The organism is Pseudomonas sp. Q1-7, assembly GCF_028010285.1.
Taxonomy (GTDB): Bacteria; Pseudomonadota; Gammaproteobacteria; order Pseudomonadales; family Pseudomonadaceae; genus Metapseudomonas.
Window position 1 is genome coordinate 3,538,719 of the sequence record NZ_CP116304.1, and the last position, 55,150, is coordinate 3,593,868.

A 55,150-nucleotide genomic window follows, 5' to 3' on the forward strand; every position below is an offset into this window, starting at 1 on the left:
TCGTCCTCCAGGCCCAGCCGGCAGAACCAGCGGTAGGCCAGGTTCAGATGCACCTCTTCGCATAGCCGCCGCTCGGAACGGATGCCGTAGCAGTAGCCGACCACCAGCATGCGCACCATCAACTCCGGATCAATCGACGGTCGCCCAATGGGGCTGTAGAAGTCAGCCAAGTGGACGCGCAGATCGCTGAGGTCCAGGCACCGGTCGATGCTGCGCAGGAGGTGTTGGGGCGGGACGTGCTCTTCCAGATTGAACGAGTAGAACAGGCGCTGCTGCCCACCCGGTAACTGCCCCATCATGCTGCCTGCCCTCATGTCCAGCGACTCGCCGATTCTGCCTGCGGATTGAGAGGGAAGCCAAATCCATGGCCGCCGGGCTATTGCCCCTGTCGTGTGCCTGACGTCCTCTCGACGAGAGTCTTATGCGATCCTTTCGGTACCGAATAACAAGGAGGTCAGGGATGCAACCAACATTCGACACAGCCAGAGTCAAGCAGCTTCGTCAGCAGCGTTTTTGGTCGCAGGATGAATTGGCCGCCATTTCAGGCCTCAGTGTTCGCACCATTCAACGTATAGAGCGCAGTGGAGTCTGCTCCACCGAATCGAAAATGGCCCTGGCCTCTGCGTTCGATCTGACTCCAAGTGACCTGATCGCAGCGAGTGCACCAGCAACTCAAGGATATTGGGTAGGCCTATGCATCTTCGTCCCCAATTCAGTAGCAGCCCTAGACTTCTACGTTAATGGATTCGGTGCGGAGGTTCTTCAGCGTTGGACTTCTATCGAGCCGTCTCGTCCTCCGTCGGTCGATATTCGAATAGGCAACGGCGTTTTCCGCGTCATCTCGGTCAATCCCCGAGTCGAAACAACTCCTCGGCACGGCTGGGCAAACAGCCCCGGGCGACTGGGCGGTGTTAGCACTCTGATCCCGATTCTGGTCGACGATGTCCGTGGCGTCATGAACCGGGCGATTCAGCTCGGGGCATCTCAAAGGTTAGGTGACCAACTCACGCATCAATCCGAAGACGGAATGGAACTTGGCGTCCTGGTTGATCCATTCGGATACATCTGGGCCCTTCATGGCTCCATCGAATGACCTGATTCGGCTCGTCTGTTTGCGCAGATCAATCCGAGTCAGCGGATCAGGCCAGCATCAAAGCAAGCGCAGAGCAACGCTGCTCGGGTTCGAGTTTTTCAACAGAATCGGCCAGGAGCGGACCTTTCACGCGCTGAAGTTCTTTGGCAGCAGGCCAACGCGGTGCGGCTCGTCAGACCATGTTCTCTAGCGGCTCTGCGGGCCGTAGCACCGTCGCTGCTGGCGTGGCGGACATTTCTCGGACCCATAGGAGCAAAAGACACAGCAATCGCCGGGCTTGGGCCGTAGAAGTGCCCCGCACTGGTTGCATTCATAGAAGTATACGCACGCGTCGGTGGGCATCGTCACCCGCACGCTGAAGCCGCAGACCGGGCACTTGAGGACTGATTCGAGCCTGATGTCAGGCATTACGACCTCTCTCGCTGCGAGCGCGAAGAAGCTCCATAATTAGCGAAGCAGCAGCGCCAACCAAGGCGCTGCCAGCGAGCCGAGCACAAGGGTTGCCGTCCACCAGAACCAGCGCCGTTGCCGTGCCAGTGCGCGGCGTTGGACCGCTGCCCCGTTCACCACGTAGGGCGGCACCAAATAGAGGCGAGTGAGCGCGAAGCCGAGGGAGAGCAAGGTCAAACCGACCAGCAAGGGACGATAAGGCGAAACCTGGGCCAAGCTCAGCGCCCAGGCACTGCTGCCCACTCCCAACGCCATAAATACGACTGGCGCATAGCAGCACACCGAGGCTCCCATCCCGGCCAGCAGGCTGGCAAGCAACGCGCGGGTAACCGTGATGACAACCATGGCAATTGTCTGGCGATTACGGACCTATCTACTCTAAATCCTGTATCCAGGTACGGATTCAAGAGGCTGTTATGACTGAGCGGCTGAACGAGCCCCTTGAAACACAGGACACCGTTTCCCCCTTACCATAAGGGATAGGCAAACGACTGTGTTTATGACTACCAGCAAAGACAAGACCATCGAAGTGCTCGGCCAGGAGCGGCGGCGCCGCTGGAGCGTCGAGGAGAAACTGGCTATGGTGCGCGAGAGCCTGGAGCCCGGACAAAGTGTCTCGGTGGTGGCCCGGCGCAACGGCATCAATCCCAACCAGCTGTTCCATTGGCGCAAGCTCTACCAGGACGGCAGCCTGTCGGCGGTCAGTGCCGGTGAAGCGGTGGTGCCTGCTTCCGAGCTGGCCGATGCCCTTAAGCAGATCCGCGAACTGCAACGGATGCTGGGCAAGAAAACCATGGAAGCCGAGATACTCAAGGAAGCGGTGGAGATCGCCCGCTCGCGAAAATGGATTGCGCACTCACCCTTGTTGCCGGGGGACGACCAGTGAAAGCGGTCAGTGAGAGTCTCGGTGTGGCGCGCTCGCAATTGACGGCTCGACTCAAACAGCCTGTTCCGGGGCTGCAGCCGCGTCGTCGCCGGACGCTCAACGATGCGGCCCTGGTCGAGCAGATCAAGCAGGCCGTCGGCACGTTGCCCAGCTACGGCTATCGCCGGGTCTGGGGTCTGTTGCGTCGGCAGCATGAGCAGCAGGCCCAGCCACCGGTCAATGTGAAGCGGGTTTACCGCGTCATGCGTGACCACGATCTGTTGCTAGAGCGGCGGCGTAAACAGCCGGGTGTAGCGCGGCGTCACGAAGGTCGTGTTGCCGTGGACACGAGCAACACCCGCTGGTGTTCGGATGGATTCGAGTTCCGCTGCGAGGACGGCGAAAAACTGCGCGTGACCTTCGCCTTGGACTGCTGCGACCGCGAGGCCATCAGTTGGGTAGCCAGCCCAAACGGCTACAGTGGCGACGATGTCCGCGACGTGATGCTGGAAGCCATCGAGCAACGCTTCGGTAGCGAGCTGCCGGCGTCGCCGGTGCAATGGCTGAGCGATAACGGCTCGGCCTATACCGCCGAACAGACCCGGGCCTTTGCCCGACAGATCGGTTTGCTGCCCCTGACAACCCCGGTGTGCAGCCCGCAGAGCAACGGCATGGCGGAGAGCTTCGTGAAGACAATGAAGCGCGACTACATCCGCCACATGCCCAAGCCCGATCGGGCGACGGCCCTGCGCAACCTGGCCATCGCCTTCGAGCATTACAACGAGGAACATCCGCACAGCGCACTGAACTACCGCTCGCCTCGCGAGTTCAGGCGCTTGGCTGAGGCATCAACTTAACGGGGTGCCGGTGTCCGGTTTGATAGGGGCAAGTCCAGCGGCTGAGTATTGGCCAGTTGGCGGCGATGGCAGATGTTGGGGTTGAAACAGTCCGCTACTACCAGCGTCAGGGCCTCTTGGAACAACCAATCAAAGCGCTGGGTGGTCAGCGGCGCTATGCGCCAGACCATGTCAAACGGCTGCTCTTCATCAAGCGAGCCCAGGCACTGGGGTTCACCCTGGCAGAAATCAGGGGGCTCCTCCAGTTGGCCGACGGTAGCTGTTGTCCGGAGGTTCGGTCCCTGGCTGTTCGCAAGGTACAGTTCATCGAAGCGAAACTGGCCGTCCTGACAGCGATGCATCAAGCCCTGAATGAGCTGATTCACGAGTGTGATGCAAATACCAGTGATACGCGCTGCCCGATCATCGATCTGCTGGACCAGGATTGATTGCAAGTATTAGGCAAGGTGGCCGGAAGCCCCCCGGAACCCCGGAAAGCTTCAGAGGTTCCCGGGGTGACGGGCGCCGCTCAGGCACCGCCGCGATCATCTCCGGGCTCGCCCGTCGCCCGCCCGCCGTGATCATCGCCGACATCATGGTCGGCCCCATCATCGGCTCCATGACCCACGCCGTGGGCTTCGCCTACGTCATGCCCTGGGCCATCGTCGGCACTATGCCCCACACCATGTGGTCCACCTGCCTCATGACTAGCACCGTGATCGTCGCCACGCCCGCTGTGCGCGCCGCCGTGACCACTGTCGCTACCGCGCCCCGCGCCATCCCCGCCATGGCTCGAACCGTCGTGGCCACCACCATCACCGCTATGGCCACCGCCGCTGCCATTTCCTCCATGGCCACCACCTCCACCGTGGCCACCCCCACCCCCACCCCCACCCCCACTACCACCGTCCTTGGCATACACACTGGAGAAGCTCGAAATGGAGTCGGGCACTAGCACGGTTGCTGCGGATAAGGCGCCACCGATTGCCAGCGCCAACAAGCATTGTTTTACAAGCATGGTTAATCTCCGTTTCGGTTCGTCTCGATACGCCCCCAGGCTTGGGGCGAGCTATGCGACAACCAGCACGAGATTCGTGTCCATATGAGGAGAAGTGTCTCTATCTCAGATCGATATCTCGACCAGGGCCTCTCCACCGGGTGGGACTGACAGGACGTAACCAGGACGGCCGTGACAAATCATCCAGCTGGCTGCGGTATGCATTGATGTCACCGACCGCACCGCCGGCGGGACGGACACCTGAAAAGGCACTGATTTGCAATCCAAGCAGGCCTTCCAGGCGACCGAAGCTCCGCCGGCCAGGTACCGGGAACTAAGCAACTGCCATACCACCGGCGCTACCCCAGGACAGAATGGCTTTGGGAGGAGGTACCGAGGCGTTCACCTGCGCAGTCCGAAAGTGAAGCCCCCGTTTCTGTGGGGGATATTCCCCAGCATTGGGTGATTCTCGAAGCGTTCCAGTTCAAGGAGGGCGGTACCAGGTAGCACTGGGCCCGGCATCGTTGTGCGCAGCATTGGGCGGACTGAACCGCCCCATTGCTGCCTCTCGCGACCAGTCGCTCTGAATGAAGAAAGGGTACAGTTCTATTTTCTCTGCTCTGAACGGCCGCTTGTGGCCGATTCTGTTGAAAAAGGCGGTTCTGCGGCAGCCAGCCGGCCAGGTGTGTCAGCTTTCGAAGTGGCTGCAAACCACTCCAAGTTGTCTTTCGGTCTTTCACTGAGCATCCGGGCTCAGGTTTGCGGGTTATTTCGAGGGTTTCTGCTCGCCGCAGGCGCACCTATCCCGTGATCGGTGGCCCGTGAGGCATGAGCTTGGCCATGCGTCGCAGGTTTTGCACCGTCGCGGCCAAGGTGAATTCGTCAGCAGCACCTGTCAGGCCACGCAGTCGTAAACGGTCGAGTTTCATGATGCGTTTGAGGTGGGCGAAAAGCATCCCCACCTTCTTCCGTACGCAACGAGAGACGAGGTATTCCGGTGTCTTGGCGATGCGTCGCGCTACGTCGCGGGCAGCTTCATGGATGCTGCGAACGATCTTGCGGTTCGGCGTGCTGGGACAGCACTTCGCTTTCAGTGGGCAGGTGGCGCAGTCGGCTTGGCTGGAGCGGTAGATGATGGTGTTGGCCTTGGTCACCCGTGTTCTCTGTTGGGTGAAGGCGCGCCATTCACTGCGTAGTGGTTTGCCGGTTGGGCAACGGTATTCATTGGCCTCCTGATTCCAGTGAAAGTCGTTGCTGGAGAGGCTGTCGTCCTTGCACTCGGTCTTGTCCCACACCGGCACATGCGGCTCGATGTCCTTCTCCTCGACCATCCAGGCCAGCATCGGGGCCGTGCCATAGGCGGTATCGCCGATCAGGCGTTCCGGTGTGAGGTCGAACTGCGCTTCGACGCGCTCCACCATCGTCCTGGTCGACTCGACTTCGACGGTCCGATGCGCCGGGGTGGCTTCCACATTCAGGATCACGCCGTGCTGGGTGTCGATCAGGTAGTTGGTAGCGTAGGCAAAGTAAGCCGGGCCACCTGGCGCGGCGGTCCACCTCGCCTGCGGATCGGTGAGCGAAATTTTCTTGGGCAGAGCTTCGGCCAGCACTTCCTCATCGAGGGCTTCGAGGTACTCGCGCACGGCGCGGGTACTGAGCGCCGGATCACGCCAGTCCACCTCATCTCCCGCCACCCCACGTTGCCGGCTGGCATCCGCCTTGATGATGCTGGCGTCGACGGCGAAGCCTTCACCCTTGACCAGGCCGGCCGCCATGCAGCGCCGCAGCACTTCATTGAACAACCAGCGGAACAGGCCGCTGTCACGGAAGCGGCCGTGGCGATTCTTCGAGAAGGTCGAGTGATTGGGTACTTCGTCCTCCAGACCCAGCCGGCAGAACCAGCGGTAGGCCAGGTTCAGATGCACCTCTTCGCACAACCGTCGCTCGGAACGGATGCCGTAGCAGTAGCCAACGACCAGCATGCGCACCATCAACTCCGGATCAATCGAGGGGCGTCCGATGGGGCTGTAGAAGTCGGCCAAGTGAGCACGTAGGTCGCTGAGATCCAGGCACTGATCGATGCTGCGCAGGAGGTGTTGGGGCGGGACGTGCTCTTCCAGATTGAACGAGTAGAACAGGCGTGCCTGTCCTCCCGGTAACCGTCCCATCATACTGCCTGCCCCCACGCTCACTGAGCGAGTGATTTTGCCGGCGGCATGGGGCGGCAGCTACTTTTTCAACAGAATCGGCCAGAATCAGACGGTCGATTTATGTCCAATCTGTGGCACGAGCAGGCAATTCTGCCGCCCAGTTCGCCCAACTCACGCCACTATTATTTCTTCGGGCTTCTCGGTCCATGCTCGCTCGTTGAACCGTAGCCACCTTCTCTGGCTGCTTCATTCTCTTCCGCCTGCAAATTGCTTCCTTTAAGCGACCGCCGCTAACGCAGAGTTCGCCCGAAGCTGGCACTGGGAAGTGGTCTGTCCCCAGAGTTGGGGTGGGCACTCGCGCACTCTCGGGCCTCAACTCCCGCTTTCCTCCAAACATTCAACCTGCGTCGGCGAGGCGAAGTGAAAGCCGCGCCCGTTATCGACGGTCCGCATTTCGCTATTACCTGGACTAACCATGGCGCCGAACGCCGAATTGACTAACCGTCATGGACGCTCTCCTTTGAGCTTTCCGCATTCCTCATTGATCCGGCGCACCGCTTGCATAGATCACGACAGCATTGTCTTGGCTCGTACGAGTCGGTTTGCAGGGAATAGACGTAGGTGGTCCGACGTCGACAAAAGACACTCACCTTCAAGGACACATCCATGGATAAAGAAACCTTGATCCTGCTGGATGAAATGGTGGAACGCGCCGCCACCAGTCTCGATGCCGGCCGCATTGCGAAAGAGAGCATCAGGCTTAAAAAACCTACCCGTGAGCGGATTCAACTTGCGGGGGAGACGCTGGTGGAGCGGGCAGCGGATCTATACCCGGAACTGGATGCCTATGTCTCATCCAGCACAGAAGGCACCATCACCCTCGTGCTGAGGGCTCGAACCAAGCACTGACTCGCGACAGCACTCCCGTATCGATCCCTTGTTCCGGGTTCGGGAAAGTGGCGGATCAGACTTAAGTCGTAATTTGACGTTTGACGTCGCGAAGCCGCCCGAAACGGACTAGTGCATTAACTATGGGTAGCGCAAGTCAGGCGCACCAGGAGCGTACAGTGGACAACTCCCTCGCATTGGCGGAACTGCGCCGCTTGTCCTTGCATGTCGCAGCGGCACATATCGCTATGGTCGCATTCCTGGAAGAGGCAATCGTGCCGTGGTCAGACGATCAGGTAATGGAGTTCGAATGCCTCTGTGCGACGGAGTCTGCCGCACTCGCCGAGTACCATAGTTTTCTTGGAGATAGCGGCAATAACCGTTTGGCCCTACTGCCAAGCCCTGCCGCCCGACTGGCCTAACAACTCGGCCTGGCATAAATCGGCCGCGAGTTTCGACCTAGGACGTCTCCTGTCGCCAATTTGTCCCGCATTTCTCGTCTCGCGGAGCTGCCTGCCAGTTCAGCTTATCGAGGTGCCCTTTGCAGTTGACGTACTGCTGCCCCACTACCTCATCTATCCAGCCAAACTGCTCGATGATCCGAGCATTCACCCACCCGTTGTACGCAAGAGACAAAACCTGAGCCCGCCATCCATCCTGGTAGCCGTCGACACGATCGAATCGACGCCAGCCCTTCAGGGCATCATCGGAGCCCAGCCAGTACCACTCGCCGTAGTAAGCCTGATCAAACACAGCGAACCTATTCTTCTTCGCCCAGAAGCTCGTCTTGACCTCGGTTCTACATTCCTCGAAGTTGAACAAGCCGCCGTTCTGCTGTGCATCCAGAGCACGATCAATGTGCCGCTGAGCCAACTTTCGAGCCATGCGGCGAACAATCCCATCGAACATCGAATCTGACATGGGCAGGCCCTTTACTCGGGTGGAAGTACAGGGAGGATATCAGGCGGCCAGAGTCTTGCTCGTTGCCGGGTGTACCAGTCAGCCCACCCATCACCTACACATTCGCATGTATATCTGTCAGCTAATCTAAAAGCTGTCCTAGAGAGAGGACAATTGGTCGCGACGGACACACCTCTATCTTTGGCACTCTGGCAACGTGTCCGTTGCGGCCAGTTCAGTATCGCTAAGGCCGTCACGGAAACTTCACCCCTCCCTGAAGTGAATGCTCGCAGCCGTGACGGCCTCTTTTTGTCACCGAAAAACGGTCCAACGCCGTGGTTAAAGCCTCACGGCAAACGCGGTGTCAGTCGACTCTCCTGCGGCACCGGGAACGGGAAACCAAGCACCGGGAACCGGCCGCGTACACGGTTCTGAGCCTGACACTTGTGGGTGCAGTTGGTCGCTGGAGGGGCCACCTCCACCGAATCTTCGCCCAGGACACCGCCCATTCGCCCGCCACTGGCTACCCGCCAAACCGAGACTCCGCCGAACTGACTGACGCGGGTGGCAACCTGGGGACTGTCCCGCCCAACAAACTTGGCCGATACATCATTGGCAAAGTTGCCCCGTGGCGTCACCGGCACCGGGAAGCACTGCGGGGTAAAGTTGGGCGGCGTGCAGAGCGGTAGAGCAGGCGGATTCCTGAAGTTGGGGTTGTCGAAGTAGAACACCCCATCAGCCAGCACATGGGTGAAGTCCGTAGTCAGGCCATCGGCGCGTTCAGGCTCCATCTGGAAGATGCCGCCTTGAGCGCAATCCTTCGCCTGGATTTTCATGCCCACGCCCGGACCATTTCTAGACAGCAGTACGTCGGTACCTTCGATCTCCAGAGTCAGATTCCCGTTCAGCGTCACGCCCTGGAGATCCGGGGTCTTGCTGGCGAAAATCGTGGTCGGGACGCCGCCCGTCATATCCTGCGGATTGGGCGCTCCAGTCAGGGTGTAGTTGCGAACGCCCAGCGTGGCCGAATCCACTTCAAAAACTACAAACTTTCCTCGAACCGTGAAACTGGTGCCCAAACCGCTCGCGGGAACTGTCGTTTCGGTGAGTCCGCTAACAGGCCCGCCCGGAAGCTCGACGGTAAATCCGCCCCCCTCGCAACCCGCATCTTTAGCGGCATAAGCCTGCTGGCCCATCAAGCCCGATGACAATGCTGCAAACGCCAGCAATCCAGCCCTCATCAGGTCAGGCTTCTTTGCGGGGAAAGCTGTCTCTGAGGCAGGTAACTCCAATCGGCTGTTCATGATGTGATCCTCATCCACACAGGGGAACGCCAACCAGTCCATACCTAGTCGCCCGTTGGGAGCGGCCAGCCAACCAGCACGGCCATTACTTGCAGCCTGATGTAGCAACTGCGGTTCCGCACCATCCTTCAAAACCAGTCAGCAGTTTATGTGGGAAAAAATCCCACGCAGTGAGGCTAGTCCCGTCTCAGCGAGATTCAACGACCGAACATCGGCGCTTGCAGCCGCACCTCGTGGAATAGCACCCAAAAAGGAGCACCAGTTGGCCGTACCAGAGCTCTTTGGATGAGTTTCATTTCGGTCGGCGCCAGACGTCGCAAAACGGTCACGGCTCAGGCTTAGCCCGATCCTGCCGGCATGTCAGTGCTTAAAGGTGGCTTATACTTCGATGAATCGGCCAACCCATGCGGTTGGCTGAGCCAAGGGGGCGTGGCCCCCCTTTTTGCAAGCTGCGGATCAGTTGATCACTTCGGGAATGGCTTCTTCGCGTGCGGCCAGGCTCACGCTCCAGTGCCCACCGCTTTCCTGAACAAGCTGCAGCAGGTCGTAGGTCTTGATCATGTCGAGCAGGCCCGAGTGACCGTATGCGCTGGGAGAAAATGCAGGATCAGTTCGCTTGAGGTATTGCCCTAGGGCGCTGAGGGTGACCTTGCCCTCGCTGGTCCTAGCGGCGAGCAAGGACACTGCATCTACAACGAACCGCGGTCTGCGTTTGACCGCAGGCTTTGCGGGATCAGGCTTGGCAGGTTCGGTCTTCGGACCGGCGTCCGGCTTGGCGGTAGGTTTCTCGGACTGCTCTGCGGGCTCTTCGGCGTGCTCATCACGACTCCGCTCGAAGAACTGATCGCTTGCATTCCGAAGTGCGGCAGGTGTCTTGGACTCACCGACAATGCAGACCGTGGCGCCCCGCTCACGAAGCTTACGGCAGAGGTAGGTAAAGTCCGAGTCGCTGGTGACCAAGCAGAAGGTGTCCACCCGATGATCGAAAAGTGCTTCCAGGGCATCGAGCGCCAGCGCGATATCCGAAGTGTTCTTGCCCGCTGCGTACTGGTACTGGAGACATGGCGTGAAGGCCAAGCGCACCAGAGCTTCCTGCTATTTGTTGGCCAGCGTTCCGTGGTTTCCATATCCCCTGCGGATTACCACACGCCCAAACTGGGCAACGACACGCAGCGCGCGTTCCAGAATCATGGGAGTTACGTTGTCGCAATCGACCAGGACCGCGACACGTGTTTCTCCGGCGGGAGTGAATACGCCCAAGTTGCCGCTGGTGATTGGAGTAGTCCGCCAGGAAGCGCAGCACCTCCACGGGCAGACAATCCCGACCATGCGACACTTAGCCTTTTTCCGACCGACCGCTGATCGAGAAGTTAGCGCCCCGCAAATGCCTGCAGGAAATCAGCGCGTTACGGACCCGCGACACCACCGCATATAACCGTGGCCGCCTAGAAGGCGGCTGACTGATACCTACATTTTTATAAAAATCTATTTCGTAAGCCTGGAAAGAACCTTGCCTCCGACTTGGCGGTTTACCGGCCCCCCGCATAGGTGTCTCATGTAAACAGGTAGTGCTCACCTGGGAGGCCACCATGCCGAAGAACGTCACCCAGAAGCTGATCGCATCGCATCTGCTCGAGGGCACGATGCGCGAGGGCGAGTTGATCGCATTGAAGATCGATCAGGCTCTCACCCAGGACGCCACCGGCACCATGGTGATGCTCGAACTTGAGGCAATGGGCCTTGAGCGCACCAAGACAGAAGTTTCGGTGCAGTACGTCGACCACAACCTACTGCAGACCGACTTCAAGAATGCCGACGACCATCTGTTCCTGCAGAGCGCCTGCCGACGCTTCGGCATTTGGTTCAGCCGGCCGGGCAACGGCGTGAGCCACCCAGTGCATATGGAGCACTTCGGCCGTCCGGGACGCACCCTGCTCGGATCGGACAGCCACACCTGCGCGGCCGGCTCGATGGGCATGTTGGCCATTGGCGCCGGCGGGTTGGAAGTGGCGATGGCCATCGCCGGCGAACCCTTCTATGTAAAGATGCCGCGTATCGTCGGTGTCCACCTGAGTGGGCGCCTGCCTGACTGGGTCAGTGCCAAGGACATCATTCTGGAAATGCTGCGTCGCTACGACGTCAGCGGCGGTGTGGGCAAGATCTTCGAATACCACGGCGACGGTTTGGAGTGTCTGGGCGCCATGGACCGTCATGTCATCGCCAACATGGGGGCGGAGCTCGGAGCGACAACCAGCGTGTTTCCTTCCGACAGTGCGGTGAAGGCGTTTCTCACCTCCCGTGGCCGCGAAGCGGACTGGAGCGAGCTGCTCGCCGACCCAGACGCCGCCTATGATGAGGAAGTGGAGATCGATCTCACCAGCCTGGAGCCACTGATCGCCTGCCCCTCCAGTCCTGGTAACGTGGTACCGGTCAGCGAGGTAGCCGGCAAGCCGGTGCATCAATGCGTGGTCGGTTCTTCGGCCAACCCAGGCCTGCGCGACTTCGCCATGGTAGCGATGATGCTCGAACAGCATGGTGTGCACGAGGACGTCTCACTCGACGTCAACCCGACCTCGCGGCAAATCCTCGAGAACCTATCCGCGCTGGGCTATCTGGGTACCCTTATCCATCGCGGCGCACGCATCCACCAGGCCGGCTGCGGTGGCTGTATCGGCATGGGCGAGGCTCCAGCCACTGAGAGCATCAGCTTGCGCACCATGCCGCGCAATTTTCCCGGACGCTCGGGCACGCGAGAAGACAAGGTCTACCTGTGCAGCCCCGAAACCGCTGCCGCCTCGGCCATCACCGGGGTGATCAGCGACCCACGCACCCTCAGCTTCCCCTACCCACGTTTCAAGGAGCCCGAGCACTACATCCTCAATACCGAATCACTCACACCGCCTGCCGAAGATGGCAGGCTGGTCGCCCTGATCAAGGGCCCTAACATCGCCTCCTTGCCCGAATTCGACCCGCTGCCGGACAGCCTATCCGGTCCGGTGCTGATCAAGACCGGCGACAACGTCTCCACCGACGAAATCATGCCGGCGGGCGCCAAGGTACTGCCGCTGCGCAGCAATATTCCGGAGATTTCCCGGTTCACCTTCTACCAGCTCGACTCGAACTACTACGACCGGGCTATAAATCTGAAAGGCAGCGCGTCCTTCATCGTCGGTGGCGACAACTATGGCCAAGGCTCGAGTCGCGAACACGCCGCCCTCGCACCTCGCTATCTCGGCGTGCGCGCCGTGCTGGCCAAGGGCTTCGCGCGTATCCACTGGCAGAACCTGTGCAACTTCGGCATCGTGCCACTGACCTTCGAAAAGGATGCCGACTATGAGCTTATCCAGTCCGGCGATCAGCTCAGCTTTCCGAGCATCCGGGAGGAGATTCAGCAAGGGGAGCTCGTCTCGGTGGTTAACACTACCCGCGGGAGCACCCTCACCTTGCGCCATGCCATGACAGCGAGGCAGGTACACATGATTCTGTTAGGGAGCATCATCAATATGCACAGCAATTCGGATAATGCATGACACCTGCAGTGCAACTGCGGGTGGTTGCTGATCCTGTTCATGCAGCACGCCTCACCCGACAGTGAGAGCTAGGCAAGTGGCTGTCGGTGTCCCGAGCTACCGCCGCAGAGCGGCAAGGGGACACAGCGGTAGCAGTCAGGGCGGCCTCTCGATTACGGCAGCTATGGGCCGCTTTCTGCCTGATGCAACGGGAACTAAAAATCGACATCTGCCGGTCATGTACACCGTGCTCCTATGACCCTCTCCACCAGATGCCGCAGTCAGAACTGTTGCCACACCGCTCTTAATCGCCCTCGAAACGGTCTTTGACCCCTTCCCCACCAATGCCGACCCTCTCGCCCGCGGCACATCGGCGTGCCGAGTGCTTTGTCGGAGAGGTTGGGTTCAGGGATGCAGGCGACGACGGTGCTGTACGGCCAGGTGCTGGTGGTGTTGGCCATTACCCTTTCCGGGATATGGGGTGCCACGCAGTGGACGGCAGCCGCGCTAGGCTATCAGGCACGCTTGGGGGGCGCCCTGGCTCGAGTTGCTGGGCACGCCGATCTATTACCCCTGGCGCCTGTTCGAATGGCGGTTCTTCTTCGATGCCTACGCGCCGGAGGTTTTCAACCTTGGCGGCAGCATCGCTGCGTGCAGCAGCCTGCTGGCATTGATGGTGGCCATCGGCATGGCCATCTGGCGCGCACGCCAGGCTCGGCAGGTCACGACCTACGGGTCGGCGCGCTAGGCCGATACGGATGAGGTACGCCAGGCCGGGCTAACGCGGCCGGCTGGCGTATTCCTTGGCCTGTTCGAGGAGCAGTACCTGCGCCATGAAGGTCCGGAGCACGTGTTGGCGTTTGCGCCGACGCGCTCGGGCAAGGGCGTCGGCCTGGTGGTGCCCACCGCGACGCTAAGACCGGCGAGCAGAAGCAGATCAGCGAAGGCGACCAGGTCTGACCGATGCGCCTGCCTCACCTGTATGCGAGCAAGGCCTGCGCGAAACGAGCGGCGACAAAGGCCTGGCAGCAGATGCACGGCACCGGCACAAAATAGCAACTTGCTATATTCCCCCAAGACCGATACCATTCGTATCGCAAATTGCTATACGGACACGGAATGCACATCATCACGCAGAAACGCATCTGGGAAGCCAAGGAAAAGTGGCCGCATGCAGCCACCGCCCTGGACGCTTGGTACCGCCTGATGAGCAAGCTGGAGCCGAGGGACTTTGCCGACATGAAGCAGACCTTCCCCAGCGTGGACAAAGTGGCGGACAAGCATGTGTTCGACATCGGTGGCAACAAGCTGCGACTCATTGCTGTCGTGGATTACCAGTTCAAGAAGGTCTTCATCCGTGCCGTGCTCGATCACAAAGAGTACGACCGCAACCAATGGAAATGAGGTGCATATGAGCGCACTCCTCAAGCAGGCGGTAGCACACTGGCGTTACGTTGCCCCGCTGCTCACGCCTCCGCAAAACGAGGCGGATTACGACGCCCTGGTCGAAGCGCTCGACGAGCTGCTCGACGAGGTTGCTGGCATCGAGAATCACCCCCTCTCCGCACTGGCTTCGCAAATGGGTGATTTGATCGCCGCCTACGATGCTCACCACTACGCCATTCCCGAGGCCCCGGGGCACGAGGTGCTGCGCTATCTGATGAGCGAGCACAACCTTACTCAGAGCGACCTGCCCGAGATCGGTGCCCAGTCCGTTGTATCGGAAATCCTCAACGGCAAACGCCAACTCAACGTCCGCCACATCCGTGCGCTGGCGGAGCGATTCAAGGTTCCTGCCGACGTGTTTTTCTGACCTCAGACCTGTTCATCCTGGCGCAAGACCTGCCCATCGTGTCCTGCGAGTAGCTCTGACGATGAAATGCCCAGTCTGCGACCAGGCCGGCCTGGTCCATGACTTCCGCGATAAGCCCTACACGCACGAGGGTGTGACAGCCGTCATCCCGAATGTGGAGGCCGATTGGTGTGCCGCCTGTCGTGAAGGGCCTGTCGAAAACATCGCACGTGCCGCTGAATAGCGGCTTGCAGGACGACGCGCCGCCAGTGGCGCGAGCATGAATCCGATGTGACTCACACCACCTTGGAATGTCACGGCTGCGCATAGTCCACCCGTCAATGAGCTCCATTCCGGGGGTCACCTGGGAGGGAGTGGCGCTTCGACGTCAGCTCAGGTAGGTTCCGGCAACCGGGCAATTAACAGGAATACGCTGTGACATTTCATTCGCACTACAAGGAAGGTCTCCACCCGAATCAGGAGCCTGAGCATCTGACCTGCTTCAACTGCTGCGAATCAATTGATCACTCGGCGGTTCGCTACGATGGGTTTGATGCGCCAGGCTCCGGTCGCTCGCTGTATCTTCACCCTGTCTGTGCTTCGGAAATGGGTCAACGTCTAATCTGCGACGGTTGGCCGAACCGCAGAAAGCCGTGAGTTTTCTTCCCGACCAGTGAGGCTGGTTCATTCACTGCAGCGCCTTGATTCGCGCCAAGACCAAGGTCAAGGCAAACCCCAGGCCTCTGTCATAGTCCGACTTATGTAGTTCCGGGGAGGGGGTTCTACCCCGTTAGCACGGACACTTTCGAGTAAGCTCACGTCGAGCTAAAGGAGTGTTCATGTCCAAGCGCAAGAAATACAGCCCCGAATTCAAGCGGGAAGCCATCGAGCTGGTTCGTCGTTCAGGGGCGAGCTGCCGACAGGTGGCCCTGGAGATTGGTGTTGCTCCCAACCTGCTCACACGCTGGGTTCGGGAGGCACAACCAAGCGCAGAGAAAGCCTTCCCTGGAACGGGAAGTCCGCGGGATGAGGAGCTTGCCCGCCTCAAGCGCGAGTTGGCCCGAGTAACCAAGGAACGTGATTTTTTAAGAGACGCGGCAGCGTACTTTGCCAAGGAGTCATCGAGCGGTACACGGTGATCCAGCGCTGCCGCAACGAGTACCCGGTACGACTGATGTGCCGTTGTCTGAAGGTTTCTGCCAGTGGCTATTACGCCTGGCAGGATCGCGAGCCAAGCCCACGTGCTCAAGAGAATGCGCGCCTGGTGAGGCGTATTCGGGAGATCCACGAGGACAGCCGTGGAGTGATCGGAGCGCCACGGATGCACGAGGATCTGCTCGACGAGGGCGAAATCGTCAGCCTGAACCGCGTTGCTCGCCTGATGGCCGCTGAGCGCATTCAAGGCTGGCCCCGCCGTAAGAGACGTGGCTTTGGAAGAGTCGCCAGCGGCCGTCCAGCAGGCGTGAAAAACCTGCTGGAGCGCGATTTCACCGTGCAGGAACCGGAGCGCAAGTGGGTCACGGATATCACGGAGATAGCCACACTGGAAGGCAAGCTCTTCCTATGCGTGGTGCTCGACCTGTACAGCAAGTTGGTGATCGGTTGGTCGATGCATCACCGTCAGGATCGGCAGATGGTGATTCGAGCGGTGGAGATGGCGATCTGGCAGCGCCAAGGTGACTGGTCGGTGATCCTACATTCGGATCGCGGTAGCCAATTCACCAGTGCTGACTACCAGCGCTTTCTGAATCGCAACACGCTGGTCTGCAGCATGAGTGCCGTCGGGCATTGCGGCGACAACGCTGCCTGTGAAGGCTTCTTCGGTCAGCTCAAACGGGAGCGCGTTGCCCATCAATCGTATCGAACTCGTGATGAAGCTCGGGCGGATTTATTCGACTACATCGAGCGGTTTCATAACCCACGAATGCGTCGTAGAGTCGCCCGGCAAGATCTGAAGTTTTCAGCCCTTTTCAAACCGTCCGTGGAAATGGGGTAGAACCCCACAGACCACCAGCTACCTAATGCCCACCGACACGGGACGAACTTGTTCCTGAGGACTACGACCTGTGGCAAGCCAGGCATCGCGATCAGCCGCATAGTCTACGGTTTGCCGCGATCGCTTGACGTTGCGGCGATGCTCGCACGCGCTTTGCGGGACGACGCCCCACTTGGCGCGAAATCAGCGCCTATCGAGGCCTGCTGGCACTATTCTGACCCTGGCTTAGTCGAAGCACGGCCATATATTAAAGGCTCATATTTGGACCATTATTCCGCTTAAAGGCGTACAATGGACCATAAATGACCCGCTATAAGAGGATTAACCTTGGCCCTGACCCATTCCCTGCTCGCCCCTGGCGAACTGGCCCAGAAGATCGGTGCCAACGCCCGGGAGGCTCGACTCGCACAGAACCTCTCCCGTAAGTCCTTGGCGCAGATGGCGGGTGTTTCCGAGTCGACAATCAAGCGGTTCGAGTCCAAGGGGCAGGTCACCCTCGATGCCCTGGTGCTCATCGCCACGGCACTTGGCGCCACACGCCAACTCGCTGAACTGTTCAAGCATGAGCACCCTGTCTCGCTTGAAGAAATCAAACAAGTAGGACGTACCCGGGGACGCCAATGAAACCCATCAACACCTTAGAGGTACTGCTCGCTGGCATACCTGTCGGAGAGCTGGTCGCCAGCCGACAGGTGAATCACCCCTCCTCTACGCCATTCTGCGACACAGGCGGTTTGCCACTAAGTACAGCTTCCATAGCCTGAGCCCACAGGAATAGTGCGATGGCATGGAGCAATGAAAACACTGTTTTTGCTGATGGCACAGTATGACGGGCAGGCAATAATCCCACTTGATCGAGTTTGCCAGGACTACTTTTCACATCTCAGCACCGAGATGTTCCAACGCAAAGCGCTGAGAGGCGCGCTAAAGATCCCCATCGTGCGCATGGAGCCGAGCCAAAAGTCTGCCAAGGGAGTACACCTTGAGGATTTAGCAGTATACCTAGATGCCCGGCGATCAGAGGCAGTAAGGGAGCGAGATCAACTCAGTGGCGACCGCCGCGCCGGGAGAGCCCGTTAAGCGTCCGATCTCCGAACTTCACGCTTGACGCCAACAGCTTCGGAAGCCATTCCCACGCTACATATGGGTCACCACGCCCGTTTAGATGGGTATAGCGTCGCAACGAATTCCAATCTCTGTGACCGGAAACGCTTGCCACACGAGGAATGTCCCAACCCATCTCAAAGAGTCGACTGACTCCGTCATGTCGAAGGTCGTGGAAGTGAAGATCCTTCACTCCAGCGCGCTCACAGGCTCGACTCCAAGCAGTGGATACCGACTCACTGTTATATGGGAAGATCTCGTCACATATGCGCGGCATACTTTTGATGATCGTCCAGGCCTCATCAGGCAAGTGACACCACACATTGTTGCCGATCTTATCGCCAGGATTCTTCATATCCCGAACCATCACCGCTTGCCGTGGTTCATCTAGGTCATCCCAGCGAATACGGCAGATCTCTTCTTGTCGGCGTGTCGAAAAAATGGCGAAGCCTGCAACCTTCAACATATTGATGGAGGTTGGCCGACTCGAGAGGATTTTCTCGAGCTCCGCAAAAATCAGGTCGAGCTCCTCAAGCGAAGGCCGGCGGTCGCGCTCACGACTTTTCAGTCTGTATCCGAGCTTGGCCAGCACTTTTCGCGCATCAGCCATCGCGTGCGGTTCGATGCTGGCCCCCCAAGCAGGGCGAGCGACAGCCAGTACCGCGCCGAGATGAGCGAGATCATTACCAATGGTCTGAGGCTTAACCCCGCCACCCTCAGCACTCATGCGCCATAGAGCGTAATCAACCAGCACCTGAGCGGTGATACTGCGATCCTCGCATTCGCCCAGGTAGGTTTTTGCAATGGCCTCAAGAGTCGCTTTCTTCGTTTTACCGATCGGGCGCGCCTTAGCGTGCTCCCGGAGGTAAGCCTCAATCATGGACGCGACAGTGACCCCGGAGCGATTCGCTCGCTCGACTGCACCTGGCACGCTCAGCTCCGTCTCTCGTCGCTTGGCCCAAGCCTGCGCAGCCTGTTTACGGGAGAATGTCTGGCTCTCTTGGTAGACTTGCGCGCCGTTCTTCTTGATCCGGATTTGTACGGTGTAGCGGAGCGATCCGTCCGCGCTCTTTCGGGCTCGAATGGTTGCCACGTCGTCTGCCCTCCTGGCTGGTGGTACATAAAGTTTTTCAGGTGGTACATTTTACCACCCACTTGAAATGAATGCTCGGAAACCCCCGAAAACACGTTGAGAACGCGATACGCGAAATGCCTCTAGAATCAGCCTCAAAGCCAGAAACCACGCGCCCTTCCCTGTCCCGTCGCTTCTCCGTGGCGCCGATGATGGACTGGACCGACAGGCACTGCCGCTTTTTTCTGCGCCAGCTGTCGCGCCACGCCCTGCTCTACACCGAGATGGTGACGACCGGGGCGCTGCTGCATGGTGATCGTGAGCGTTTTCTGCGCCACGACGAGGCTGAACATCCACTGGCGTTGCAGTTGGGTGGCAGTGTGCCGGCGGACTTGGCGGCCTGCGCGAAAATGGCTCAGGCGGCGGGTTACGACGAGGTGAACCTGAACGTCGGCTGCCCCAGCGACCGGGTGCAGAACAACATGATCGGCGCCTGCCTGATGGGGCATCCGGCGCTGGTGGCCGATTGTGTCAAGGCAATGCTGGATGCGGTGGAAATACCCGTCACCGTAAAACACCGCATCGGCATCAACGGCCGTGACAGCTACGCGGAACTCTGCGATTTCGTCGGCCAAGTGCGCGAAGCCGGCTGCCGCAGTTTTACCGTGCATGCACGCATCGCCATTCTCGAAGGGCTTTCACCCAAGGAGAACCGCGAAATCCCGCCGTTGCGCTACGAGGTGGCGGCGCAGCTGAAGCGGGACTTTCCGGATCTGGAAATCGTTCTCAATGGCGGCATCAAGACCCTCGACGAGTGCCGTGCGCACCTGGAAACCTTCGACGGCGTGATGCTGGGCCGCGAGGCCTACCACAACCCCTACCTGCTGGCCGAGGTGGACGCGGCGCTGTTCGGCGGCGATGGGTCCCGGATCGGTCGTGCCGAGGCGCTGGAAGCCATGCGCCCGTACATCGAGCGCCACATTGGCGAAGGTGGCGTGATGCACCACGTAACCCGCCACGTGCTCGGACTGGCCCAGGGGTTCCCAGGCGCCCGACGCTTCCGCCAGTTGCTGTCGGTCGACGTGCACAAGACCGCCGACCCGCTCGCGTTGCTGGATCAGGCCGCCGAACTGTTGCGCGGCCGCTGAGCGGAAATCGACGCTTCCCAGGCCGGCGCCAGGCGGAAACGGCTGCCTCCCGTGGCTATCACCAGGCCGATGGGCTGCGGCACGACCGGCATGAGGTGCGGCAAGGTATGTACTCGCATCTGGATCTCGTTGTTGCTCAATGGCCTGCCCGACGCCAGGCCTCCGGCCGGATCTCCTGCCAGCCTGTTGTCCCGAACACTCGGGGCTCTCATAGGAGAAGACGTATGAGATCGGAAAAACCGCAATAGAAATGCGAAGTTTCCTTCGCCGCGGAACCCGGCACCCCCTGTTCACAGTCTGTTGTTACAGGCAGGCCGATTGCCTGTAAAAAAGCCCCTGCGTCCCCGTTGAGCGGCCCCGGCGGCTCGGGTAAGGTCAGTTCATCCGCCACGACAAGGTTTCGCCATGACCTCCAAGCTGGACCAACTCAAGCAGTACACCACCGTCGTCGCCGACACCGGCGATCTGGACGCGATCACCCGCCTGAAGCCGGTCGACGCCACGACCAACCCGTCCCTGCTGTTGAAGGCCGCCGCCATGCCCCGCTATGCGGAGCTGCTCGACAGCGCCATCGCCGGAGCCGGCGGTGATCTGGGCCTGGCCTGCGACCGTTTCGGCGTCGCCGTCGGCCAGGAAATCCTCAAAGTGATTCCAGGGCGCATTTCGACCGAGGTGGATGCGCGCCTGTCGTTCGATACCCAGGCCACCCTGCGCCGCGCCGAGCGCCTGATAGGCCTGTATGAGGAAGCGGGTATCGGTCGCGACCGCGTGCTGATCAAGATCGCCTCCACCTGGGAAGGCATCCGCGCGGCCGAGCAGCTGGAACGCATGGGCGTCCAGACCAACCTGACCCTGTTGTTCAACTTCGCCCAGGCTGCCGCCTGCGCCGACGCCGGGGTGTTCCTGATCTCCCCCTTCGTCGGGCGCATCTATGACTGGTACAAGAAGGCTGAGGGCCGCGACTACGTCGGTGACGAGGACCCGGGCGTGCAGTCCGTCTCGCGCATCTACCGCTACTACAAGGCCAATGGCTACCGAACCGTGGTGATGGGCGCGAGCTTCCGCAACCTCGGGCAGATCGAAGCACTGGCTGGTTGCGACCGCCTGACCATCAGCCCCGAACTGCTGCAGAAGCTGGCGGACGATCAGGGCGCTCTGGCGCGCAACCTGGCGCCCGGCAGCGAGGCCGAAAGCCGTGTCGTGCTGGATGAGACGGCCTTCCGCTGGCAACTGAACGAAGATGCCATGGGCACCGAGAAGCTGGCCGAAGGTATCCGCCTGTTCGCCCGCGACCAGGAGAAGCTGGAAGCCCTGCTCGCCTCCCGCCGCTGAAACACCAACGCGCGCCGGCCCCTACAGGCTGCGCGCGTTGTCATTTCCGGGTAAGAAAAGAGAGCGGATCAACTGCGCTCGAGGGCGCTGACCAGATCGTGGAAGGCTTCGCGGTTGGATTCGTTCAGGCCCATCAGGATGCGGTGGGCTTCCAGCACCTTGTTGCGGACCACGTCCTCCGTCTGGTCCTGCGGTGGCAGGTCTTCCAGGCATTCAGGGCGCGGGACCGGCGCCCCGACGATATTGAACACCTGGTCGAAGCCCATCGATTGCAGCAGCCGGGTAATGTCCGGGTGAGTGGTCACTACCGTGGGCAACAGGCCCACCTTCTGCCGCGAGAGGATCGACAGCTTGGCCAGCAGGCCCAGGGTGGTGCTGTCGATACTCTGGGTTTCCGTCAGGTCAATCACGATGGCCGAGAAGTTCAGCGCCGAGAAGATTTTCTCGATGGTCGCATCCAGGGCCGAACACAGGGTCAGGCGGATTTCTCCGACGAACTTCAGGACGAAAGTCCCATCCTGCTCGGCAAACTGGATTTTACCGGTACTCATGCAAGGTTCCTGCTCAACACCAGCAAGGCGATATCATCCGGCATCTCGCCCAGGCTGGCCAGTCCAAATACTTGTCGCAAGCCATCCAGACTGCCACCCGCCTCGCAGACCATCTCTGGCAGCGCGGCTTCCTTATCTTTGAGGGTTTCCCCGGGCAAAAGGTCCAGGATCCCATCGGAAAGCAAGGTCAGGCTGAAGGACGACGGCAAATCGATGATCCGGTCATCATAGCTCGCCTCTTCGAACAGCCCCACCGGCAGGCCTTTTCCGGCCAGGTAGGAAGCCTTGCCCTCGCTGTAGAGCACCGGCAGGGGCAGATGCCCGCCAATGCTGTAGGTCAGCTGACCGCGCTCCTCGTCGATCACACCGCCGAGCATGGTGACGTGCTTGCCCAGCTTGGTGTTGATCAGCCCTCGGTTGATATGCCCGAGCACCTCGGAAGGCTTGAACTCGGGCAAGGTGCCACTGCGCCGGGACTCGTAGAGCAGGCGCGTGGTCATGAACTTGAGCAGGACGGTCACGAAGGCCGAGGACGCGCCATGACCGGAAACGTCCGCCAGATAGAACGCCACACGGCGCTCGTCCACGCGGAAGTAATCGACGAAGTCACCCGACAGATAAAGCGACGGAATGATCTGGTGGGCGAACCGCAGGCCGTCCACCTCCCAGGGTGTCACCGGCAGCATGTTCATCTGCACCTGGCGACCGGCGTTCTGGTCTTCCTGCAGCAGGTGCAGGCTGGCCTGCAGTTCGCGATTGGTGGATTCGAGCTTTTCCCGGTAGCGGCGGTTTTCCAGGCGCAGGGCCGCGCGGTCGAGAGCACGGCGAACCGAATGTTCGAGAACCGCGAGGTCTTCCAGCGGCTTGATCAGGTAATCCGCAGCACCCAGGCGCAAGGCCTCGACCGCGTCGCTCATGACGCCGGCACCGGAGACCACTATTACCGGGGTTTCTGCTTCGAGTTCGGAAATACGACGGATCAGTTCCAGGCCATCGACCTGAGGCATGCGCAGGTCGCAGATCACCAGATCCGGGCGCTCCTGCTCGAAAACCTGCAGCCCTTGCAGACCGTTGCTGGCCTGTCGAACGCTGAATCCACTGTCTTCCAGATAGGCCGCGAGGCTTGCGCGCACTACCTCGTCGTCGTCAATAATCAGCAGCTTGGCACTGGGATTGTGCATGGAGTATCCAGGCAAACGGCGCCAGGGATGGGTTGTTGTAGCACCCGACCTAAGGCCCGAGCACGAGTACGGGGGTTCGCTTTACGGCGCAGACGGTACTCCCATCCGCAGGGCGATTCAAGCTTGCGCCGCGAGTCGATCTCTGACTTTACACCTGAAATCGCTGGAAGTTATAAGGGGTTCGGCCCCACTCCATGATGACAAGAGGAACAGCGCGTGAGCCTGGATGACCGCCCCTACAGCGAGAAGCGCGACTTTATAAGGATGCACGTGCAGACCAAGGCCATCCTGGAACACGCAGGTCAGCAGTTCCCGGCGCTTTGCCTCGACCTTTCCAGCAGCGGCATGCAGCTCGAAGTGAGCGCTGAGTTGACGGTCGGCGATCGCGTCCGCGTGCTCATTCCCTCCGAGCACAGCTCCCTGAAGGGCCTGGAGGCCGAGGCCGAAGTGGTACGGATCGGCGAGAACGCCAACGGCAGCCGCACCCTCGGCCTGGCCATCCTCGGCATGCGCTAGGCGCAACGGCCTGAAACGAAAAAGGCGACCCTGGGGTCGCCTTTTTCATGCCCGGAAGCCTTAGAAGTCGTCCTCGACCTCGCCATCCTTCACCTTGAACTCGCGGTTCTGCAGGTAGGCGTTGCGGATGAAGATGTACTTGTCGCCGGTAATCAGCTTTTCCGTCGACAGCAGGTTGGCGCGGGTATCCACCACATCCACCGCACGGGTTACGTTACGGGTCGGCACGTGGTCGATATAGGGATAGGGTTCGAGGAACGCGTCCGGAATCTTGCCGCCCGCATCGCGCACGGTGCTCGGGCCGAGGAACGGGATCACCAGGTAGGGGCCGCTGCCAACACCCCAGTAGCCGAGGGTCTGGCCGAAGTCCTCGTCGTTGCGCTGCAGACCCATGTGGGTAGCGACATCGAAGAAGCCCAGCAAGCCGAAGGTGGTGTTGAACACCAGGCGGCCCGTGTCGACGCCGGCATTGTGGAACTTGGCCTGGAACAGGTCGTTGGCCAGGTTGCCCACGTCGCCAATGTTGTTGAAGACGTTGTGGATACCATCCTCGAGGAACTGCGGGGTGACCGCCTGGTAGCCCTGGGCGATGGGTTTCAGGGCATAGGTATCGAGGGTGTCGTTGAATCGGAACATCGCGCGGTTGAAACCCTCCCAGGGATCTTCTTCCGCGGCGTTGCCAGCGACCGGCAGCGCCGCCAGGGTGACGCAAGCCAGGATACGGCCCAGACGATCGAGCCACTGCGCACCGATCAATTGCATTGCAGACTCTCCTTGAGAAAAGTAGTGTGGCGGCCCGCCGCCGCCCATTGAGGGCGCGCAGTATAAGGCCATCGCCCGACTCCGGGCAGCATAGCGGATAGCCAGCATGTCAGAGAAAACCTTGCTTCATGTTGCACACATCCCCGTTCGCTGGGGCGACATGGACAGCTACGGCCACGTCAACAACACCCTCTACATCCAGTACCTGGAAGAAGCACGGGTCGCCTGGTTCGAAAGTCTCGGCATCGCCATGAACAATGTCCCCCGCGGCCCGGTGGTGTTGCAAACCCTGCACACCTACCTCAAGCCCGTGGTGCATCCGGCCACCGTGGTCATCGAACTCTACGCGGGGCCGGTGGGCAACAGCAGTCTGGTGGTTGAGCACCGCCTGAGCACCCTGGAAGATCCGCAGACGCTCTATGGTGAAGGCCATTGCAAGCTGGTCTGGATCGACCACGCCGCCGACAGGTCGGTGCCCGTGCCGGATGAGCTGCGCCAGGTCATGGGAGCCGGCCAGAACCGGTAACTTCGCTGTCACACGCAGCGGTTAGCCTGCGCCAGACGCCGTCAGGATGACGCAGATGCCCCAGAGCCAACCGCCCGCCTTCACCGCCCTCCTCTTCGGCCTTTCCGGCTGCCTGGTGGACTTCGGCGCCCGCACCCTTCCCCTGGCCTTGAACCGCCTGCTGCCGGATTGCCCCGCCACGCGCCTGGCAGAAGCAGCGACCCTGCCGCCACGCGCCGCACTCGACCATGCGCTGGACGCGCCCGCCAGCGACGAGCAGTTCCAAGTCCTCCAGCAGCAGTTGCTGGAGGCCGCCGGCGAACACGCGGAAATCGTCCCCGGCCTCGACACACTGGCGAGCCTGGTGCACGGCAGCCAGGTGCCTTGTGCCTGGCTCGACGAACTGCCCGCGGCGGCCAGCTGGCGTCTGGCCGCCCCCCTGCCCGCCTGGCTGGGCGGCGGCGAAACCAATGGCGCGCGCCCCTGGCCCGCGCCGGACAGCTGCTGGCAGGCCCTGGCGGGATTGGGCGTTACACGTCTGGCAGGCTGCGTCTTGATCAGCGCCGACCCGCGCCTGCTGAAAGCCGGGCTGAATGCCGGACTCTGGACCGTCGGCCTTGCCGCCAGCGGTCCTCTCTGTGGTCTCGCCCCCGCAGACTGGCGGGCCCTGGGCAGCGGCGAGCGCGAGCGCCTGCGGGCCGCCGCCACGCTGCAGCTGTATCGCCTGGGTGCACATTCGGTGATCGATCACCTGGGGGAGCTCGCGCCCTGCCTGGAGGACCTCGCCTACCGCCGCGACAAGGGCGAGAAACCCTGAAACCAGGGGATTTGTTTCAGGCTTGATCCGGGTCAGGCAGGCGCGCCGCGCCTGGATTACTCTCTAAGGCATGAGGGACCTTCGATCGCATCGGCGGGTCCACTCCTGAGACATTCGCGAAGGGAGAACGACATGCCTGAGAACCTGCAGCAGCAACTGCAACAACTGCGCGACCAGTTGGCCCAGGAACCGCCGCTGGATGCGGAGGAACGCGCATCGCTGATCGAGTTGATGCAGGAAATCGAACTCCGCCTGGCCGAGGAAGCGGCGTCGGCCCCGGACGCCACGCTGGTGGATGGAATCAACCTGGCCGTCGAGCGCTTCGAAGCCAGCCACCCGACCCTGGCGGGCACCCTGCGCAATATCATGCAGAGCCTGGCGAACATGGGAATCTAGCCGGTCCTGCGAAGAAAGAACCCCGACGTCGAGTCGGGGTTTTCGTTACTGCCGGACCAGCCGCCGATTATCGACGCGGACCGCGTGGGTGCTCCGGTAAGGGTTGATGTCCAACCCGCCCCGGCGCACGTAGCGTGCATACACGCTGAGCCGCTCCGGTTCGAGCAACCGCTGGAGGTCGAGGAAAATGCGCTCCACGCACTGTTCGTGGAAGTCGGAATGCTGGCGGAAGCTCACCAGGTAGGTCAGGAAGCTGGCGTGATCCAGCTGCTTTGCGCCCCGGTACTCGACCACCACCGTGCCCCAGTCCGGCTGACCGGTGACCGGGCAGTTGGACTTCAGCAGATGGCTGTAGAGCACCTCCTCCACCGGCGGGCCCGCCTCGGCGCGCAGCAGCTCGGCTTGCGGATGCTGGTAGTTGTCGATGGCGATCTCCAGCTCGTCGATGCACACGCCCGGCAGGCCGGCCACGCCCTCGGCCTCGACCTCCGCCAGGCTGCGCACCCGCACGGCAACCGGCGCCCCAGCGGCCGCACTCAGGTCCCGCGCCAGCACCTGCTCCAGCTCGGCAGCCTCGCGGTAGACGGACTGGTTCAACGAATTGAGGTAGAGCTTGAAGGACTTGGATTCGATGATGTTCGGCGAATCGGCCGGAATGGCGAACTCACCAATCGCCACCACTGGTTTGCCCGATGGCGTCAGCCAGGACAGCTCGTAGCAGTTCCAGTAGTCCACGCCCTGGTAAGGCAGCGTCGCGGCGGTCAGTCCAAGCTCGCGCCACTTGGTCACGCGGGAGATCGGGAACAACAGTTCCGGGCTGTAGGTGCTGACGTACTCGCTGGATTTGCCCAGCGGCGAATGTTCGGCGGGGTGATGCATGGACGGACGGACCTGAGAATGCGGAAATCGGGCAATTGTATACAGCCGGACGGGCGCTGAAAAATCCACGGCACCAACGGCGCCACTGCATTACAACTTCGTCAGCTTTCACGGTCCGGGCCGCCGGCGCGGTATAAAGCCATCCCGGCGACGAATCCCGCAGGAATCCACTGCCAGCATGAAACTACTGATAGTCGAAGACGAACCCAAGACCGGCCAGTTCCTCCGCCAGGGCATGAACGAAGCAGGCCTATTGGCAGACCTGGCCACCGATGGCCTGGCGGGCCGGGATCTGGCCCTGACCGGCAACTATGACCTGATCATCCTGGACGTGATGCTTCCTGGCCTCGACGGCTGGCAGGTGCTGCGTAGCCTGCGCCAGGCAGGCCTGCAGGTTCCGGTGCTGTTCCTCACCGCGCGGGACGCCGTGGCAGAGCGCGTCCATGGCCTGGAGCTGGGCGCCGACGACTACCTGGTGAAACCCTTCGCCTTCGCCGAGCTACTCGCCCGTGTCCGCACCCTCCTGCGCCGCGGCGCAACCACCCCGCCGGATACCAGTCTGACGCTGGCCGACCTGCACCTGGACCTGCTGAGCCGGAAAGTCGAGCGCGGCGGCCAACGCATCGACCTCACCACCAAGGAGTTCGCCCTGCTGGAGTTCCTCCTCCGGCACCAGGGCGAAGTCCTGCCCAAGTCGCTGATCGCGGCCCAGGTCTGGGACATGCACTTCGACAGCGAAACCAACGTCATTGAAGTCGCCGTCCGCCGCCTGCGGGCCAAGCTGGACGACGACTTCCCCACCAAGCTGATCCATACCGTGCGCGGCATGGGCTATGTGCTGGAGGCGCGGGAAGGCTGATGCGTGGACTGTCCCTCACGGCCCGCCTGGGCTTGCTGTTCGCCGCCTGCACGGCCACCGTCTCGCTGATCGCCGGCGTCCTGTTCAACCGCGCCAGCGAGGCGCACTTCATCGAGCTCGACCGACAACTGCTGGAAATTCGCCTGGAGGCCTTCCGCGCCCAGGTTCGCGATGTGCAGGGCCCTGCCGATCTGGCGCCGCGCCTGGAAGCCCTGCAGAGCGAACTGGGCCTGCACCCGGACCTCGCCCTGCGCCTGGAAGGCCCTGACGGCGCGTACTGGTTCAACAGCGCCGAAGGCCTGAAGGCGCCAGCCCGCGACGGGCTCCATGACGGGCAGCAGGATGGCACCGCCTACCGGGTCTACAGCGCGCCACTGCGGGCCGGCGACCCGGCCTCGCCGCGCCTCTCCCTGGCGCTGGACATCACCCACCACCAGCACTTCCTCGATCGCATGCAGCGGCTGATCTGGCTTACGGTCGGGCTTTCCGCCCTGGCCACCGCCCTGCTCGGTGCCTGGGCAGCACGAAGTGGCCTGCGTCCCCTGCACCGTATGGCCGAGGTGGCTGCCGGGGTATCCGCCAGCTCCCTGACCACCCGCCTGGACGACCGCCAGGTGCCCCAGGAGCTGGTGGAGCTGGTACGCGCCTTCAATGCCATGCTGGCCAGGCTGGACGACGCCTTCCAGCGACTCTCGGCCTTCTCCGCCGACATCGCCCATGAGCTGCGCACACCGCTGTCCAACCTGCTGACGCAGACCCAGGTGATCCTCAGCCAGCAACGCGCGACGGACGAGTACCGCGAAGCCCTGCACTCCAACCTGGAAGAGCTCCAGCGCCTGGCGCAGATGGTGAGTGACATGCTGTTCCTGGCCAAGGCCGAGCACGGCCTGCTGGCGACCCGTCGCGAGCCGCTGGAACTGGCCGGCGAGCTGGATGCCCTGCTGGACTACTTCAGCCCCCTCGCCGAAGACCGCCAGGTGACCATGCGTCGCAGCGGCGAGGCCCGCTTCAGCGCCGACCGGAGCATGCTGCGCCGCGCCCTCTCCAACCTGCTGGACAACGCCCTGCGCTTCACCCCCGCCGGTGGCCGCATCGAACTGGAACTGGTCAGTGATGAGCGCGGCCTGCGCTTGACCGTGGCCAACAGCGGTCCCGACATCCCCGCCGACCTGCTACCCCGGTTGTTCGACCGATTCTTTCGTGCCGACCCCGCCCGACGCGAGGGGCGTGAGCACGCCGGCCTGGGCCTGGCCATCACCCGCTCCATCGTTCGCGCCCACGGCGGCGACATCCGCTGTGAGTCCACCGGAGGCTGGACACGCTTCATCCTCGACTTCCCGACGACCTGAAACGCGCGGCCCAGAAACGCAAAAGGCGCACCAAAAGGTGCGCCTTTCTCCACTATGGGCCGATCAGCCCTGGGCCGTGGACCAGTCGATCAAACCGAACTGCCAGGTCGCCAGGATCAACAGGCCGAAACCGATGCGATACCAGGCAAACGCCGCGTAACTGTGGCTGCCGATGAATTTCAGCAGGCTGCGCACGGCGATCATGGCGAACACGAAGGACACCACCGAGCCCAGGGCGAATACCGGCAGGTCGCCGGGCTGGAACAGGTCGCGGTACTTGTAGCCCGAGTACACCGCCGCACCGACCATGGTGGGCATGGCGAGGAAGAAGGAGAACTCGGTGGCCGCCTTGCGCGACAGTCCGAACAGCAGGCCGCCGATGATGGTGGCGCCGGAGCGCGAGGTGCCCGGCACCAGCGCCAGGCACTGGGCGCAACCGACCTTGAGGGCGTGCTTCCAGCTCATGTCGTCGACGGATTCGGCCTGCACCTCATGCTGACGCCCTTCCGCCCACAGGATGATCACACCCCCGACCACCAGGGCCGACGCAACGGTGATGGGGTTGAACAGGTAGTGATGGATCATGTCGGCGAAGGCCACGCCAAGAATCACCGCCGGGAAGAAGGCGATCAGCAGGTTGATCGTGAAACGCTGGGCGCCGCGCTGGGTGGGCAGCCCCACCACCACGTCGAGGATCTTGTGGCGATATTCCCAGACCACCGCGAGGATGGCCGCCAGCTGGATGATGATGTTGAACGCGATGGCGCGCTCGCCCGCGAAGCCCAGCAGGTCGGCAACCACGATCTGGTGGCCGGTGCTGGAGATCGGCAGGAACTCCGTCAGTCCCTCGACAATCCCCAGAAGCATGGCCTGCATGGCCGTCCACAAATCCATCGAAACTTTCCCCCGAGGCGCACGCTTGCGGCGGCCTTTACGTACGAATATTCAGGAAGCTGGCAGGCTGCGAGTGCCGGACGGCGATGAGAGCAGAACGCCAGCGAACGGGTTCCGGGACGAATGCACTTCAAGCTTTGTCCCGAAAGGCCGAAATGCTAACAGAGAGCCATTTGGAATTCCCAGCTAAAGGCTGATTGCCAAAAGGCCAGCGAGCCTGTTCTGCTTCAAGCTCGCAACCCAAAACAAGAATCAGGAGCTCCACCCCATGCACAGCTTGCGCAACCTGCCGATCAGCCGTCGTCTCTGGCTGATCCTCATCGTCGCGGTATTCATGCTGGTCAGTCTCGGCGTACTGATGCTGCAGCAGCTTTACAGCGACCTCTATCAGGGCAAGGAACAGAAGACCCGGCAGGTGGTCGAGACCGCGGCCGGTGTGCTGGAGTATTTCCAGGCCCAGGAAGCCGCCGGCACCCTGCCCCGCGAAGAGGCGCAGAAGCAGGCGATGCAGGCCATCCGCGCGCTGCGTTATGACAAGGGCGACTACTTCTGGATCAACGACCTGACGCCGCGCATGGTCATGCACCCGACCAACGCCAAGCTGGAGGGCCAGGACCTCTCCGGCTACAAGGACCCGGACGGTAAGGCCCTGTTCAACGAGATGGCGCGGGTGGCCAGGGCCGAAGGCGCCGGCTTCGTCGACTACCGCTGGCCCAAGCCGGGTGCCAGTGACCCTGTGCCCAAGGTGTCCTACGTGCAACTGTTCTCCCCCTGGGGCTGGGTGATCGGCTCCGGCATCTACATCGACGACATGCAGGCCGAGTTCCGCGAGCAGGCCCTGCGCGCCTCGGCGGTGGGGCTGGCGATTGCCGTGATCATGGCCCTGCTGGTGATCCTCATCGCGCGCAGCATCACCCGCCCGCTGGACGAGGTGGTCGCCGCCATGGCCCGCATCGCCAGCGGCGAGGGTGACCTCACCGGCAACCTGGATACCCATGGCCGCGACGAGATCACCGCCATGGCCGGCCACTTCAATGCCTTCACCGGCAAGCTGCGCGGGGTTATCCGCCAATCCCTGGAGGCTGCCAGCGCCCTTGGTCAGGCCGCCGGCAGCCTGGACAGCATCGCCAGCCAGGGACTGCGCCAGAGCGAGCAGCAGTCCCTGCAGATGGAGCAGGTGGCCACCGCCATCAACGAGGTCACCTATGGCGTGCAGGACGTGGCCAAGAACGCCGAGCACGCGGCCAGCGAAGTACGCCACGCGGAAGAGCAGGCACGCCAGGGCCACGACAACATCGACAGCAGCCTGCGGCAGATCGACCAGTTGTCCAGCACCATCACCAAGGCGGTGGACGTCATCCAGACGCTGGCCCAGGAGAGCGCCCAGATCGGTAGCGTGCTGGAGGTGATCCGCTCCATTGCCGAGCAGACCAACCTGCTGGCGCTCAACGCCGCCATCGAAGCCGCCCGTGCCGGCGAGCAAGGACGCGGCTTTGCGGTGGTGGCAGACGAAGTTCGCCTGCTGGCCCAGCGCACGCAGAAATCCACCGCGGAAATCCAGACCATGATCGAGCGCCTGCAACAGAACTCCGAGGCGGCAGTGCAGGTGATAGACGAAAGCAACCGGGCGTCCCGCGCCACGGTGGAGCAGGCCAGCCAAGCCGGCGAAAGCCTCGCGCAGATCGCCCAGTCGCTGCGCAACCTGACCGGCCTCAACGCCTCCATCGCCAGTGCCACGCTGCAGCAGTCCCACGTAGTCGAAGACATCAACCAGAACGTCACCCAGGCCGCGGGCCTCGCCCACAACAGTGCCAGCGCCGCCGAACAGACCACCGGCGCGAGCCAGCACCTGGGGCAACTGGCCGAACAGCTGAACCGCCTGCTGGGCCAGTTCAGGGTGTAGTCGCACCCAGCCGAGAACGAAGCGAGCCGCTACAATCGGCGGCTTTCTTCCCTGGAGTCGGCAAGGTGTCCCCTCTCGAACTCATCGCCGCCAGCCTGGGCGTGCTGGCCGTCTGGCTCACCGTCAGGCAGCACACCTGGTGCTGGCCGATTGGCCTGGCCATGGTGCTGATGTACAGCTGGATCTTCTTCGAAGCGAAGCTCTACTCCGACATGCTGCTGCAGTGGGTCTACGCCGTCCTGCAGCTTTACGGCTGGTGGCAATGGACCCGCGGCGGCGAGCGGCACGACGGCCGCCAGGTCAGCCGGCTGACCGCGCAGCCGGTGGGCCTGGGCTTGCTCGCCGGCGCCATCGGTAGCCTGGCCCTGGGTTACGGCATGGCAACCTGGACCGACGCCTCGGCACCCTGGTGGGATGCCGCGCTGACCGCCTTCAGCCTCGTGGCGCAGCTCTGGATGGCGCACAAGCGCCTGGAATGCTGGCTGCTCTGGATCGTGCTGGATGTGCTCTTCGTGGTGCTGTTTGTCGACAAGGGGCTCTACCTGACCGCCTCGCTCTACGCCCTGTTCACCCTCCTCGCCGTGCAGGGCTGGCGCACCTGGCGACGTGATCTGGAACCGGTGGCGGCATGAAAGTACTGGTGCTGACGGGGCCCGAATCCAGCGGCAAGAGCCGGTTGGCGGCGGCGATCCAGGCACAGTTCGGCGGGGTGCTGGTGGGCGAGTACGTGCGTCATTTCATCGACCGCGAGCAGCGCACCCCCTGTTATGCCGACATTCCGACAATCGCCCGTGGCCAGCTCGAATGGGAAGATGGCGCGCGAGCCCGTTCGCCCGCCCTGCTGATTCTCGATACCCATCTGCTGAGCAATATCCTCTGGAGCCGCACGCTGTTCGGCGACTGCCCCACCTGGCTGGAAGCCGAGCTGCTCGCGCGTCGCTACGACCGGCATCTGCTGCTGAGCCCGGAGCAGGTCGACTGGGTGGACGACGGCCAGCGCTGCCAGCCGGAACTGGCCGAGCGCCAGGTGTTCTTCGAGGCTTGCCGCACCTGGCTCGCGCATCACGGCCAGGACCATGAGGTGATCGAAGGCGATTGGGAAACGCGCCGCCTGAAGGTGCTACGGCGGGTCGCGGAGTGGCTGGATTGATCGCCGCCCAGCATCGACACCCCGGCGTCGCGCGCCCGGCACCGTCCCGCGATCAGCTCACCGGCAGCTCGATGCGTACCCGCAGGCCACCCAGCGGGCTTTCCTCCAGGCTCAGGCGGCCGCTCCAGGATTCGACGATGTCACGCACGATGCCAAGCCCCAGGCCGTGCCCCGTGACCTGTTCGTCCAACCGCGAACCGCGGCTGATGACGTCCTCTCGCCTGTCTGCGGCGATACCCGGTCCGTCGTCGTCCACCACCAGGCTGTAGCCGCGCGCCTCGCCGCGGATGGTCAGGCTGACCTGGGTCTCCGCCCATTTGCAGGCGTTGTCCAGAAGGTTGCCGAGCAGCTCCAGCAGGTCCTCCCGGTCCCAGGGCAGGCGCAGGCCCGCCGGGGCATCCCAGTCCAGGTCCAGGCCCCGGTCATGGATCATCGCCAGGGTCGAGAACAGGCCGGGCAGCTCTTCGTCACAATCGAAATGCGCCCCCGGCAGCGCCTCGCCAGCCAGCCGTGCGCGCCCCAGTTCCCGCCCCAGGCGCTGCTCGATCTGCAGCAGTTGTTCGCACAGCGTCGCGCGCAGCTCCGGGTAGTTCCGCAGTTCGTCGCGGTCAGCCAGGCTGACCAGCACCGCCAGGGGCGTCTTCAGCGCATGGCCCAGGTTGCCCAGGGCATTGCGGGAGCGCTTGAGGGTGTCCTCGGTATGGCTGAGCAGGTGGTTCACCTGTGCGACCAGGGGTTCCAGCTCCTCAGGCACCTGAGGGTCCAGGTCGCTGCGCTGACCTTGCTGCAATTGGGCGATCTGCTGGCGCACGTCTTCCAGCGGGCGCAATGCGCGGCGCACGGTGATGCGCTGCAGGGCAAGGATCAGCAACAGCGCCGCCGCACCCAGCGCAAAGCCCGTCCACTGCACGCGCCGGAAGCTTTCCAGGACAGGTGTGTAGTCCTGCGCGACAGCAATCCGCACTTGGCGGCCAAAGCGCCGGTAATCGCCGCGCCAGGCCAGCAGCCGCTGCTCAGCGGGCCCGGGCAACAGGCCCTCGACCAGCCCCTTCTGCTGCGGCATGGCCAGTTCGGCGTCCCAGAGGGAGCGGGAACGCCAGGGCTCGCCGTCCAGTTCGACGATGAAGTAGCGGCCCGAGTAGGGCTGCTGATGGGCAGGGTTGAGGCGTTTCTCGTCCAGCTGGATACCGCTGGGGCCGCGCACCAGGGCGCCCAGCAGCAACTCGGCCTCGCCGCGCAACCCCTCGGCCAGGAAGCGCCGCAGGCCCAGGTCGAACAGCCACAGACTGGTCTGCGCCAGGGCCAGCCCCACCAGCAGCAGCACGCCGACCAGCCCGAGGCTGAGCCGGCGCTGGATCGACCTCATCGCCCCTCACCGGTGAAGCGATAACCCTGGCCGCGACGGGTTTCGATCACCTCGCGGCCGAGCTTGCGCCGCAGGTGATTGACGTGCACCTCGATCACGTTGGAATCCCGCTCGGTCTCGCCGTCGTAGAGATGCTCGGCCAAGTGGCTCTTCGACAGGAGCTGCCCGGGATGCAGCATGAAGTAACGCAGCAAGCGGAACTCCGCGGCGGTCAGCTGCACCTCCATGCCATTGCGGCTGACGCATTGGCGACCTTCGTCCAACTGCAGGCCCGCCGCCTCCAGCCGGGGTTGGTTGGCAAGCCCGTGGGCACGGCGCAGCAGTGCCTGGATGCGCAAGGCCAGCTCTTCGGGATGGAAGGGTTTGGTCAGGTAGTCGTCGGCGCCGGCCTTGAGGCCATCGATCCGCTCGGCCCAGGAGCCACGCGCGGTGAGGATCAACACCGGCGTCGCCAGGCCACCGGCGCGCCACTGCTGCAACACTTCGAGGCCCGGCTTACCGGGCAGGCCGAGGTCGAGGATGATCAGGTCATAGGGTTCGCTGGCCCCCTGGTGCAGGGCGTCCCGGCCATCGGCCAGCCAGTCGACTGCGTAGCCTTGGCGGCCCAGGCTGTTGATCAGCTCATCGGCCAGGGGTACATGATCCTCTACCAGCAACAGACGCATCAGTCGTCTTCCTCGTCCTTCAGGATTCGCCCGTCGCGGGCATCCAGCTCCAGCTCGCGTACCGTCCCATCGGCGGTGACCAGTTCCACTTCGTAAATGTAGATGTCGTCCTCCTCTTCCAGCTCGGCCTCCAGCAGACGCGCCCCGGGGTAAAGCCCCAGGGCGCTGCGCAGCAACTGGTCGAGGGGCAGGATGACCCCCGCCGCACGAAGCTCGAGGGCCTCATCCTGATCCAGGTCCCTGGCCGCTGCCTCAAGGGCGAAGACGGCCAGGATCAGGGCGATGATCCCGCTGTAGCGAAGGATCCAGCCCATCAGTCGTCCTGGTGATCCTTGAGGATCTGGCCGCTGGTGGCGTCGAGTTCGAGGTCCCACTGCACACCTTGGGCGTCACGCAGTTCGACTTGGTAGATGTAACGGCCGTACTCCTCTTCCAGTTCGGTCTCGTTGATGGTGCCGCCGGGGTGCCTGGCCAGCGCTGCGGCATTGAGCTTCTCGAACGACTGGATGGTGCCAGCGTCGCGCAGCCTCAGGGCTTCGTCCGGCCCGAGGTCACGAGCTTGGGCAATACCGGCGGCGGTGAGCGTGGCAACGGCGAACAGGGCAGCGAGTTTCTTCATGGGTCGTCTCCTTGGGAGCTTGTGTCTTTCGATGGGCGCAAGATACCTGGGGCGACTTAATTGAAGCTGAATTCGGCTCAAGGCTTGGACACATCATTCAGGTGCTGAAGCGACTTGGTTCCGGCAAGGGCGCCACTATAATCGCTGCCTTGCTGCAAGGAGCCAAACATGAGCGCCATCCAGATCAAATTCCCCGCCCTCACCGTCCGCGCCGGCCGCCGCGCCCTGACGCGCATTCGCGAGCAGGGCCTGCAGCCGGCCGACGTCGGCATCCTGCCAGGCGCTGCGGGCGGCCCCAAGGCTCTGGGCATCCAGGGGCTGGACCTGGCGCTGTTCGGCGATTGGCTGCCACGCGCCCCGCGGGAACGCGCGCTGATCGGCGCCTCCATCGGCTCCTGGCGCTTCGCCAGCGCCTGCCTGCCAGACCCGGCGGAAAGCATCCGCCGCCTGGGTGACCTGTACACCCGCCAGCGCTTTCCCAAGGGCGTGAGCATGGCCGAGGTGAGCCGGCTCTGCGGCCTGATGCTGGACGATCTGCTCCAGGGCCGCGATGCCCAGGTTCTGGCCAACCCCCATTACCGGCTGAACGTCGTGGTGGTGAAGAGCCACGGCCTGCTCGCCCACGATCAGCGCGGCGCCCTGGGTCTGGGGCTGTCGTCGGTGATCGGCAGCAACCTGCTGGGCCGGCCACGCCTGGCCCGGCACTTCGAACGGATCATTCTCCACGACGCCCGCCAGGTCCCGCCGCTGGCTCCGCTGTCCGATTTCCCCTCCCGCTTCCACACGCTGGACCAAAGCAACCTGCGTCATGCCTTGCTCGCGTCGGGTTCGATTCCCCTGGTGATGGAAGGCGTGCGCGACATCCCCGGTGCCGGCCCGGGGACCTACCGTGACGGCGGCCTGCTCGACTATCACCTGGACCTGCCCTACCACCCCGGTGGCGTTGTGCTCTACCCGCACTTCACCGACAAGGTGGTGCCCGGCTGGTTCGACAAGGGCCTGCCCTGGCGCAAGGGCGATGCCGAGCGGCTGCAGGATGTGCTGCTGATTTCCCCGTCGAGCGATTACCTGGCCACCCTGCCCCATGGCAAGCTGCCCGACCGCAAGGACTTCAAGCGCTACCTCGGCGACGATGCCGGGCGCGAGCGCTACTGGCGCAAGGCCATGGCCGAGAGCCAGCGCCTGGGTGACGAATTTCTCGAACTGGTGGACACCGGCAAACTGAGCGAACGCCTGCAGAGCCTCTGATCGGGGCACGGCGAACGAAGGGAATACAGGGATGAAGCTGGCGGTCGCCATCATTCACGGCATCGGTAATCAGCCGGACTCGCAGGACGCGGACGGGCAGCACGCCTTCGCCCAGGGCCTGATCCGCGGGCTGCGCAAGCGCCTCGGCCAGGAAGGAGACGCTGTCGCTTTCCAGTCGCTCTATTGGGCCAATGTGCTGGACAAGCGCGAACTGGCCTATCTGGAAAAGCTTGAGCAGGAACCGGTGCGTTGGCGCTGGATGCGCCGCCTGGTCACCCTCTTCCTGGGCGATGCCAGCGGCTACCGCAAGGTCAGCCAGGCCTACGACGCCACATACGAACAGGTGCACCAGAGCGTTCGCAACGGCCTCAACGCCCTGCGCGCCAAGGTCGGCCCAACCACCCCACTGGTGGTGCTGGCCCACTCCCTGGGCGGGCATATCATCTCCAACTACGTCTGGGACCAGCAGAAGCTCAACGCCACCCCGAGTTGCCCACGCGACCCGTTCCTGGCGATGGAAACCCTGACCGCCTTGGTGACGTTCGGCTGCAACATCCCGCTATTCACCTTCGCCTACGATCCGGTGCAGCCGATTCGCTTTCCGGGGCACTGCCTGGATGAACGCATGAGCCAGGCCGCGCGCTGGCTGAACGTCTACGCTCCCGCCGACCTGCTGGGCTATCCACTGCGGCCCGTACAGGGCTACGCCTCGGTCGTACATGAAGACCGGCCCATGGCCGTGGGTTCCTGGTTCCGTCGCCATACGCCCCTGAGCCATCTGGAGTACTGGAACGACTCGCGCTTCCAGGACTACCTGGCCCACCACCTTCGCGACCTCTTGCGCGCCTGCGAGGGCGGTGTGGTGGTGCCCGCAGGCCTTCAACCCGGCCTTCCGTCGAGCCTCGGGGTACAGAGCAACACCGCGTAGTGCCGCAGAAACAGCGCAAAAGCCGCGCCCCAGCAGAGAGCCGCGAGCCAGAGCGCCGCCAGCACGCCCTGGCGTTGCAGGGCCTGATTGTCCGCAGCCAACCCACAGACCGCTAGCACGTCCGCCGCTGCCAGCAAGGTCAGCACCACGACCACCGGATAATTGCCGCGCTGGCGTACGCGCCAGAGGCTGCGTCCCAGTAGCCCGGCAACCGCGGGCAGAAAGGCCAGTTCGAGAGGGATGAGCAGAATCAGGGGAACGCCCGCCAACCAGGCCAGGCGCGCGGCTAGCCAGAGCAGGACCAGCCCAGCCAGCGAACGGCCGCGCAGGCCGGGATTGCCGGTCCAGTTCTGCACCGCGGTGAGCAGGAAGCCGGCGATAATGGCACCACCGAAGCCGAACACCATCTCGTGGCGGTGCCAGGCGAGCCAGCCGCCCGCCGGGTGCCAGCTACCGGCATGGCCCCGAAGTGCGGCGAGCCAAATCAGCACAGCCACCAGGGCGAAGGCCGAACCGAAGAGGAAAAAGGGGCGGAAACCCAGGCGCCAGATCGGCCGGATAGCCAGTTCGTGGGCAGCATCAAGCAAGTGCACAGGCCAGCCTCCGCTCTTCCTTGCGCATCTGGTACTGGGCAGTGAGGCGCATGACGTAACCCAGCTTGATCAGGGTTGGCCCGAGGATCGACAGACCATGGGCCCCGACCAGCATCAGCAACCCGAGATGGGCTTCGAGGTAGTAGGCACCGGCTATGCCCAGCAGCAGCTGGATCAGACCGGTCCAGAGAAACAGGTGGGACCATTGCAGCAAACGCTGGGGACATCCAAACAGGCTGGTCATGATGGCACTCTCCTGGGCGGGAAGCCCGGCGCCAGGTTGGCGCCGGGCGGCTGTGATCAGGCCTCCAGAGCGCTGGCCGGCCCAAAGAACTCGTGGTGGGATTGGCTTTCAGGTACGCCGAGCTCGCGCAGATGCTTCTTCACCTGGGCCATGAAACCCTTGGGCCCGAGGAAGTAGGCATCGACATCACGGTCGCTGGGCAGCCATTCGGCCAGGCGCTCACGGGTGAGCAGGCCGGTAGCGTTGGCACTATCGCCCTGCTTCGGCTCGCTGTAGCAGAAGAAGTGCTTGAGGTGTTGCGTGCTCGCGGCAACGCCTTCCACCCAGTCGCGGAAGGCATGCACATCGCCGTTGCGCGCACAGTGGATGAAGTGGATGGAGCGCTCGCCATGGCGGGCCGCTTCCAGCATCGCCAGGGCGGGCGTGATACCGACACCGGCCGTGATCAGCACCAGGGGCTTCTCGCTATGGCGCAGCACGAAGTCACCGGCTGGCGCGAAGAGGTCCAGCAGATCCCCTTCCCGCACCTGGTCGTGCAGGAAGTTGGACACCTTGCCACCCTTTTCACGCTTTACGCTGATGCGGTAGCTGCGGCCATTGGGCGCGGCGGACAGCGAGTAGTTGCGGCGGGCTTCCTCGCCCTCGACGTCCAGGCGCAGACCGATGAACTGGCCAGGCGCAAAGTCCATCACCGCGCCGCCATCGGCGGGCACCATGTAGAAGGACGTGATCTCCTCGCTTTCCCTCACCTTGCGCTCGACGCGGAAGGCACGAGCACCACGCCAGCCCCCGGGCGCTTCGGCGCTGGCGGCGTACACCTCTTCCTCGGCGCCGATCAGCAGGCCGGCCAACAGGTTGTACGCTTCGCCCCATGCGGCGATCACTTCGTCCGTGGCAATCTCTTCACCCAGCACCTCGCGAATGGAACGCAGCAGGCAACTGCCCACTATCGGGTAGTGTTCCGGCAGGATCTGCAGTGCAACGTGCTTGGCCACGATGCGGCTCACCAGCGGGCCCAGCACTTCGAGTTGGTCGATGTGGCGGGCATACATCAGCACGCCGTTGGCAAGGGCGCGCGCCTGGTCGCCGCTGGCCTGGTGGGCCTGGTTGAACAGCGGGCGCACTTCCGGATACTCGGAGAGCATCATCTTGTAGAAGTGAGTGGTCAGGGCTTCGCCACCGGTTTCCAGAAGCGGGACGGTGGACTTGACGATTGCACGAACTTGGCTGGACAGCATGTTGAACTCCGTTATCGGGTTAGGTCTCTACCCTTGATAATCCAGCTTTCATGCCAACTATTTATATCTTAAAAATCAATAACTTATATTGATGAATGTTCTTTTGACTACAATACTCGCCGAGTCATATCGACAGGATGGAGTCATAATGACAACCCACCCCCTGCTGCAGACCCTGATCCCGCTGGTCAGCGATCTGTCCCGCGAACTCCCGGAACGCGAACGCTATCGCCGACTACTGGAAGCCCTGCGCGGCCTGCTGCCCTGCGATGCGACCGCTCTGCTCCGGCTGGATGGCGACCAACTGGTGCCCATGGCCGTGGACGGACTCAGCCAGGACACCCTGGGGCGGCGCTTCAAGGTCTCCGAACACCCTCGTTTGCAGGCCCTGATGGAGAACCGCGGCGTTACCCGATTCGCGGCGGACTGCGGTCTACCGGACCCATACGACGGCCTGGTGGAGAATCACCAGGACCACCTGGAAGTGCACGACTGCATGGGTTGCCCGCTCTACCTGGACGACCGCCCCTGGGGCGTGCTGACCCTGGACGCCATGGACCCGTCGCGTTTCGATGGGCAGGATCTGGAAGTCCTCGAGGGCTTCGCCAGCCTGGCCGCCGCCACGGTGAAAGCCGCCGAGCGCATGGACAGCCTCACCCGCCGCGCCCAGGATGAGCAGCAACTGGCGGAGGTCTATCGCCAGGCGGCCGGCCAGGCCCGGCCACATGAAATGATCGGCCAGAGCGCCGCACACAAGGCCCTGGTACAAGAGATCAAGCTGGTCGGGGGCAGCGACCTCACCGTACTGGTCAGCGGCGAAACGGGCGTCGGCAAGGAACTGGTAGCCCAATCCATCCATGGCAGCTCGCTGCGTTCCCGTCACCCCATGATCAGCCTCAACTGCGCCGCACTACCCGACACCCTGGTGGAGAGCGAGCTGTTCGGTCACGTGCGGGGGGCGTTCTCCGGCGCGGTCAATGATCGCAAGGGCAAGTTCGAACTGGCCGATGGGGGCACCCTGTTCCTCGACGAAGTCGGCGAGCTGCCGCTAGCCATTCAGGCCAAGCTGCTGCGTGTGCTGCAGAGCGGACAGCTGCAACGCGTCGGCTCGGATCGCGAGCACCTTGTGAATGTCCGGGTCATCGCAGCCACCAACCGCGACCTGGCGGAGGAAGTGCGTACCGGCCGCTTCCGTGCCGATCTCTACCACCGTCTCAGTGTCTATCCACTGCGCGTCCCTCCCCTGCGGGAGCGTGGCCGCGATGTGCTGCTATTGACGGGATTCTTCCTCGAAGAGAACCGTGCTCGTCTCGGCTTGCGCAGCCTACGCCTGAGCCAGGACGCCCAGGCCGCGTTGCTTGGCTACAACTGGCCCGGTAATGTCCGGGAGCTGGAACACCTGATCGGACGCGCCGCCCTCAAAGCCCTGGCAGCCTGTGCAGAGCGTCCACGTATCCTCACCCTGACAGCCTTGGATCTAGCCCTACCCGGCAATCAGCCAACGGCCGCCACGAGCCCGGTAGAGGCGCCCGCGGTATCAGCGGCAGGGGACCTGCGCGAAGCCGTGGATCAGTACCAGCGGCAATTGATCACCGCCAGCCTGGAACGTCTGCAGAACAACTGGGCTGCCGCGGCCCGAGAACTGGGCCTGGATCGCGCCAACCTGCTGCGCCTGGCCAAGCGACTGGGCATCAAATGAAACCGGCTTGTCCGGCGGTGTCGGTCTTTTCAGTCAGGTTGCTGGAGAGCTGGTAAAATCGATTCCCTGCTTTGGCCGCAACCCAGGCCGTCATCTCAAGAGCGTTATGCAAGTGGAAATTTTCAAGGAATTCATCTTCGAAGCCGCACACCGGCTCCCTCACGTGCCCGCGGGCCACAAGTGCGGTCGCCTGCACGGTCACTCTTTCCGTGTGGCCATCTATATCGAAGGTGAGCCCGACCCTCATACCGGCTGGATCCGCGACTTCTCCGAGCTCAAGACCATTTTCAAGCCACTTTACGAACAGCTCGATCACAACTATCTCAACGAGATTCCTGGCCTGGAAAACCCCACCAGTGAAGTCCTCGCCAAATGGATCTGGCAACAACTCAAGCCTCTGCTCCCGGAGCTCTCCCGCATCCGCATCCATGAGACCTGCACCAGTGGCTGCGAGTATCGCGGCGACTGACCAGCCAGAATGAAAAAGGCCACCTTCGGGTGTAATGCTGTTCACATAAGAAGTAACGGGACTCGATCAGTCCCCTCGCCCCTTTGGGGAGAGGGTTAGAGAGAGGGGGGAAACGACTGTTTCGCAGGGATTTCAACCCTCTCCCCCAGCCCCTCTCCCATAAATGGGAGAGGGGAGCGAGTCATGCGCGCTTAAGTGAACAGCATTACACCTTCGGGTGGCCTTTTTCATGGGCGTGAGATGCTCCACAGGATCAGGCTCGCCCCCTTCGAATGGACATAGCGCCAGATCGCGGCAGGGCTACGCGATGCCTCGCAGGTAAATCGAGGGCCTCATCATTTTCCCGCGCGCAAAGACAAACCCCCGAACCGCAGTCGCGGATCGGGGGTTTGGGATAGGAGCTTGACGATGACCTACTCTCACATGGAGAAGCTCCACACTACCATCGGCGATGCGTCGTTTCACTGCTGAGTTCGGGATGGGATCAGGTGGTTCCAACGCTCTATAGTCGTCAAGCAATTCGGTTGGGGCATCGTCGGTGACGCTACCCCGAATCAGGTATGTGACAGTGGTTGGCTTTGCGGTTCTTGCGAACTTTCGGTCTATATCGACTTCACCAGTCGCACCCACAATCACCAGATTGTTTGGGTGTTATATGGTCAAGCCTCACGGGCAATTAGTATTGGTTAGCTCAACGCCTCACAGCGCTTACACACCCAACCTATCAACGTCGTAGTCTTCGACGGCCCTTTAGGGGATTCAAGATCCCAGTGAGATCTCATCTTGAGGCGAGTTTCCCGCTTAGATGCTTTCAGCGGTTATCTCTTCCGAACATAGCTACCCGGCAGTGCCACTGGCGTGACAACCGGAACACCAGAGGTTCGTCCACTCCGGTCCTCTCGTACTAGGAGCAGCCCCTCTCAAATCTCAAACGTCCACGGCAGATAGGGACCGAACTGTCTCACGACGTTCTAAACCCAGCTCGCGTACCACTTTAAATGGCGAACAGCCATACCCTTGGGACCGGCTTCAGCCCCAGGATGTGATGAGCCGACATCGAGGTGCCAAACACCGCCGTCGATATGAACTCTTGGGCGGTATCAGCCTGTTATCCCCGGAGTACCTTTTATCCGTTGAGCGATGGCCCTTCCATACAGAACCACCGGATCACTAAGACCTACTTTCGTACCTGCTCGACGTGTCTGTCTCGCAGTCAAGCGCGCTTTTGCCTTTATACTCTGCGACCGATTTCCGACCGGTCTGAGCGCACCTTCGTACTCCTCCGTTACTCTTTAGGAGGAGACCGCCCCAGTCAAACTGCCCACCATACACTGTCCTCGATCCGGATGACGGACCAGAGTTAGAACCTCAAGCATGCCAGGGTGGTATTTCAAGGATGGCTCCACGAGAACTGGCGTCCTCGCTTCAAAGCCTCCCACCTATCCTACACAAGCAGGCTCAAAGTCCAGTGCAAAGCTACAGTAAAGGTTCACGGGGTCTTTCCGTCTCAGCCGCGGATACACTGCATCTTCACAGCGATTTCAATTTCACTGAGTCTCGGGTGGAGACAGCGCCGCCATCGTTACGCCATTCGTGCAGGTCGGAACTTACCCGACAAGGAATTTCGCTACCTTAGGACCGTTATAGTTACGGCCGCCGTTTACCGGGGCTTCGATCAAGAGCTTCGCTTGCGCTAACCCCATCAATTAACCTTCCGGCACCGGGCAGGCGTCACACCCTATACGTCCACTTTCGTGTTTGCAGAGTGCTGTGTTTTTAATAAACAGTCGCAGCGGCCTGGTATCTTCGACCGGCATGGGCTTACGGAGCAAGTCCTTCACCCTCACCGGCGCACCTTCTCCCGAAGTTACGGTGCCATTTTGCCTAGTTCCTTCACCCGAGTTCTCTCAAGCGCCTTGGTATTCTCTACCCGACCACCTGTGTCGGTTTGGGGTACGGTTCCTAGTTACCTGAAGCTTAGAAGCTTTTCCTGGAAGCATGGCATCAACCACTTCGTGTTCTAAAAGAACACTCGTCATCAGTTCTCGGCCTTGAACACCCGGATTTGCCTAAGTGTTCGGCCTACCACCTTAAACTTGGACAACCAACGCCAAGCTGGCCTAGCCTTCTCCGTCCCTCCATCGCAGTAACTAGAAGTACGGGAATATTAACCCGTTTCCCATCGACTACGCATTTCTGCCTCGCCTTAGGGGCCGACTCACCCTGCGTCGATTAACGTTGCGCAGGAACCCTTGGTCTTTCGGCGTGGATGTTTTTCACACCCATTGTCGTTACTCATGTCAGCATTCGCACTTCTGATACCTCCAGCAAGCTTCTCAACTCACCTTCACAGGCTTACAGAACGCTCCTCTACCGCTCGTCTTACGACGAACCCGTAGCTTCGGTGTGTAGTTTGAGCCCCGTTACATCTTCCGCGCAGGCCGACTCGACTAGTGAGCTATTACGCTTTCTTTAAAGGATGGCTGCTTCTAAGCCAACCTCCTAGCTGTCTAAGCCTTCCCACATCGTTTCCCACTTAACTACAACTTTGGGACCTTAGCTGACGGTCTGGGTTGTTTCCTTTTCACGACGGACGTTAGCACCCGCCGTGTGTCTCCCACGCTGACACTTCCAGGTATTCGGAGTTTGCATCGGTTTGGTAAGTCGGGATGACCCCCTAGCCGAAACAGTGCTCTACCCCCTGGAGTGATACGTGAGGCGCTACCTAAATAGCTTTCGAGGAGAACCAGCTATCTCCGAGCTTGATTAGCCTTTCACTCCGATCCACAAGTCATCCGCTACCTTTTCAACGGGAGTCGGTTCGGTCCTCCAGTCAGTGTTACCTAACCTTCAACCTGCTCATGGATAGATCGCCCGGTTTCGGGTCTATACCCAGCGACTAAACGCCCTATTAAGACTCGCTTTCGCTACGCCTCCCCTATACGGTTAAGCTCGCCACTGAATATAAGTCGCTGACCCATTATACAAAAGGTACGCAGTCACCTAACAAAGTAGGCTCCCACTGCTTGTACGCATACGGTTTCAGGTTCTATTTCACTCCCCTCTCCGGGGTTCTTTTCGCCTTTCCCTCACGGTACTGGTTCACTATCGGTCAGTCAGTAGTATTTAGCCTTGGAGGATGGTCCCCCCATATTCAGACAAAGTTTCACGTGCTCCGTCCTACTCGATTTCACTTCCTGGACCCTTTCGCGTACGGGGCTATCACCCACTATGGCCGCACTTTCCAGAGCGTTCCGCTAAAATCCAAGAAGCTTAAGGGCTAGTCCCCGTTCGCTCGCCACTACTAAGGGAATCTCGGTTGATTTCTGTTCCTCAGGGTACTTAGATGTTTCAGTTCCCCTGGTTCGCCTCTTGCACCTATGGATTCAGTACAAGATACCTAGGTTATCCTAGGTGGGTTCCCCCATTCAGAGATCTCCGGATCAAAGTCTGTTTGCCGACTCCCCGAAGCTTATCGCAGGCTACCACGTCTTTCATCGCCTCTGACTGCCAAGGCATCCACCGTATGCGCTTCTTCACTTGACCATATAACCCCAAGCAATCTGCCTGCGATCATGGTGTGAAGACGACATTCGCCGAAAATTCGCGCTTGAACTCGCAAATTTTGCCTTGAGTTGCTGAGTGCAGTGAAACACTCAACAAGTCACTTCTATCACATACCCGAATTTTTAAAGAACAGTTCTGGCGCAAAGACCAGAAATCAACATTGAACTACCAATGTTCATTTCTGAGCTTTCAGCGATCTTGAGTTGATGGTGGAGCCAAGGAGGATCGAACTCCTGACCTCCTGCGTGCAAAGCAGGCGCTCTCCCAGCTGAGCTATGGCCCCTCTAGACTGGCCATCCCGACAATTGGTGGGTCTGGGCAGATTCGAACTGCCGACCTCACCCTTATCAGGGGTGCGCTCTAACCAACTGAGCTACAGACCCAATCGTCACTCTCGGGTCTCAACCCAATCGCTTTTCGCAAGTGAATCAAGCAATTCGTGTGGGAGCTTATGAAGAAGCTGATGTCTTCGATTAAGGAGGTGATCCAGCCGCAGGTTCCCCTACGGCTACCTTGTTACGACTTCACCCCAGTCATGAATCACTCCGTGGTAACCGTCCCCCTTGCGGTTAGACTAGCTACTTCTGGAGCAACCCACTCCCATGGTGTGACGGGCGGTGTGTACAAGGCCCGGGAACGTATTCACCGTGACATTCTGATTCACGATTACTAGCGATTCCGACTTCACGCAGTCGAGTTGCAGACTGCGATCCGGACTACGATCGGTTTTATGGGATTAGCTCCACCTCGCGGCTTGGCAACCCTTTGTACCGACCATTGTAGCACGTGTGTAGCCCTGGCCGTAAGGGCCATGATGACTTGACGTCATCCCCACCTTCCTCCGGTTTGTCACCGGCAGTCTCCTTAGAGTGCCCACCATAATGTGCTGGTAACTAAGGACAAGGGTTGCGCTCGTTACGGGACTTAACCCAACATCTCACGACACGAGCTGACGACAGCCATGCAGCACCTGTGTCTGAGTTCCCGAAGGCACCAATCCATCTCTGGAAAGTTCTCAGCATGTCAAGGCCAGGTAAGGTTCTTCGCGTTGCTTCGAATTAAACCACATGCTCCACCGCTTGTGCGGGCCCCCGTCAATTCATTTGAGTTTTAACCTTGCGGCCGTACTCCCCAGGCGGTCGACTTATCGCGTTAGCTGCGCCACTAAAGTCTCAAGGACCCCAACGGCTAGTCGACATCGTTTACGGCGTGGACTACCAGGGTATCTAATCCTGTTTGCTCCCCACGCTTTCGCACCTCAGTGTCAGTATCAGTCCAGGTGGTCGCCTTCGCCACTGGTGTTCCTTCCTATATCTACGCATTTCACCGCTACACAGGAAATTCCACCACCCTCTACCATACTCTAGCTCAGTAGTTTTGGAGGCAGTTCCCAGGTTGAGCCCGGGGATTTCACCTTCAACTTGCTGAACCACCTACGCGCGCTTTACGCCCAGTAATTCCGATTAACGCTTGCACCCTTCGTATTACCGCGGCTGCTGGCACGAAGTTAGCCGGTGCTTATTCTGTTGGTAACGTCAAAACAGCAAGGTATTAACCTACTGCCCTTCCTCCCAACTTAAAGTGCTTTACAATCCGAAGACCTTCTTCACACACGCGGCATGGCTGGATCAGGCTTTCGCCCATTGTCCAATATTCCCCACTGCTGCCTCCCGTAGGAGTCTGGACCGTGTCTCAGTTCCAGTGTGACTGATCATCCTCTCAGACCAGTTACGGATCGTCGCCTTGGTGAGCCATTACCCCACCAACTAGCTAATCCGACCTAGGCTCATCTGATAGCGCGAGGTCCGAAGATCCCCCGCTTTCTCCCGTAGGACGTATGCGGTATTAGCTCGAGTTTCCCCGAGTTATCCCCCACTACCAGGCAGATTCCTAGGCATTACTCACCCGTCCGCCGCTCGCCGGCATCCCGAAGGACCCGCTGCCGCTCGACTTGCATGTGTTAGGCCTGCCGCCAGCGTTCAATCTGAGCCATGATCAAACTCTTCAGTTCAATACTGCTTGGGTTTTGAGAAAACCCTAAACTTGGCTCAGCAATCGCAAATAAACTCTCGAATTCACGAGTGTTACTTGTGATGCTGATAATCAGTTGACTATCAGTCTTACCTCACAAGCACCCACACGAATTGCTTGATTCAGTTGTTAAAGAGCATTTCGATCAAGTCTTTCGTCTCAACCGAGGCCGCGCATTCTACAGCAGCCTTTCTTACTGTCAAGCTGTTTTTCGAAAATTTCTTTTCTACTCAACCGCTTGCGCTTCCGATCCGATTCACTCTTCTCGTCAGCGGGAGGCGCATTCTACAGCGCTCAAACTCGCTGTCAACACCTCGATGATCACTTCGTTTCAGCCTTGCGGGAGAGCGAAGTGGCACGCGTCAATGTCGCCTGCCGATCACCACCCCTTCACTTCGATTCAGCTAAGTGCTTGATTTTCAAGCTCTTTCTCTGATTCGTCGCTGGGAGTGGTGCGCATTATAGGGATGCAGAATTTGCCGTCAACACTTATTTGAAACTTTTTCGTCATCCCGCCTGCGCCAGGGCGTTCTCCTTACTTATAGAGAGCAGCAGCACCCCTGGGCCGACGGCCTGACGCAACGCCGAACGACGAGAAGCAAAACGCGGAAGGTCCGTCACCAAGACGAACCCTCCGCGCAAGAGACACGCTAGTGCTGCAACCAGGCCTCGGCTTCGGCGGTCTGCTGCGACTCGAAGGCCTTGATCGTCAGCCCGGGAATCAACGCTCCTTCCACCTCGCTGACTTTCCTCACCCACGGCTTGTCGGCGACTACCGCCATGCGATCGAACCGGCGCACCACCTTGAACAGTTGAGGAATCTGCGAGACCTCGACGGCCATGGCGCCCAATGTCGGCATTTGGAATTCGCCGACCCGATAGAGCATCCGGCCATGGGCGATTCCTTCGGTCTGCTGAGCCAGCTGGGCAATAACTGCTCGCATCTCGTTGCTATCGAGCTTGCCGGAGAAACTGACATCGACCCGATTCTCACCACTACGCATTACCTGGAACATGGCGATACCTCCATGCAAGTGTGCCCTTTCACGATACGCCGCCCGCGGGAAACGACAAGATGCCGCGCCGGCAGTGCGCGTCGATCAACCCGCTGCCTTGTGCAAATCCCCCTACTCAGGCGGCGGCAACGCCACCTCGGTCAGCGGATAGGGCATTACCGTATTGGGGTAGGCCTTGCGCAATCGCCCCGCCAGTTCCACTTGCTGATGGCCCTGCAGGCGAATCAGCTGCGGCCGCTCCGGGTCGTTGCCGAAGAAGTCTTCCCAGTGGCCGATCAGCAGCAGTCGAGGCTTGAGCACCTTCAGCAAAGCATCCGGGTATTGCGCCACCTGGTCGGTGGAGGCGGCACAGATGATCGCCGCATCTACGCCCTTGCCATCCTGCAGGATGGGTGGAAAACCATAGGGCGGGTTGCTGGCCGAGTCCTGGTAATGGATGCGGTAAACCGGCTCACCCTGCTCATCCAGCAGGTCCACCAGCCAGGCCAGGGTCGTGCCCTCGCGCCAGGCGCGGACGTAGGTTGGCAAGTCGTCCAGGTCGGCGCCGTAGCTGCCCGGCAGGAGATCGATGCCGGCGAAGTGCGGCGCGTGCTGACTCTCGATGGCCATGAAGCGAAAGTGGCCTGCCCGTTCCCACTTCTCCTGGGGATTCACCTGGGGGCAGGCGCGGCTACCGCACATCACCGGCACCATCTTCCGCTCCATGTCCACGAACCTGGGTGCCGGCTTGGCCCCCGCCAGGATGTGACCGGCGGTGGTAGAACCGTAGGCGGTGGCCTTGGGCGCATGCCGCTGGATGATCCACGGCACATCCATCAGATGGTCGTAGTGCGCATGGCCTATCAGCACTGCAGTGGTGTTGGCTGACTCCGGCATATAGCGGTCGATCCGCGACTGATTGGCGGAAACGAAGACCGGCGGAAAGGCCGGATTACTAAAAGACGGCGCGAATAGCAGGGACTCCCCCTTCCAGTGCAACAGCCAGCCGCCAACACCCAGGTAGGTGATCTTCGGCTCCAGAAGCCCGGACACCCGCGTCGTGGGCTCACTCCCGGTGAGATCCTTGGCGCAGCCCCCTAAACACAGCAGCACAAGCAGTACGACGATGCGCATGATTCCTCCTGTCCTTGAGACCCGCGAAGGCTATCGCATCGCGCGATGGGTATACGCCCAGCCAAAGGTGTGCCTGCATAGCCGTCCGGCCGAAATGTCGCCTTTGTGGGGGCGATTTCAATCGCCAAACAACCTGCGAGGCTGCGCTTCAAAGCATCAGGTCAACACCCCCGGAAGTGATCAACCAATCGGCCGCCCAATGCACCGCTCGAAAATGCGGACCAGCGCGACGTAGTCGCAGACCACAGCGTCGACATTGGCCCCCAGCCACTCACCCTCCTCCACCGGCCACCAACTGATCTCGTAGCCGGCATTGACGATGATGTGCTCGAACAGGATGCGCTGGGCACGGCCATTGCCGTCGCGGAAGGGGTGAATCATGTTCAGGTCGCCGTAGAGCTCGGCGGCCGCGCTGATCAGCTCGCCGCGCCCCAGCCCCTCCAGCCAGTTGGCCGCCGCCACGGTAGCGAAGAGTTTCTCAGCCTCGGGTTCGACGCGGCTCTCGATGCAGAAGTGGGTGTCTCCCCTTGAGATATCCAGAGTGCGCAATTCGCCAGCCCAATCGTAGATATCCCCGAACAGCTGGCGGTGGATGCGCTGGAGTGCGGGCAAACCATAAGGAGGAGGTGCGAATTCGATTTCGCTGGCGGCGATTTCAGAGAGGCTGCGCTCGGCATCATTGAGCGCCTTGTCATCGGCAAGGCCGAGGCGATTGCGAAGAACCGTGGTGCCGGGATAGCAGTACGGGTCCTGGCCGGTTCCGTGCTTGTCGACCATCAGTCCTGTCCGGCGCGGTAGGCACTCAGCACGGCTTCACGGGAAGGCAACTTGCGCTCGGCATCGGCCGGCGTCACCTCAAAGCCTTCCAGCCGCAAGCTGGCCGCGTAATTGGATCGACGCACCTTGGCGTAATAGGCCTTCTTGTCCTGCAGGGATGGGGTTGGCATAAGCGGCCCTCTCTGGTCGGGTACGCGCCAGTATAGCGAATGGGGGGTTACGCCAGCCGAATGACAGCGACCAGCGCACCTAGTCCTCGTAGCGGCTCGTATCGTCACGGTCGCGCTCGTAATGCCTCGCGAGCGGGAACGCCGGCAGCCAGGACTCGCGGCGGACAGTCCAGAGCTCGTAGGTGGGCATCAATTGGTCCGGGGCATCCAGGGTGCCCAGGTTCACCTCGACTTCGTCTCCCATGCGGCCGAATACGGATGAACCGCAGCGGGGACAGAAAAAACGCCCGGCGTAATCGCGCGTTTCGCCTTCGATGGTCACTGCCGCCTGGGGGAATACTGCCGATGCGTGAAAAAGCGCCCCGTGATGCTTGCGACAATCCAGGCAGTGACAAAGGCCGACCCGGTACGGACGTCCGGACGCCACTATCCGCACATCGCCACACAGGCAACCGCCGGTGAATCGATCCATGCTGCGTCTCCTCTGCAATCACAGTGAATGGCGACTACGCCCCGATGCGACGACTCAGTCCCGCCGTCCCGGCCATTTCCACCATGCGCCGCCGATGAAAACCAGCGGCAGGAACAGCAGATAAAGGCGTTCGGAAAATACCTGCGCAACCAGGAAAACCGCCCCGGCCACGATCAGCGCCACCAGCAGCGCCTTGGCATTCGGGCTACGCATCACGCGGCGTCTCCTCTTCGCCTCATCGAGGTTCAGAGTACGCCGGCTGTTGCCGAGCGCAACGTGCAGCGCGTCGCTTGGCGCGCGCCCTAGCGAGCACGGATGGCGGACCGTAGATCCGTCCATCCTGCCGGCACTTATCACGGCGGCAATCATGATTGGCGAGAAGACGGCAGATCTGATCGCGGGCAACACGCCAGGACAAGGCGGGTTGTCCGCCGGAGATGGGTTCCATGCCCAGTGAGAAGCGACCGCGGAATCCGCTATCTGTTTAACTCGTACGCGCACATATTGACAGTCGTCGCCAGGTTCAGGGACTCGATGGCGCCACAGCCGGGAATCGTAAAGGGCTGGGCATTCAGCGCGATCAGTTGCTCGCGGGGCACGCCGCGAGCTTCGTTACCGAACAGGTAGCAGTCGAATTCCTTGAAGCTGGCGGACTGCACACGCTCGCCCTGCATATCCAGGCAGGCGATGCGCTCAAAGCGCGTGCGCAACGAATTCAGCTCCACATCCAGCTCCATGGGCGCATGGAAAATGGCGCCCATGCTGGCGCGCACGACTTTGGGGTTGTACGGATCGACGCTGCCAGGACTGAGCAGGCAGCGAAAATTACCGAACCAGGCCAAGGTTCGCAGAATGGTGCCGAGATTACCCGGGTCCTGGATTTCATGCAGGTAAACGGCGCGCTCGCTTTTTGCAGGTGCAGCAGCCGGCACTTCAGCAGCCGGCATGGGCACCAGCGCAATGATGCCCTGCGGTGTCTTGGTGTCGGCGATGTGCGCCATCTGGCGGTCGCTGATCACGTGGGTTTCAAAGGGGCTCTGCCAGTGCTCGTACGCGCCGGTCACATACAGCTGACTGCGCAGAAGCTGCGGACTCTGCTGGGCCGCCTTCTGCAGCTCCAGCAACAGATGCTCGCCCTCCACCAGAAAATGCCCGAACTCAGCCCGGTACTTTTTCTGGTGGAGCTTTTTAATGTCATCGAATTTCATCAATGCGGCGCTCAGTGGGTCTGCACGTCGGTCTTTTCGATTTCAGACAGAATCGACTTGGCCAAGGCTTCGGCGACCTTGATGCCATCCACCCCCGCCGACAGGATGCCCCCCGCATAACCGGCGCCCTCACCGGCCGGATACAGGCCGCGCAGGTTCAGGCTCTGCAGCGTCTCGTGGTCGCGGGTGATGCGCACCGGAGAGGAGGTGCGGGTTTCGATGCCGGTGAGCACCGCGTCAGCGCGATCGAAACCGCGAATCTGCTTGCCGAAGGCCGGCAGGGCCTCGCGAATGGCCTCGATTGCGTAGTCCGGCAGCGAAGGCGCGAGATCGCCCAGGCGCACGCCGGGTTTGTAGGAGGGTTCCACCTCGCCGAACTCAGTCGACGGCACACCGCGAATGAAGTCGCCCACCAGTTGCGCGGGCGCGCAGTAATCGTTGCCGCCCAGCTCATAGGCGCGGGACTCCAGGCGTTCCTGAAACTCCACCCCGGCCAGCGGCCCGCCCGGGAAGTCCTGCTCCGGGTTGATGCCGACGACTATGCCGGCGTTTGCATTGCGTTCGTTGCGCGAGTACTGGCTCATGCCGTTGGTAACGACGCGCTCCGGCTCGGACGTGGCCGCCACCACAGTGCCGCCGGGGCACATGCAGAAGCTGTAGACGGCGCGGCCATTCTTCGCGTGATGCACCAGTTTGTAGTCGGCGGCGCCGAGTTCCGGATGGCCGGCGTACTTGCCCAGGCGCGCCTCGTCGATCATGCCTTGCGGGTGTTCGATGCGGAAACCGACGGCAAAGGGCTTGGCCTCGATGAACACGCCCTGCCGGTGCAACATGCGGAAGGTATCGCGGGAGCTGTGGCCCAGCGCCAGGACGACATGGCGACTGCGGATCGTCTCGCCGCTGGCCAGCACCACCCCCTCCAGCTGGCCGTCGTTGATCACCAGGTCGGTCACCTTGCTTTCGAAACGCACCTCGCCGCCGAGGGCGATGATCTCCTCGCGCATGGTGGACACCACGCCGGTAAGGCGGAAGGTCCCGATGTGCGGCTTGCTCACGTACATGATTTCTTCCGGGGCGCCGGCGCGAACGAACTCGTGCATGACCTTGCGGGCGTAGAACTTGGGGTCCTTGATCTGGCTGTAGAGCTTGCCGTCCGAGAACAGGCCGGCACCGCCCTCGCCGAACTGCACGTTGGATTCCGGGGTCAGGACCTTTTTGCGCCATAGCGCCCAGGTGTCCTTGGTGCGGCGGCGCACGTCCTTGCCGCGCTCCAGCACGATGGGTTTGAAGCCCATCTGCGCCAGCACCAGCGCCGCGAACAGGCCGCAGGGGCCAAAGCCCACCACCAGCGGTCGCTCGCTCAGGTCGGCCGGCGCCTGCCCTACCGGGTAGTAGTTGGTGTCCGGGGCCGGGCGGATGTTGTGGTCATCGGCCAGTCGCGCCAGAATCGCCGCCTCGTCGCGGGCCTCCAGATCGATGATGTAGATGAACAGAATGACGCTGTTTTTCTTGCGGGCATCGTAGCTGCGCTTGAAAACGGTGAAGTTCAGCAGATCGGCGTCGCTGATACCCAGGCGTTTGACGATGGCCTTGCGCAATTCATCGGCGGAATGATCGAGGGGCAGAGACAGTTCGTTGATGCGAATCATGGCGGTAATCCTGGCCGGTGAATCCGGCAAAGGAAGCAACAGAGAGAAGGGATAAGGCGCGAATTGTACCCGCCGCCGCCCGCCCCTGTCAGGTCCGGCCTCGCGCCGTGCGGGTCGGCGCCGTGCCGCCCCCGCCGATTTAACCTGCGCCGCATTATCGGCTTATAATTGCCGCCGCTTTGCGTCCAACAGCTTCCCTTCTGTTGCATTCATTAGCCCGCTCTTCATATTGATTTTCCGTAGTTGGCTCTCTCATGAAACGAACCAAAAGCAGCCGCCGCTGGCTGGATGAACACGTCAACGATCCTTACGTAAAGAAGGCTCAGAAGGATGGGTATCGCTCCCGCGCCAGCTACAAGCTGATCGAGCTGAATGACAAGGACAAGCTGATTCGCCCCGGCATGCTGGTCATGGATCTGGGCTCCGCGCCCGGCGGCTGGTCGCAGGTGGCCGGACGTATCGTCGGCGAGAACGGGCGGGTGCTGGCCAGCGACATTCTGCCGATGGACCCGTTGGACAACGTCGACTTCATTCAGGGCGACTTTACCGACGACGCCGTGTTCGCCCAGATTCTCGACATGCTCGATGGCAGGCAGCCCGACCTGATCATCTCCGACATCGCCCCCAACATCAGCGGCGTCGCTGCGGCCGACCAGGCCTCCTCGATGTACCTGGTCGAACTCGTCCTCGACATGGTCCGGCAGGTGCTCAAGCCCAATGGCAATTTCCTGGTCAAGGTCTTCCAGGGCGAAGGCTCTGACGAATTCCTGAAGGACGTTCGCACCTCGTTCGAAAAGGTGGTGGTCCGCAAACCAGAAGCGTCACGGCCACGGTCGAGGGAGGTCTATCTGGTGGGCAAGGGGTTCAAAGGCTAAGGCAT

At 61.5% G+C, this 55,150-nt stretch carries 55 protein-coding genes, 2 tRNA genes, 3 rRNA genes and 5 pseudogenes (1 of these 65 running past the window's edge); 31 read left to right on the forward strand and 34 right to left on the reverse strand.

Annotated elements, in window-relative coordinates; all coding sequences use genetic code 11:
- Positions 1-299, reverse strand: the start of a protein-coding gene (locus PJW05_RS16285) for an IS1182 family transposase (protein ID WP_271412239.1). It extends 1,072 nt beyond the left edge of the window; the window shows 299 of its 1,371 coding nt (coding positions 1-299); its start codon is at positions 297-299; its stop codon lies beyond the left edge, outside the window.
- A 161-nt stretch (positions 300-460) separates the two neighbouring features.
- Between PJW05_RS16285 and PJW05_RS16290 the strand changes: the two genes are divergently transcribed.
- Complete coding sequence (locus PJW05_RS16290) at positions 461-1,093, forward strand: helix-turn-helix domain-containing protein (RefSeq protein ID WP_271408039.1); 633 nt, start codon at positions 461-463, stop codon at positions 1,091-1,093.
- A gap of 186 nt (positions 1,094-1,279) precedes the next feature.
- On the opposite strand, the gene PJW05_RS16295 is transcribed toward PJW05_RS16290, so the two are convergent.
- On the reverse strand, positions 1,280-1,501 hold the full coding sequence (locus PJW05_RS16295) for a GDCCVxC domain-containing (seleno)protein (RefSeq protein ID WP_271408040.1): 222 nt from the start codon (positions 1,499-1,501) through the stop codon (positions 1,280-1,282).
- Positions 1,502-1,540: 39 nt separating this feature from the next.
- On the reverse strand, positions 1,541-1,888 hold the full coding sequence (locus PJW05_RS16300) for a mercuric transporter MerT family protein (protein ID WP_271408041.1): 348 nt from the start codon (positions 1,886-1,888) through the stop codon (positions 1,541-1,543).
- Positions 1,889-2,042: 154 nt separating this feature from the next.
- On the opposite strand from PJW05_RS16300, the gene PJW05_RS16305 reads away from it, so the two are divergent.
- From PJW05_RS16305 to PJW05_RS26630, 3 genes are all read left to right on the forward strand, one after another.
- A protein-coding gene (locus PJW05_RS16305; RefSeq protein WP_271408042.1) for an IS3 family transposase occupies positions 2,043-3,265 on the forward strand; the annotation gives its coding sequence in 2 pieces (ribosomal slippage) (positions 2,043-2,388 and positions 2,388-3,265; 1,224 coding nt in all).
- 65 nt (positions 3,266-3,330) lie between these two features.
- Positions 3,331-3,693 carry a MerR family DNA-binding protein gene (locus PJW05_RS16310; protein ID WP_271412240.1) on the forward strand — a complete coding sequence of 121 codons (363 nt, stop codon included), beginning with the start codon at positions 3,331-3,333 and terminating at the stop codon, positions 3,691-3,693.
- 128 nt (positions 3,694-3,821) lie between these two features.
- Positions 3,822-4,199 carry a hypothetical protein gene (locus PJW05_RS26630; protein WP_333908708.1) on the forward strand — a complete coding sequence of 126 codons (378 nt, stop codon included), beginning with the start codon at positions 3,822-3,824 and terminating at the stop codon, positions 4,197-4,199.
- An 842-nt stretch (positions 4,200-5,041) separates the two neighbouring features.
- Here the strand turns inward: PJW05_RS26630 and PJW05_RS16320 are convergent.
- Entirely contained in the window at positions 5,042-6,412 is a 1,371-nt protein-coding gene (locus PJW05_RS16320) for an IS1182 family transposase (protein WP_271408044.1), read from the reverse strand.
- Positions 6,413-7,057: 645 nt separating this feature from the next.
- Here PJW05_RS16320 and PJW05_RS16330 point away from each other — a divergent pair.
- Together PJW05_RS16330 and PJW05_RS16335 are read left to right on the forward strand one after the other, a co-directional pair.
- Positions 7,058-7,300: a hypothetical protein gene (locus PJW05_RS16330; RefSeq protein ID WP_271408046.1), complete on the forward strand. Its 243-nt coding sequence runs from the start codon at positions 7,058-7,060 to the stop codon at positions 7,298-7,300.
- 158 nt (positions 7,301-7,458) lie between these two features.
- A complete protein-coding gene (locus PJW05_RS16335; RefSeq protein WP_271408047.1) occupies positions 7,459-7,701 on the forward strand; it encodes a hypothetical protein in 243 nt (80 codons plus the stop codon).
- Positions 7,702-7,738: 37 nt separating this feature from the next.
- Here PJW05_RS16335 and PJW05_RS16340 read toward each other — a convergent pair whose 3' ends face one another.
- The 3 genes and pseudogenes from PJW05_RS16340 to PJW05_RS16350 all read right to left on the reverse strand — a co-directional run bounded on the left by PJW05_RS16340 (position 7,739) and on the right by PJW05_RS16350 (position 10,743).
- Positions 7,739-8,200 carry a hypothetical protein gene (locus PJW05_RS16340; protein ID WP_271408048.1) on the reverse strand — a complete coding sequence of 154 codons (462 nt, stop codon included), beginning with the start codon at positions 8,198-8,200 and terminating at the stop codon, positions 7,739-7,741.
- A 326-nt stretch (positions 8,201-8,526) separates the two neighbouring features.
- Positions 8,527-9,483, reverse strand: coding sequence for a hypothetical protein (locus PJW05_RS16345; RefSeq protein WP_271408049.1), 957 nt, complete (start codon positions 9,481-9,483; stop codon positions 8,527-8,529).
- A gap of 456 nt (positions 9,484-9,939) precedes the next feature.
- Positions 9,940-10,743 (reverse strand): annotated as a pseudogene (locus tag PJW05_RS16350) (NYN domain-containing protein).
- 329 nt (positions 10,744-11,072) lie between these two features.
- Here PJW05_RS16350 and PJW05_RS16355 point away from each other — a divergent pair.
- From PJW05_RS16355 to PJW05_RS16390, 8 genes and pseudogenes are all read left to right on the forward strand, one after another.
- Positions 11,073-13,013, forward strand: a complete 1,941-nt coding sequence (locus tag PJW05_RS16355) for an aconitate hydratase (RefSeq protein ID WP_271408050.1) — start codon at positions 11,073-11,075, stop codon at positions 13,011-13,013.
- 390 nt (positions 13,014-13,403) lie between these two features.
- A pseudogene (locus tag PJW05_RS16360) lies at positions 13,404-13,920 on the forward strand (type IV secretory system conjugative DNA transfer family protein); the annotation flags it as partial.
- A 191-nt stretch (positions 13,921-14,111) separates the two neighbouring features.
- Entirely contained in the window at positions 14,112-14,396 is a 285-nt protein-coding gene (locus PJW05_RS16365; protein ID WP_271408051.1) for a type II toxin-antitoxin system HigB family toxin, read from the forward strand.
- A gap of 7 nt (positions 14,397-14,403) precedes the next feature.
- Complete coding sequence (locus PJW05_RS16370) at positions 14,404-14,805, forward strand: helix-turn-helix domain-containing protein (RefSeq protein ID WP_271408052.1); 402 nt, start codon at positions 14,404-14,406, stop codon at positions 14,803-14,805.
- A gap of 61 nt (positions 14,806-14,866) precedes the next feature.
- Complete coding sequence (locus PJW05_RS16375) at positions 14,867-15,028, forward strand: type II toxin-antitoxin system MqsA family antitoxin (RefSeq protein WP_271408053.1); 162 nt, start codon at positions 14,867-14,869, stop codon at positions 15,026-15,028.
- Between the two features lie 595 nt (positions 15,029-15,623).
- A protein-coding gene (locus PJW05_RS16380) for an IS3 family transposase (RefSeq protein WP_271408054.1) occupies positions 15,624-16,780 on the forward strand; the annotation gives its coding sequence in 2 pieces (ribosomal slippage) (positions 15,624-15,873 and positions 15,873-16,780; 1,158 coding nt in all).
- A gap of 327 nt (positions 16,781-17,107) precedes the next feature.
- Entirely contained in the window at positions 17,108-17,404 is a 297-nt protein-coding gene (locus PJW05_RS16385) for a helix-turn-helix domain-containing protein (RefSeq protein ID WP_271408055.1), read from the forward strand.
- Between the two features lie 171 nt (positions 17,405-17,575).
- The gene (locus PJW05_RS16390; RefSeq protein ID WP_271408056.1) at positions 17,576-17,860 is read left to right on the forward strand and encodes a pyocin activator PrtN family protein; all 285 of its coding nucleotides are present in this window, start codon (positions 17,576-17,578) and stop codon (positions 17,858-17,860) included.
- On the opposite strand, the gene PJW05_RS16395 is transcribed toward PJW05_RS16390, so the two are convergent.
- The gene (locus PJW05_RS16395) at positions 17,826-18,977 is read right to left on the reverse strand and encodes a site-specific integrase (protein ID WP_271408057.1); all 1,152 of its coding nucleotides are present in this window, start codon (positions 18,975-18,977) and stop codon (positions 17,826-17,828) included. The two genes, PJW05_RS16390 and PJW05_RS16395, sit on opposite strands and share 35 nt — an antisense overlap.
- 116 nt (positions 18,978-19,093) lie before the next feature.
- On the opposite strand from PJW05_RS16395, the gene dusA reads away from it, so the two are divergent.
- Entirely contained in the window at positions 19,094-20,104 is a 1,011-nt protein-coding gene (gene dusA, locus PJW05_RS16400; protein WP_271408058.1) for a tRNA dihydrouridine(20/20a) synthase DusA, read from the forward strand.
- On the opposite strand, the gene PJW05_RS16405 is transcribed toward dusA, so the two are convergent.
- On the reverse strand, positions 20,074-20,223 hold the full coding sequence (locus PJW05_RS16405; protein WP_271408059.1) for a hypothetical protein: 150 nt from the start codon (positions 20,221-20,223) through the stop codon (positions 20,074-20,076). The two genes, dusA and PJW05_RS16405, sit on opposite strands and share 31 nt — an antisense overlap.
- 286 nt (positions 20,224-20,509) lie before the next feature.
- Here PJW05_RS16405 and tal point away from each other — a divergent pair, with 286 nt between their 5' ends.
- Entirely contained in the window at positions 20,510-21,436 is a 927-nt protein-coding gene (gene tal / locus PJW05_RS16410) for a transaldolase (RefSeq protein ID WP_271408060.1), read from the forward strand.
- 68 nt (positions 21,437-21,504) lie between these two features.
- On the opposite strand, the gene rssC is transcribed toward tal, so the two are convergent.
- Positions 21,505-21,987 carry an anti-sigma factor antagonist RssC gene (rssC, locus tag PJW05_RS16415; protein ID WP_271408061.1) on the reverse strand — a complete coding sequence of 161 codons (483 nt, stop codon included), beginning with the start codon at positions 21,985-21,987 and terminating at the stop codon, positions 21,505-21,507.
- Positions 21,984-23,168: a two-component system response regulator RssB gene (gene rssB, locus PJW05_RS16420; RefSeq protein WP_271408062.1), complete on the reverse strand. Its 1,185-nt coding sequence runs from the start codon at positions 23,166-23,168 to the stop codon at positions 21,984-21,986. The genes rssC and rssB overlap by 4 nt, the downstream gene beginning before the upstream one ends.
- 216 nt (positions 23,169-23,384) lie before the next feature.
- On the opposite strand from rssB, the gene PJW05_RS16425 reads away from it, so the two are divergent.
- Complete coding sequence (locus PJW05_RS16425) at positions 23,385-23,684, forward strand: PilZ domain-containing protein (RefSeq protein WP_271408063.1); 300 nt, start codon at positions 23,385-23,387, stop codon at positions 23,682-23,684.
- Positions 23,685-23,744: 60 nt separating this feature from the next.
- Here the strand turns inward: PJW05_RS16425 and PJW05_RS16430 are convergent, their stop codons facing one another.
- Complete coding sequence (locus tag PJW05_RS16430) at positions 23,745-24,446, reverse strand: MlaA family lipoprotein (RefSeq protein ID WP_271408064.1); 702 nt, start codon at positions 24,444-24,446, stop codon at positions 23,745-23,747.
- 106 nt (positions 24,447-24,552) lie between these two features.
- Here PJW05_RS16430 and PJW05_RS16435 point away from each other — a divergent pair, with 106 nt between their 5' ends.
- From PJW05_RS16435 to PJW05_RS16445, 3 genes are all read left to right on the forward strand, one after another.
- Positions 24,553-24,972 (forward strand): acyl-CoA thioesterase, encoded by a 420-nt coding sequence (locus PJW05_RS16435; RefSeq protein WP_271408065.1) that lies wholly within the window; start codon positions 24,553-24,555, stop codon positions 24,970-24,972.
- Positions 24,973-25,027: 55 nt separating this feature from the next.
- Positions 25,028-25,768, forward strand: a complete 741-nt coding sequence (locus PJW05_RS16440; RefSeq protein WP_271408066.1) for an HAD family phosphatase — start codon at positions 25,028-25,030, stop codon at positions 25,766-25,768.
- Between the two features lie 132 nt (positions 25,769-25,900).
- Positions 25,901-26,164, forward strand: coding sequence for a DUF4404 family protein (locus PJW05_RS16445; protein ID WP_271408067.1), 264 nt, complete (start codon positions 25,901-25,903; stop codon positions 26,162-26,164).
- A 45-nt stretch (positions 26,165-26,209) separates the two neighbouring features.
- Here the strand turns inward: PJW05_RS16445 and queF are convergent, their stop codons facing one another.
- On the reverse strand, positions 26,210-27,043 hold the full coding sequence (queF, locus tag PJW05_RS16450) for an NADPH-dependent 7-cyano-7-deazaguanine reductase QueF (protein WP_271408068.1): 834 nt from the start codon (positions 27,041-27,043) through the stop codon (positions 26,210-26,212).
- Between the two features lie 178 nt (positions 27,044-27,221).
- Here queF and PJW05_RS16455 point away from each other — a divergent pair, with 178 nt between their 5' ends.
- A complete protein-coding gene (locus tag PJW05_RS16455) occupies positions 27,222-27,902 on the forward strand; it encodes a heavy metal response regulator transcription factor (RefSeq protein ID WP_271408069.1) in 681 nt (226 codons plus the stop codon).
- On the forward strand, positions 27,902-29,251 hold the full coding sequence (locus PJW05_RS16460) for a heavy metal sensor histidine kinase (protein WP_271408070.1): 1,350 nt from the start codon (positions 27,902-27,904) through the stop codon (positions 29,249-29,251). Before PJW05_RS16455 ends, PJW05_RS16460 begins: the two co-directional genes overlap by 1 nt.
- Positions 29,252-29,314: 63 nt before the next feature.
- Here PJW05_RS16460 and PJW05_RS16465 read toward each other — a convergent pair whose 3' ends face one another.
- Positions 29,315-30,145 carry an undecaprenyl-diphosphate phosphatase gene (locus PJW05_RS16465; protein ID WP_271408071.1) on the reverse strand — a complete coding sequence of 277 codons (831 nt, stop codon included), beginning with the start codon at positions 30,143-30,145 and terminating at the stop codon, positions 29,315-29,317.
- A 358-nt stretch (positions 30,146-30,503) separates the two neighbouring features.
- On the opposite strand from PJW05_RS16465, the pseudogene PJW05_RS26830 reads away from it, so the two are divergent.
- The 4 genes and pseudogenes from PJW05_RS26830 to PJW05_RS16480 form a co-directional block, all read left to right on the forward strand.
- A pseudogene (locus tag PJW05_RS26830) lies at positions 30,504-31,142 on the forward strand (cache domain-containing protein); the annotation flags it as partial.
- Positions 31,143-31,457: 315 nt separating this feature from the next.
- A pseudogene (locus PJW05_RS26835) lies at positions 31,458-32,048 on the forward strand (methyl-accepting chemotaxis protein); the annotation flags it as partial.
- Between the two features lie 65 nt (positions 32,049-32,113).
- Positions 32,114-32,680, forward strand: coding sequence for a nicotinamide riboside transporter PnuC (gene pnuC / locus PJW05_RS16475; RefSeq protein WP_271408073.1), 567 nt, complete (start codon positions 32,114-32,116; stop codon positions 32,678-32,680).
- On the forward strand, positions 32,677-33,198 hold the full coding sequence (locus PJW05_RS16480; protein ID WP_271408074.1) for an AAA family ATPase: 522 nt from the start codon (positions 32,677-32,679) through the stop codon (positions 33,196-33,198). Before pnuC ends, PJW05_RS16480 begins: the two co-directional genes overlap by 4 nt.
- Positions 33,199-33,250: 52 nt before the next feature.
- Here the strand turns inward: PJW05_RS16480 and PJW05_RS16485 are convergent, their stop codons facing one another.
- From PJW05_RS16485 to PJW05_RS16500, 4 genes are read right to left on the reverse strand one after another with little or no spacing between them, the layout of a single operon-like run.
- Positions 33,251-34,564 (reverse strand): sensor histidine kinase, encoded by a 1,314-nt coding sequence (locus tag PJW05_RS16485; RefSeq protein ID WP_271408075.1) that lies wholly within the window; start codon positions 34,562-34,564, stop codon positions 33,251-33,253.
- A complete protein-coding gene (locus PJW05_RS16490; protein WP_271408076.1) occupies positions 34,561-35,229 on the reverse strand; it encodes a response regulator transcription factor in 669 nt (222 codons plus the stop codon). The genes PJW05_RS16485 and PJW05_RS16490 overlap by 4 nt, the downstream gene beginning before the upstream one ends.
- Positions 35,229-35,543, reverse strand: a complete 315-nt coding sequence (locus PJW05_RS16495; protein ID WP_271408077.1) for a PepSY domain-containing protein — start codon at positions 35,541-35,543, stop codon at positions 35,229-35,231. Before PJW05_RS16495 ends, PJW05_RS16490 begins: the two co-directional genes overlap by 1 nt.
- On the reverse strand, positions 35,543-35,848 hold the full coding sequence (locus tag PJW05_RS16500) for a PepSY domain-containing protein (protein WP_271408078.1): 306 nt from the start codon (positions 35,846-35,848) through the stop codon (positions 35,543-35,545). Before PJW05_RS16500 ends, PJW05_RS16495 begins: the two co-directional genes overlap by 1 nt.
- A gap of 168 nt (positions 35,849-36,016) precedes the next feature.
- Here PJW05_RS16500 and PJW05_RS16505 point away from each other — a divergent pair, with 168 nt between their 5' ends.
- Together PJW05_RS16505 and PJW05_RS16510 are read left to right on the forward strand one after the other, a co-directional pair.
- Entirely contained in the window at positions 36,017-37,096 is a 1,080-nt protein-coding gene (locus PJW05_RS16505; RefSeq protein ID WP_271408079.1) for a patatin-like phospholipase family protein, read from the forward strand.
- Between the two features lie 31 nt (positions 37,097-37,127).
- Positions 37,128-38,024, forward strand: a complete 897-nt coding sequence (locus tag PJW05_RS16510; RefSeq protein WP_271408080.1) for a hypothetical protein — start codon at positions 37,128-37,130, stop codon at positions 38,022-38,024.
- Between the two features lie 35 nt (positions 38,025-38,059).
- Here the strand turns inward: PJW05_RS16510 and PJW05_RS16515 are convergent.
- The 3 genes and pseudogenes from PJW05_RS16515 to hmpA form a co-directional block, all read right to left on the reverse strand.
- Positions 38,060-38,617: pseudogene (locus PJW05_RS16515) on the reverse strand (NnrS family protein); the annotation flags it as partial.
- Entirely contained in the window at positions 38,604-38,861 is a 258-nt protein-coding gene (locus tag PJW05_RS16520; RefSeq protein ID WP_271408081.1) for a transmembrane sensor/regulator PpyR, read from the reverse strand. The gene PJW05_RS16520 and the pseudogene PJW05_RS16515, both read right to left, overlap by 14 nt.
- Before the next feature lie 56 nt (positions 38,862-38,917).
- Positions 38,918-40,099: an NO-inducible flavohemoprotein gene (hmpA, locus tag PJW05_RS16525; RefSeq protein ID WP_271408082.1), complete on the reverse strand. Its 1,182-nt coding sequence runs from the start codon at positions 40,097-40,099 to the stop codon at positions 38,918-38,920.
- A gap of 148 nt (positions 40,100-40,247) precedes the next feature.
- Between hmpA and norR the strand changes: the two genes are divergently transcribed.
- Both norR and queD read left to right on the forward strand, forming a co-directional pair.
- Positions 40,248-41,798: a nitric oxide reductase transcriptional regulator NorR gene (gene norR, locus PJW05_RS16530; RefSeq protein ID WP_271408083.1), complete on the forward strand. Its 1,551-nt coding sequence runs from the start codon at positions 40,248-40,250 to the stop codon at positions 41,796-41,798.
- Between the two features lie 112 nt (positions 41,799-41,910).
- Entirely contained in the window at positions 41,911-42,267 is a 357-nt protein-coding gene (gene queD, locus PJW05_RS16535; RefSeq protein ID WP_271412241.1) for a 6-carboxytetrahydropterin synthase QueD, read from the forward strand.
- Positions 42,268-42,667: 400 nt separating this feature from the next.
- Here queD and rrf read toward each other — a convergent pair.
- The 13 genes from rrf to PJW05_RS16600 form a co-directional block, all read right to left on the reverse strand.
- Positions 42,668-42,783, reverse strand: a 5S ribosomal RNA gene (gene rrf / locus PJW05_RS16540).
- 139 nt (positions 42,784-42,922) lie between these two features.
- Positions 42,923-45,813, reverse strand: a 23S ribosomal RNA gene (locus tag PJW05_RS16545).
- A 228-nt stretch (positions 45,814-46,041) separates the two neighbouring features.
- Positions 46,042-46,117: transfer RNA gene (locus tag PJW05_RS16550), tRNA-Ala, on the reverse strand.
- Between the two features lie 23 nt (positions 46,118-46,140).
- Positions 46,141-46,217 (reverse strand) — tRNA-Ile (locus PJW05_RS16555).
- A 91-nt stretch (positions 46,218-46,308) separates the two neighbouring features.
- A 16S ribosomal RNA gene (locus tag PJW05_RS16560) occupies positions 46,309-47,845 on the reverse strand.
- The 16S, 23S and 5S rRNA genes sit together here with 2 tRNA genes alongside, the layout of an rRNA operon.
- Before the next feature lie 670 nt (positions 47,846-48,515).
- Entirely contained in the window at positions 48,516-48,881 is a 366-nt protein-coding gene (locus PJW05_RS16565; RefSeq protein WP_271408084.1) for an STAS/SEC14 domain-containing protein, read from the reverse strand.
- A gap of 111 nt (positions 48,882-48,992) precedes the next feature.
- Positions 48,993-49,994: an MBL fold metallo-hydrolase gene (locus PJW05_RS16570; protein ID WP_271408085.1), complete on the reverse strand. Its 1,002-nt coding sequence runs from the start codon at positions 49,992-49,994 to the stop codon at positions 48,993-48,995.
- A 180-nt stretch (positions 49,995-50,174) separates the two neighbouring features.
- Positions 50,175-50,771, reverse strand: a complete 597-nt coding sequence (locus tag PJW05_RS16575; RefSeq protein ID WP_271408086.1) for a putative adenosine monophosphate-protein transferase Fic — start codon at positions 50,769-50,771, stop codon at positions 50,175-50,177.
- On the reverse strand, positions 50,771-50,941 hold the full coding sequence (locus tag PJW05_RS16580) for a YhfG family protein (RefSeq protein ID WP_271408087.1): 171 nt from the start codon (positions 50,939-50,941) through the stop codon (positions 50,771-50,773). The genes PJW05_RS16575 and PJW05_RS16580 overlap by 1 nt, the downstream gene beginning before the upstream one ends.
- A 79-nt stretch (positions 50,942-51,020) precedes the next feature.
- On the reverse strand, positions 51,021-51,413 hold the full coding sequence (locus tag PJW05_RS16585) for a GFA family protein (RefSeq protein WP_271408088.1): 393 nt from the start codon (positions 51,411-51,413) through the stop codon (positions 51,021-51,023).
- Positions 51,414-51,467: 54 nt separating this feature from the next.
- On the reverse strand, positions 51,468-51,626 hold the full coding sequence (locus tag PJW05_RS16590) for a hypothetical protein (RefSeq protein ID WP_271408089.1): 159 nt from the start codon (positions 51,624-51,626) through the stop codon (positions 51,468-51,470).
- Positions 51,627-51,889: 263 nt separating this feature from the next.
- Positions 51,890-52,621, reverse strand: a complete 732-nt coding sequence (locus tag PJW05_RS16595; RefSeq protein ID WP_271408090.1) for a TrmH family RNA methyltransferase — start codon at positions 52,619-52,621, stop codon at positions 51,890-51,892.
- An 11-nt stretch (positions 52,622-52,632) separates the two neighbouring features.
- On the reverse strand, positions 52,633-54,270 hold the full coding sequence (locus PJW05_RS16600; RefSeq protein ID WP_271408091.1) for an NAD(P)/FAD-dependent oxidoreductase: 1,638 nt from the start codon (positions 54,268-54,270) through the stop codon (positions 52,633-52,635).
- A 254-nt stretch (positions 54,271-54,524) separates the two neighbouring features.
- Between PJW05_RS16600 and rlmE the strand changes: the two genes are divergently transcribed.
- Positions 54,525-55,145, forward strand: a complete 621-nt coding sequence (gene rlmE, locus PJW05_RS16605; RefSeq protein ID WP_271408092.1) for a 23S rRNA (uridine(2552)-2'-O)-methyltransferase RlmE — start codon at positions 54,525-54,527, stop codon at positions 55,143-55,145.
- Positions 55,146-55,150: the final 5 nt, after the last annotated feature.

Coding starts and splice junctions, on each gene's coding strand:
- PJW05_RS16310 (WP_271412240.1), top strand. CDS start 3,331: ATGGCAGATGTTGGGGTTGAAACAGTCCGCTACTACCAGCGTCAGGGC.
- PJW05_RS16480 (WP_271408074.1), top strand. CDS start 32,677: ATGAAAGTACTGGTGCTGACGGGGCCCGAATCCAGCGGCAAGAGCCGG.
- queF (WP_271408068.1), bottom strand. CDS start 27,043: ATGCATCACCCCGCCGAACATTCGCCGCTGGGCAAATCCAGCGAGTAC.
- PJW05_RS16485 (WP_271408075.1), bottom strand. CDS start 34,564: ATGAGGTCGATCCAGCGCCGGCTCAGCCTCGGGCTGGTCGGCGTGCTG.
- PJW05_RS16440 (WP_271408066.1), top strand. CDS start 25,028: ATGCCCCAGAGCCAACCGCCCGCCTTCACCGCCCTCCTCTTCGGCCTT.
- PJW05_RS16460 (WP_271408070.1), top strand. CDS start 27,902: ATGCGTGGACTGTCCCTCACGGCCCGCCTGGGCTTGCTGTTCGCCGCC.
- PJW05_RS16340 (WP_271408048.1), bottom strand. CDS start 8,200: ATGTCAGATTCGATGTTCGATGGGATTGTTCGCCGCATGGCTCGAAAG.
- PJW05_RS16490 (WP_271408076.1), bottom strand. CDS start 35,229: ATGCGTCTGTTGCTGGTAGAGGATCATGTACCCCTGGCCGATGAGCTG.
- PJW05_RS16300 (WP_271408041.1), bottom strand. CDS start 1,888: ATGGTTGTCATCACGGTTACCCGCGCGTTGCTTGCCAGCCTGCTGGCC.
- PJW05_RS16570 (WP_271408085.1), bottom strand. CDS start 49,994: ATGCGCATCGTCGTACTGCTTGTGCTGCTGTGTTTAGGGGGCTGCGCC.
- PJW05_RS16585 (WP_271408088.1), bottom strand. CDS start 51,413: ATGGATCGATTCACCGGCGGTTGCCTGTGTGGCGATGTGCGGATAGTG.
- PJW05_RS16295 (WP_271408040.1), bottom strand. CDS start 1,501: ATGCCTGACATCAGGCTCGAATCAGTCCTCAAGTGCCCGGTCTGCGGC.
- hmpA (WP_271408082.1), bottom strand. CDS start 40,099: ATGCTGTCCAGCCAAGTTCGTGCAATCGTCAAGTCCACCGTCCCGCTT.
- norR (WP_271408083.1), top strand. CDS start 40,248: ATGACAACCCACCCCCTGCTGCAGACCCTGATCCCGCTGGTCAGCGAT.
- PJW05_RS16520 (WP_271408081.1), bottom strand. CDS start 38,861: ATGACCAGCCTGTTTGGATGTCCCCAGCGTTTGCTGCAATGGTCCCAC.
- PJW05_RS16590 (WP_271408089.1), bottom strand. CDS start 51,626: ATGCGTAGCCCGAATGCCAAGGCGCTGCTGGTGGCGCTGATCGTGGCC.
- PJW05_RS16510 (WP_271408080.1), top strand. CDS start 37,128: ATGAAGCTGGCGGTCGCCATCATTCACGGCATCGGTAATCAGCCGGAC.
- PJW05_RS16465 (WP_271408071.1), bottom strand. CDS start 30,145: ATGGATTTGTGGACGGCCATGCAGGCCATGCTTCTGGGGATTGTCGAG.
- PJW05_RS16565 (WP_271408084.1), bottom strand. CDS start 48,881: ATGTTCCAGGTAATGCGTAGTGGTGAGAATCGGGTCGATGTCAGTTTC.
- PJW05_RS16375 (WP_271408053.1), top strand. CDS start 14,867: ATGAAATGCCCAGTCTGCGACCAGGCCGGCCTGGTCCATGACTTCCGC.
- PJW05_RS16365 (WP_271408051.1), top strand. CDS start 14,112: ATGCACATCATCACGCAGAAACGCATCTGGGAAGCCAAGGAAAAGTGG.
- dusA (WP_271408058.1), top strand. CDS start 19,094: ATGCCTCTAGAATCAGCCTCAAAGCCAGAAACCACGCGCCCTTCCCTG.
- tal (WP_271408060.1), top strand. CDS start 20,510: ATGACCTCCAAGCTGGACCAACTCAAGCAGTACACCACCGTCGTCGCC.
- PJW05_RS16495 (WP_271408077.1), bottom strand. CDS start 35,543: ATGGGCTGGATCCTTCGCTACAGCGGGATCATCGCCCTGATCCTGGCC.
- PJW05_RS16320 (WP_271408044.1), bottom strand. CDS start 6,412: ATGATGGGACGGTTACCGGGAGGACAGGCACGCCTGTTCTACTCGTTC.
- PJW05_RS16435 (WP_271408065.1), top strand. CDS start 24,553: ATGTCAGAGAAAACCTTGCTTCATGTTGCACACATCCCCGTTCGCTGG.
- rssC (WP_271408061.1), bottom strand. CDS start 21,987: ATGAGTACCGGTAAAATCCAGTTTGCCGAGCAGGATGGGACTTTCGTC.
- PJW05_RS16580 (WP_271408087.1), bottom strand. CDS start 50,941: ATGCCAACCCCATCCCTGCAGGACAAGAAGGCCTATTACGCCAAGGTG.
- PJW05_RS16455 (WP_271408069.1), top strand. CDS start 27,222: ATGAAACTACTGATAGTCGAAGACGAACCCAAGACCGGCCAGTTCCTC.
- PJW05_RS16405 (WP_271408059.1), bottom strand. CDS start 20,223: ATGCGAGTACATACCTTGCCGCACCTCATGCCGGTCGTGCCGCAGCCC.
- PJW05_RS16500 (WP_271408078.1), bottom strand. CDS start 35,848: ATGAAGAAACTCGCTGCCCTGTTCGCCGTTGCCACGCTCACCGCCGCC.
- PJW05_RS16505 (WP_271408079.1), top strand. CDS start 36,017: ATGAGCGCCATCCAGATCAAATTCCCCGCCCTCACCGTCCGCGCCGGC.
- rlmE (WP_271408092.1), top strand. CDS start 54,525: ATGAAACGAACCAAAAGCAGCCGCCGCTGGCTGGATGAACACGTCAAC.
- PJW05_RS16390 (WP_271408056.1), top strand. CDS start 17,576: ATGAAAACACTGTTTTTGCTGATGGCACAGTATGACGGGCAGGCAATA.
- PJW05_RS16575 (WP_271408086.1), bottom strand. CDS start 50,771: ATGGTCGACAAGCACGGAACCGGCCAGGACCCGTACTGCTATCCCGGC.
- PJW05_RS16430 (WP_271408064.1), bottom strand. CDS start 24,446: ATGCAATTGATCGGTGCGCAGTGGCTCGATCGTCTGGGCCGTATCCTG.
- PJW05_RS16290 (WP_271408039.1), top strand. CDS start 461: ATGCAACCAACATTCGACACAGCCAGAGTCAAGCAGCTTCGTCAGCAG.
- PJW05_RS16370 (WP_271408052.1), top strand. CDS start 14,404: ATGAGCGCACTCCTCAAGCAGGCGGTAGCACACTGGCGTTACGTTGCC.
- PJW05_RS16330 (WP_271408046.1), top strand. CDS start 7,058: ATGGATAAAGAAACCTTGATCCTGCTGGATGAAATGGTGGAACGCGCC.
- PJW05_RS16600 (WP_271408091.1), bottom strand. CDS start 54,270: ATGATTCGCATCAACGAACTGTCTCTGCCCCTCGATCATTCCGCCGAT.
- rssB (WP_271408062.1), bottom strand. CDS start 23,168: ATGCACAATCCCAGTGCCAAGCTGCTGATTATTGACGACGACGAGGTA.
- PJW05_RS16595 (WP_271408090.1), bottom strand. CDS start 52,621: ATGAAATTCGATGACATTAAAAAGCTCCACCAGAAAAAGTACCGGGCT.
- PJW05_RS16445 (WP_271408067.1), top strand. CDS start 25,901: ATGCCTGAGAACCTGCAGCAGCAACTGCAACAACTGCGCGACCAGTTG.
- PJW05_RS16345 (WP_271408049.1), bottom strand. CDS start 9,483: ATGAACAGCCGATTGGAGTTACCTGCCTCAGAGACAGCTTTCCCCGCA.
- PJW05_RS16355 (WP_271408050.1), top strand. CDS start 11,073: ATGCCGAAGAACGTCACCCAGAAGCTGATCGCATCGCATCTGCTCGAG.